54 protein-coding genes and 1 riboswitch (1 of these 55 only partly in view) are annotated in these 56,562 nt (G+C 70.7%); of the genes, 13 read left to right on the plus strand and 41 right to left on the minus strand.

Annotated elements, in window-relative coordinates; translation table 11 throughout:
• Positions 1-22: 22 nt before the first annotated feature.
• The 25 genes from KBX50_RS24090 to paaA all read right to left on the minus strand — a co-directional run bounded on the left by KBX50_RS24090 (position 23) and on the right by paaA (position 27,133).
• Positions 23-1,108, minus strand: a complete 1,086-nt coding sequence (locus tag KBX50_RS24090) for a polyprenyl synthetase family protein (RefSeq protein ID WP_210939986.1) — start codon at positions 1,106-1,108, stop codon at positions 23-25.
• A gap of 91 nt (positions 1,109-1,199) precedes the next feature.
• On the minus strand, positions 1,200-2,750 hold the full coding sequence (gene nuoN / locus KBX50_RS24095) for an NADH-quinone oxidoreductase subunit NuoN (RefSeq protein ID WP_210939987.1): 1,551 nt from the start codon (positions 2,748-2,750) through the stop codon (positions 1,200-1,202).
• A gap of 166 nt (positions 2,751-2,916) precedes the next feature.
• The gene (locus KBX50_RS24100) at positions 2,917-4,449 is read right to left on the minus strand and encodes an NADH-quinone oxidoreductase subunit M (protein ID WP_210939988.1); all 1,533 of its coding nucleotides are present in this window, start codon (positions 4,447-4,449) and stop codon (positions 2,917-2,919) included.
• 79 nt (positions 4,450-4,528) lie between these two features.
• Positions 4,529-6,475 (minus strand): NADH-quinone oxidoreductase subunit L, encoded by a 1,947-nt coding sequence (gene nuoL, locus KBX50_RS24105; protein ID WP_210940043.1) that lies wholly within the window; start codon positions 6,473-6,475, stop codon positions 4,529-4,531.
• A gap of 24 nt (positions 6,476-6,499) precedes the next feature.
• Complete coding sequence (gene nuoK / locus KBX50_RS24110; RefSeq protein WP_013731028.1) at positions 6,500-6,817, minus strand: NADH-quinone oxidoreductase subunit NuoK; 318 nt, start codon at positions 6,815-6,817, stop codon at positions 6,500-6,502.
• Entirely contained in the window at positions 6,814-7,584 is a 771-nt protein-coding gene (locus KBX50_RS24115) for an NADH-quinone oxidoreductase subunit J (protein WP_093404033.1), read from the minus strand. Before KBX50_RS24115 ends, nuoK begins: the two co-directional genes overlap by 4 nt.
• Positions 7,581-8,222, minus strand: a complete 642-nt coding sequence (gene nuoI / locus KBX50_RS24120; RefSeq protein ID WP_093404032.1) for an NADH-quinone oxidoreductase subunit NuoI — start codon at positions 8,220-8,222, stop codon at positions 7,581-7,583. The genes KBX50_RS24115 and nuoI overlap by 4 nt, the downstream gene beginning before the upstream one ends.
• Before the next feature lies 1 nt (position 8,223).
• Positions 8,224-9,570 (minus strand): NADH-quinone oxidoreductase subunit NuoH, encoded by a 1,347-nt coding sequence (gene nuoH / locus KBX50_RS24125; RefSeq protein ID WP_210939989.1) that lies wholly within the window; start codon positions 9,568-9,570, stop codon positions 8,224-8,226.
• Positions 9,567-12,062 (minus strand): NADH-quinone oxidoreductase subunit G, encoded by a 2,496-nt coding sequence (locus KBX50_RS24130; protein ID WP_210939990.1) that lies wholly within the window; start codon positions 12,060-12,062, stop codon positions 9,567-9,569. Before KBX50_RS24130 ends, nuoH begins: the two co-directional genes overlap by 4 nt.
• Entirely contained in the window at positions 12,062-13,378 is a 1,317-nt protein-coding gene (nuoF, locus tag KBX50_RS24135) for an NADH-quinone oxidoreductase subunit NuoF (protein ID WP_093404027.1), read from the minus strand. Before nuoF ends, KBX50_RS24130 begins: the two co-directional genes overlap by 1 nt.
• Positions 13,375-14,415, minus strand: a complete 1,041-nt coding sequence (gene nuoE / locus KBX50_RS24140; RefSeq protein WP_210939991.1) for an NADH-quinone oxidoreductase subunit NuoE — start codon at positions 14,413-14,415, stop codon at positions 13,375-13,377. The genes nuoF and nuoE overlap by 4 nt, the downstream gene beginning before the upstream one ends.
• Positions 14,412-15,737 carry an NADH-quinone oxidoreductase subunit D gene (locus KBX50_RS24145; RefSeq protein ID WP_210939992.1) on the minus strand — a complete coding sequence of 442 codons (1,326 nt, stop codon included), beginning with the start codon at positions 15,735-15,737 and terminating at the stop codon, positions 14,412-14,414. Before KBX50_RS24145 ends, nuoE begins: the two co-directional genes overlap by 4 nt.
• Positions 15,734-16,465: an NADH-quinone oxidoreductase subunit C gene (locus KBX50_RS24150; RefSeq protein WP_210939993.1), complete on the minus strand. Its 732-nt coding sequence runs from the start codon at positions 16,463-16,465 to the stop codon at positions 15,734-15,736. Before KBX50_RS24150 ends, KBX50_RS24145 begins: the two co-directional genes overlap by 4 nt.
• Positions 16,462-17,139, minus strand: a complete 678-nt coding sequence (locus tag KBX50_RS24155) for an NADH-quinone oxidoreductase subunit B family protein (RefSeq protein ID WP_093404021.1) — start codon at positions 17,137-17,139, stop codon at positions 16,462-16,464. Before KBX50_RS24155 ends, KBX50_RS24150 begins: the two co-directional genes overlap by 4 nt.
• Before the next feature lie 13 nt (positions 17,140-17,152).
• Entirely contained in the window at positions 17,153-17,518 is a 366-nt protein-coding gene (locus KBX50_RS24160; protein ID WP_210828576.1) for an NADH-quinone oxidoreductase subunit A, read from the minus strand.
• 108 nt (positions 17,519-17,626) lie between these two features.
• Positions 17,627-18,901, minus strand: a complete 1,275-nt coding sequence (locus KBX50_RS24165) for a geranylgeranyl reductase family protein (RefSeq protein WP_210939994.1) — start codon at positions 18,899-18,901, stop codon at positions 17,627-17,629.
• A gap of 181 nt (positions 18,902-19,082) precedes the next feature.
• The gene (locus KBX50_RS24170; protein WP_210939995.1) at positions 19,083-19,292 is read right to left on the minus strand and encodes a hypothetical protein; all 210 of its coding nucleotides are present in this window, start codon (positions 19,290-19,292) and stop codon (positions 19,083-19,085) included.
• A gap of 96 nt (positions 19,293-19,388) precedes the next feature.
• Entirely contained in the window at positions 19,389-20,099 is a 711-nt protein-coding gene (locus tag KBX50_RS24175) for a demethylmenaquinone methyltransferase (protein WP_210939996.1), read from the minus strand.
• Positions 20,100-20,235: 136 nt separating this feature from the next.
• Positions 20,236-21,417, minus strand: coding sequence for a hypothetical protein (locus KBX50_RS24180; protein WP_210939997.1), 1,182 nt, complete (start codon positions 21,415-21,417; stop codon positions 20,236-20,238).
• 542 nt (positions 21,418-21,959) lie between these two features.
• A complete protein-coding gene (gene mqnC, locus KBX50_RS24185) occupies positions 21,960-23,150 on the minus strand; it encodes a cyclic dehypoxanthinyl futalosine synthase (RefSeq protein WP_210939998.1) in 1,191 nt (396 codons plus the stop codon).
• Positions 23,151-23,460: 310 nt separating this feature from the next.
• Entirely contained in the window at positions 23,461-24,588 is a 1,128-nt protein-coding gene (paaE, locus tag KBX50_RS24190; protein WP_210939999.1) for a 1,2-phenylacetyl-CoA epoxidase subunit PaaE, read from the minus strand.
• The gene (gene paaD, locus KBX50_RS24195) at positions 24,585-25,061 is read right to left on the minus strand and encodes a 1,2-phenylacetyl-CoA epoxidase subunit PaaD (protein WP_210940000.1); all 477 of its coding nucleotides are present in this window, start codon (positions 25,059-25,061) and stop codon (positions 24,585-24,587) included. The genes paaE and paaD overlap by 4 nt, the downstream gene beginning before the upstream one ends.
• Positions 25,062-25,065: 4 nt before the next feature.
• Complete coding sequence (paaC, locus tag KBX50_RS24200) at positions 25,066-25,791, minus strand: 1,2-phenylacetyl-CoA epoxidase subunit PaaC (protein ID WP_210940001.1); 726 nt, start codon at positions 25,789-25,791, stop codon at positions 25,066-25,068.
• Complete coding sequence (paaB, locus tag KBX50_RS24205; protein ID WP_093404003.1) at positions 25,788-26,075, minus strand: 1,2-phenylacetyl-CoA epoxidase subunit PaaB; 288 nt, start codon at positions 26,073-26,075, stop codon at positions 25,788-25,790. Before paaB ends, paaC begins: the two co-directional genes overlap by 4 nt.
• On the minus strand, positions 26,072-27,133 hold the full coding sequence (paaA, locus tag KBX50_RS24210; RefSeq protein ID WP_210940002.1) for a 1,2-phenylacetyl-CoA epoxidase subunit PaaA: 1,062 nt from the start codon (positions 27,131-27,133) through the stop codon (positions 26,072-26,074). The genes paaB and paaA overlap by 4 nt, the downstream gene beginning before the upstream one ends.
• A 356-nt stretch (positions 27,134-27,489) precedes the next feature.
• On the opposite strand from paaA, the gene KBX50_RS24215 reads away from it, so the two are divergent.
• Positions 27,490-28,467, plus strand: a complete 978-nt coding sequence (locus KBX50_RS24215) for a hypothetical protein (RefSeq protein WP_210940003.1) — start codon at positions 27,490-27,492, stop codon at positions 28,465-28,467.
• Positions 28,467-29,402: a serine hydrolase gene (locus KBX50_RS24220; RefSeq protein ID WP_210940004.1), complete on the plus strand. Its 936-nt coding sequence runs from the start codon at positions 28,467-28,469 to the stop codon at positions 29,400-29,402. Before KBX50_RS24215 ends, KBX50_RS24220 begins: the two co-directional genes overlap by 1 nt.
• 18 nt (positions 29,403-29,420) lie before the next feature.
• On the opposite strand, the gene KBX50_RS24225 is transcribed toward KBX50_RS24220, so the two are convergent.
• Genes KBX50_RS24225 through KBX50_RS24235 form a run of 3 tightly spaced genes read right to left on the minus strand, consistent with a single transcriptional unit; the run spans position 29,421 to position 32,299 of the window.
• On the minus strand, positions 29,421-30,272 hold the full coding sequence (locus tag KBX50_RS24225) for a menaquinone biosynthetic enzyme MqnA/MqnD family protein (protein ID WP_210940005.1): 852 nt from the start codon (positions 30,270-30,272) through the stop codon (positions 29,421-29,423).
• A gap of 33 nt (positions 30,273-30,305) precedes the next feature.
• Complete coding sequence (locus KBX50_RS24230) at positions 30,306-31,676, minus strand: MFS transporter (protein WP_210940006.1); 1,371 nt, start codon at positions 31,674-31,676, stop codon at positions 30,306-30,308.
• Positions 31,677-31,717: 41 nt separating this feature from the next.
• Positions 31,718-32,299 (minus strand): helix-turn-helix transcriptional regulator, encoded by a 582-nt coding sequence (locus KBX50_RS24235; RefSeq protein ID WP_210828548.1) that lies wholly within the window; start codon positions 32,297-32,299, stop codon positions 31,718-31,720.
• A gap of 173 nt (positions 32,300-32,472) precedes the next feature.
• On the opposite strand from KBX50_RS24235, the gene KBX50_RS24240 reads away from it, so the two are divergent.
• The 3 genes from KBX50_RS24240 to KBX50_RS24250 all read left to right on the plus strand — a co-directional run bounded on the left by KBX50_RS24240 (position 32,473) and on the right by KBX50_RS24250 (position 36,291).
• Positions 32,473-34,545, plus strand: coding sequence for an AAA family ATPase (locus KBX50_RS24240; RefSeq protein WP_210940007.1), 2,073 nt, complete (start codon positions 32,473-32,475; stop codon positions 34,543-34,545).
• Positions 34,546-34,680: 135 nt separating this feature from the next.
• Positions 34,681-35,451, plus strand: coding sequence for a VOC family protein (locus KBX50_RS24245; RefSeq protein WP_210940008.1), 771 nt, complete (start codon positions 34,681-34,683; stop codon positions 35,449-35,451).
• Between the two features lie 75 nt (positions 35,452-35,526).
• The gene (locus tag KBX50_RS24250) at positions 35,527-36,291 is read left to right on the plus strand and encodes a VOC family protein (RefSeq protein ID WP_210940009.1); all 765 of its coding nucleotides are present in this window, start codon (positions 35,527-35,529) and stop codon (positions 36,289-36,291) included.
• 17 nt (positions 36,292-36,308) lie between these two features.
• Here the strand turns inward: KBX50_RS24250 and KBX50_RS24255 are convergent, their stop codons facing one another.
• From KBX50_RS24255 to mqnE, 7 genes are all read right to left on the minus strand, one after another.
• On the minus strand, positions 36,309-37,106 hold the full coding sequence (locus KBX50_RS24255) for an ABC transporter ATP-binding protein (protein ID WP_210940010.1): 798 nt from the start codon (positions 37,104-37,106) through the stop codon (positions 36,309-36,311).
• Positions 37,103-38,206: an iron ABC transporter permease gene (locus tag KBX50_RS24260; RefSeq protein WP_210940011.1), complete on the minus strand. Its 1,104-nt coding sequence runs from the start codon at positions 38,204-38,206 to the stop codon at positions 37,103-37,105. Before KBX50_RS24260 ends, KBX50_RS24255 begins: the two co-directional genes overlap by 4 nt.
• Positions 38,207-38,230: 24 nt before the next feature.
• A complete protein-coding gene (locus KBX50_RS24265) occupies positions 38,231-39,166 on the minus strand; it encodes an ABC transporter substrate-binding protein (protein ID WP_210940012.1) in 936 nt (311 codons plus the stop codon).
• 110 nt (positions 39,167-39,276) lie between these two features.
• Positions 39,277-39,337, minus strand: a riboswitch (cobalamin riboswitch).
• 169 nt (positions 39,338-39,506) lie between these two features.
• On the minus strand, positions 39,507-41,387 hold the full coding sequence (locus KBX50_RS24270; protein ID WP_210940013.1) for a M14 family zinc carboxypeptidase: 1,881 nt from the start codon (positions 41,385-41,387) through the stop codon (positions 39,507-39,509).
• Positions 41,388-41,563: 176 nt separating this feature from the next.
• On the minus strand, positions 41,564-41,854 hold the full coding sequence (locus KBX50_RS24275) for a DUF4229 domain-containing protein (protein ID WP_093403985.1): 291 nt from the start codon (positions 41,852-41,854) through the stop codon (positions 41,564-41,566).
• A 37-nt stretch (positions 41,855-41,891) separates the two neighbouring features.
• Positions 41,892-42,314, minus strand: a complete 423-nt coding sequence (locus KBX50_RS24280; RefSeq protein WP_210940014.1) for a hypothetical protein — start codon at positions 42,312-42,314, stop codon at positions 41,892-41,894.
• A gap of 24 nt (positions 42,315-42,338) precedes the next feature.
• Positions 42,339-43,508: an aminofutalosine synthase MqnE gene (gene mqnE, locus KBX50_RS24285; protein ID WP_210940015.1), complete on the minus strand. Its 1,170-nt coding sequence runs from the start codon at positions 43,506-43,508 to the stop codon at positions 42,339-42,341.
• Positions 43,509-43,757: 249 nt separating this feature from the next.
• Between mqnE and KBX50_RS24290 the strand changes: the two genes are divergently transcribed.
• Entirely contained in the window at positions 43,758-45,368 is a 1,611-nt protein-coding gene (locus KBX50_RS24290) for a C40 family peptidase (RefSeq protein WP_210940016.1), read from the plus strand.
• 850 nt (positions 45,369-46,218) lie between these two features.
• On the opposite strand, the gene KBX50_RS24295 is transcribed toward KBX50_RS24290, so the two are convergent.
• A complete protein-coding gene (locus KBX50_RS24295) occupies positions 46,219-46,464 on the minus strand; it encodes a hypothetical protein (RefSeq protein WP_210940017.1) in 246 nt (81 codons plus the stop codon).
• Positions 46,465-46,505: 41 nt separating this feature from the next.
• Here KBX50_RS24295 and KBX50_RS24300 point away from each other — a divergent pair, with 41 nt between their 5' ends.
• The 5 genes from KBX50_RS24300 to KBX50_RS24320 all read left to right on the plus strand — a co-directional run bounded on the left by KBX50_RS24300 (position 46,506) and on the right by KBX50_RS24320 (position 50,650).
• A complete protein-coding gene (locus KBX50_RS24300) occupies positions 46,506-47,009 on the plus strand; it encodes a hypothetical protein (RefSeq protein WP_210940018.1) in 504 nt (167 codons plus the stop codon).
• A gap of 197 nt (positions 47,010-47,206) precedes the next feature.
• The gene (locus tag KBX50_RS24305) at positions 47,207-48,739 is read left to right on the plus strand and encodes a DEAD/DEAH box helicase (protein ID WP_210940044.1); all 1,533 of its coding nucleotides are present in this window, start codon (positions 47,207-47,209) and stop codon (positions 48,737-48,739) included.
• 77 nt (positions 48,740-48,816) lie between these two features.
• Positions 48,817-49,446, plus strand: coding sequence for a putative glycolipid-binding domain-containing protein (locus KBX50_RS24310; RefSeq protein WP_210940019.1), 630 nt, complete (start codon positions 48,817-48,819; stop codon positions 49,444-49,446).
• A 387-nt stretch (positions 49,447-49,833) separates the two neighbouring features.
• Positions 49,834-50,361 carry a DUF6232 family protein gene (locus tag KBX50_RS24315; RefSeq protein ID WP_210940020.1) on the plus strand — a complete coding sequence of 176 codons (528 nt, stop codon included), beginning with the start codon at positions 49,834-49,836 and terminating at the stop codon, positions 50,359-50,361.
• The gene (locus KBX50_RS24320; protein WP_210940021.1) at positions 50,354-50,650 is read left to right on the plus strand and encodes a hypothetical protein; all 297 of its coding nucleotides are present in this window, start codon (positions 50,354-50,356) and stop codon (positions 50,648-50,650) included. Before KBX50_RS24315 ends, KBX50_RS24320 begins: the two co-directional genes overlap by 8 nt.
• 55 nt (positions 50,651-50,705) lie before the next feature.
• Here KBX50_RS24320 and KBX50_RS24325 read toward each other — a convergent pair whose 3' ends face one another.
• Together KBX50_RS24325 and KBX50_RS24330 are read right to left on the minus strand one after the other, a co-directional pair.
• Entirely contained in the window at positions 50,706-51,797 is a 1,092-nt protein-coding gene (locus KBX50_RS24325; RefSeq protein WP_210940022.1) for a PLP-dependent cysteine synthase family protein, read from the minus strand.
• 38 nt (positions 51,798-51,835) lie between these two features.
• Positions 51,836-52,294 (minus strand): Lrp/AsnC family transcriptional regulator, encoded by a 459-nt coding sequence (locus KBX50_RS24330; RefSeq protein WP_210940023.1) that lies wholly within the window; start codon positions 52,292-52,294, stop codon positions 51,836-51,838.
• A 268-nt stretch (positions 52,295-52,562) separates the two neighbouring features.
• On the opposite strand from KBX50_RS24330, the gene KBX50_RS24335 reads away from it, so the two are divergent.
• Positions 52,563-52,832 carry a BldC family transcriptional regulator gene (locus KBX50_RS24335; protein ID WP_210940024.1) on the plus strand — a complete coding sequence of 90 codons (270 nt, stop codon included), beginning with the start codon at positions 52,563-52,565 and terminating at the stop codon, positions 52,830-52,832.
• Between the two features lie 27 nt (positions 52,833-52,859).
• Here KBX50_RS24335 and KBX50_RS24340 read toward each other — a convergent pair whose 3' ends face one another.
• A complete protein-coding gene (locus tag KBX50_RS24340; protein ID WP_210940025.1) occupies positions 52,860-53,489 on the minus strand; it encodes a UbiX family flavin prenyltransferase in 630 nt (209 codons plus the stop codon).
• A 197-nt stretch (positions 53,490-53,686) separates the two neighbouring features.
• On the opposite strand from KBX50_RS24340, the gene KBX50_RS24345 reads away from it, so the two are divergent.
• Positions 53,687-54,658, plus strand: a complete 972-nt coding sequence (locus KBX50_RS24345) for a terpene synthase family protein (RefSeq protein WP_307871053.1) — start codon at positions 53,687-53,689, stop codon at positions 54,656-54,658.
• Between the two features lie 19 nt (positions 54,659-54,677).
• On the opposite strand, the gene mqnP is transcribed toward KBX50_RS24345, so the two are convergent.
• Together mqnP and KBX50_RS24355 are read right to left on the minus strand one after the other, a co-directional pair.
• Positions 54,678-55,595: a menaquinone biosynthesis prenyltransferase MqnP gene (gene mqnP, locus KBX50_RS24350; RefSeq protein WP_210940026.1), complete on the minus strand. Its 918-nt coding sequence runs from the start codon at positions 55,593-55,595 to the stop codon at positions 54,678-54,680.
• On the minus strand, positions 55,595-56,562 hold the 3' portion of the coding sequence (locus KBX50_RS24355; RefSeq protein ID WP_210940027.1) for a menaquinone biosynthesis decarboxylase. 493 nt of this gene lie beyond the right edge of the window; only the last 968 of its 1,461 coding nucleotides appear in the window; its start codon lies beyond the right edge, outside the window — the gene reads right to left on this strand; the stop codon is at positions 55,595-55,597. Before KBX50_RS24355 ends, mqnP begins: the two co-directional genes overlap by 1 nt.

Raw genomic sequence — 56,562 nt, forward strand, 5'->3', positions numbered from 1 at the left:
GGGTGGGGGTGGGGGTGGGGGGTTAGCTGGTGCGGTCGGCGATGTGGTCGCAGAGGGATTCGAGGGCGCGGCGGGCCGGGCCGGGCGGCAGGGGTGCCAGTTGGGCGCGGGCGTCCTCGGCGAAGCTGCGGACGGTTTCGCGGGCCCGCTTGAGCGCTGGACTCTCGCGGAGCAGACCGAGCGCCTCGGCGTGCAGGGTGTCGTCGGTCAGCGGACCGGTGGCCAGGATCTCCCGCAGGCGCACGGAGGCGGCGTCCGCGTCGTCGGAGGCGAGAGCGTAGAGCACCGGCAGGGTAGGCACGCCCTCCCGCAGATCCGTGCCGGGCGTCTTGCCTGACTCCGTCGAATCGCTGGCGATGTCAAGCAGGTCGTCGGAGAGCTGGAAGGCCACCCCGATGGTCTCGCCGTACCCGGCCAGCGCCGCCACCTGGTCCGGGGCGGCCCCACTGAACTGGGCGCCGAAATGAACGCTGGTGGCGATCAGGGAGCCGGTCTTCTCGGCGATCACCCGCAGATAGTGCGCCACCGGATCGTCACCGGCCCGTGGGCCGATGGTCTCGGCGATCTGCCCGTGGACCAGCCGGGCGAAGGTTCGCGCCTGCAGGCGTACCGCTTCGGGGCCCAGCTCGGCCGCGACGTCCGCGGCCCGGGCGAAGAGGTAGTCACCGACCAGAATGGCCACCGAGTTGGTCCACCGGGAGTTGGCGCTCGGTGCGCCCCGGCGCACCGACGCCTCGTCCATGACGTCGTCGTGGTAGAGCGTGGCCAGGTGGGTCAGCTCCACCACCACGGCCGCCGAGACGACCTCGGCTCGCGTCGGGTCGCCGAACTGAGCGCCCAGGGCCACCAGCAGCGGCCGGAACCGCTTCCCGCCGGCCTCCACCAGATGCCGGGCCGCCTCGGTGACGAACGGGTCGGCGCTGGCGATGCTCGCCAGCAGCTCCGCCTCGACCGCCGCCAACACGCCGAGCACGGACTCCTCACTGCGCGGATCGGCGAGGTGAAGGCCGAGCGCGCCGAACTGAGCCGCGCCGGACCGGCTCCGGCGACCACCGGAGCCGGTGACGCCTGAACCCTCGCCACCCCTAATCACCACGCCTCCAACCATGCCACACACGTTCTACCTGCACCGGACCGGGGATACGCGGCGAGGGCCGGCCCACAGCGCGTGGACCGGCCCTCGATCGGCAGGTCAGCCGTTACCGGACGAAGTCCGCGGCGGAGGACGCGAGGTCGAGCAACGGCGACGGCGCGACGCCGAGCACCAGCGTGGCGAGCACCCCGATCACCAGGGCGGCCGAGGTGAGCCCGCCGGGAACGGCCACCGTCGGCGTGGAGTCACCCGGTTCGGAGAGCCACATCAGCACCACGACCCGCAGGTACGGGAAGGCCAGCACCATGCTGGTCAGCACACCCGCGATGACCAGCCACACCTGCCCGCCGTCCAACGCCGGGCCGAAGACGGCGAACTTGCTGGTGAAGCCACTGGTCATCGGGATACCCGCGAAGGCGAGCAGGACGAAGGTGAAGACGGCGGCGTAGACCGGCGACCGTCGGCCCAGCCCGGCCCAGCGGGACAGGTGGGTCGCTTCGCCGTCGGCGTCGCGTACCAACGTCACCACCGCGAACGCGGCAAGCACCGTGAAGCCGTACGCGACCAGGTAGAACATGGTGCCGGAAAGGCCCTCGCTGCCCGGTGCGAGCACACCGACCAGCAGGTAGCCGGCGTTGGCGATCGACGAGTACGCCAGCAGCCGCTTGATGTCGGTCTGCGTCACCGCGAACAGCGCGCCGACCAGCATGGTGAGCACCGCCACAGCGCCCAGCACCGGAGTGAAGTCCCAGCGGGCCCCCTCGAAGGCCACGTGGAACACCCGCAGCAGGGCACCGAACGCGGCGACCTTGGTGCAGGCCGCCATGAATCCGGTCAGCGGCGTCGGCGCGCCCTGGTACACGTCCGGCGTCCAGACGTGGAACGGCGCGGCGGCCGCCTTGAACAGCAGACCGATGGCGACCAGCGCCATACCGGCGAACAGCAGCACCGGGCTGGCCGTCGAGTTCGCCACGGCCGCGTTGACGGTGGCGAAGTCCACCCCGGCGGCCCGGTCGCCCAGGCCGGCGGTGAAGCCGTAGATCAGCGCCAAGCCGAACAGGAAGAAGGCCGAGGCGTACGCGCCGAGCAGGAAGTACTTCATCGCCGCCTCCTGGCTCAGCAGCCGCCGGCGACGGGCCAGGGCGCAGAGCAGGTAGAGCGGCAGCGAGAAGACTTCCAGCGCGATGAACATGGTCAGCAGGTCGTTCGCCGAGACGAAGATCAGCATGCCGCCGATCGCGAACGTGGTGAGTGGGTACACCTCGCCCGCGCCACCGGCGTTCTCCGCCTGCTGGCGGTCCTCCGGCGAGTCGGCGGTCACCGCGGCCTGCGCGACGAACGCGCCGCCGCGCTCGACAACCCGCTCACCGAGCAGCAGCAACGCCACCGCCGACAGGGCGAGGATCGCGCCCTGAAGGAACAGCGTCGGCCCGTCGACGGCGATCACCCCGATGGTGATCACCCGCTTGTCGGCGTTGACCACCACCATGGTCAACGCTGCCAGCACCGCCAGCAGCGCCAGCGGCAACTGCACGGGGTGCCGCAGTCGCCGGGGCACGAACGCCTCGACCAGCACCCCGACCACCGCCGCGCCCAACATGATCAGGATCGGCGCGATCGCCGCGTAATCGATCGGCGGCAGTTCAAGCTCGGTCACTGGACCAGCCTTTCGTTCGCGACTGCGGGGCTCGCAAGCTCACTCCTCGCGCTCACCCCACCAGCCTTTCGACTCGCGACTGCGGGGCTCGCAAGCTCACTCCTCGCGCTCACCCCACCAGCCTTTCGACTCGCGACTGCGGGGCTCGCAAGCTCACTCCTCGCGCTCACCGACTCGCCTCCTGGACGGTGTCTGCCGACGGGGCCGGGTCGGTCCGGCCGACGTCCTCCATGGTCGCCTGGATGGCGGGGTTGATCACGTCCGTCACCGGCTTCGGATAGAAGCCGAGCAGCACGATCAGCGCGATCAGCGGGGCCACGACGACCTTCTCGCGGAGATTGAGGTCACGCTTCATGCCGTCGATCTCGGTCAGCGCCGGGTTCAGCGTGCCCTGGGTGGTGCGCTGCACCATCCACAGCACGTACGCCGCCGCCAGGATGATGCCGAGCGTGGCGATCACCGCGACCGGCTTGTTGACCGTGAACGTGCCGATCAGCACCAGGAACTCGGAGACGAACGGCGCGGTGCCGGGCAGCGCCAGCGACGCGAGACCAGCGAAGAAGAGCACGCCGGCCAGCACCGGCACCAGCTTGCCGGCGCCCCCGAAGTCACTGACCAGCGCCGAGCCCCGACGCGCGATCAGCATGCCCACCACCAGGAAGAGCAGGCCGGTGGCGAGGCCGTGGTTGACCATGTACAGCACGGCGCCGGTGCCCGCCTGCGTGGTGAAGGCGAAGATGCCAACGCCGATGAAGCCGAAGTGGGCGATAGAGGTGTACGACACCAGCCGCTTGAGGTCGTTCTGCCCGACGGCCAGCAGCGCCGCGTAGATGATCCCGATGACCGCCAGGGCCAGCGCCCACGGCGCGAACCACTGGGCCGCGTCCGGGAACAGCGGCAGGCAGTAGCGCAGGATGCCGAAGGTACCGACCTTGTCCAGGACGCCGACCAGGAGTGCGGCGGCACCGGCGGGTGCCGCGCCACCGGCGTCCGGCAGCCAGGTGTGGAAGGGGAAGAACGGTGCCTTGATCGCGAAGGCGATGAAGAAGCCGAGGAAGAGCCAGCGCTCGGCACCGGTGGAGATGTCCACCTCCGACAGCGCCACCCAGTCGAAGGTCTTGCCGCCGACCACCCACAGGCCGATCACGGCAGCCAGCATGAACAGGCCGCCGACCAGCGAGTAGAGGAAGAACTTCACCGCCGCGTACTGCCGCTGGTGGCCGCCGTAGCTGCCGATCAGGAAGTACATCGGCACCAGCATGACCTCGAAGAACACGTAGAACAGGAAGACGTCGGCGGCGGCGAAGACGCCGAGCATCGTGCATTCGAGAACGAGCAGCAGCGCGAAGTAGACCGGCACCGACCGCTTCGAGGACTCCGCGTCGTGCCAGGAGGCAAGGATCACCAGCGGCACCAGCACCGCGATCAGCATCAGCATCACCAGCGCGATGCCGTCGGCGGCGAAGGTGAAGTTGACGCCCCAGTTCGGGATCCACGGGTACGACTCGCGGAACTGGAAGCGCTGGCCATCCACCTGCCAGGTCACCCACATGACCACCGACAGCGCCAGCACCAGCAGCGACCAGCCGAGCGCGACCTGCTTCGCCAGCGTCGGCCGGCTGCGCGGCAGGAGGGCGACGACCACGGCGCCGACCAGCGGCGCCACGGTGAGCACCGAGAGGAACGGGAAGTCGGACATTATGCGGCCTTACCTCCGTCGTCACTGTGCGGTCCGCCGGCGACGGCCGCCTGTGAGGCCGACAGCCTCAAGAGGTCGATCACGCGAACCACCCCGCCTGTACGGCCAGGAAGGCGGCCACCACCAGCAGCGCACCGGTCAGGATCGAGGTGGCGTACGACCGGACGAAGCCGGTCTGCAACCGCCGGAGCCGGCCCGATCCACCGCCGACGCCTGCGGCCAGGCCATTGATCAGCCCGTCGATGCCACGGTTGTCGAGGTAGACCAGCGCCCGGGTGAGGAAGATGCCCGGCTTCTCGAAGACCGCCTCGTTGACCGCGTCGGTGTAGAGGTTCTTGCGGGCCGCGGTGACCAGCACCCCGGCGGGCTGCGGCGAGGTCGCCGTCCCGTTGCGGAACAGGAACCAGCCCAGCAGCGCACCGAGCACGGTGACCCCCAGCGACAGCACCACGATCGCCCAGTGCGGCAGCACCGCGTCGTGGTGCGCCTCGGCCGTGCCGAGCCCGGCGGTGGTGGTCAGCCAGTCCGGCACGGACGTGGCCAGCAGCCAACCCGCACCCAGCGAGCCGATGCCGAGCAGGACCAGCGGGATCGTCATCAGCGCCGGCGACTCGTGCGGGTGCTCGATGTCCTCGGTCCACCGCTTCGGCCCGTGGAAGGTGAGCACGAACAGCCGGGTCATGTAGAAGGCGGTCAACGCGGCGCCGAGCACCGCCGCCCCACCGAACAGCCAGGCCGTCCACCCCTCCCGCTCGAAGGCGGCGGCGATGATCGGCTCCTTGGAGAAGTAGCCGGAGAACGGGAACATGCCGATGATGGCCAGCCAACCCGCGCCGAAGGTCAGCCAGGTGATCCTCATGTACTTCGACAGGCCGCCGAAGCGACGGATGTCGACCTGGTCCTTCATGCCGTGCATGACCGAACCGGCGCCGAGGAACATGTTGGCCTTGAAGAAGCCGTGCGCGAGCAGGTGCACGATGGCCAACGCGTACGCCGCACCGCCCAGCCCGACGCCGAGGAACATGTAGCCGATCTGGCTGACCGTGGACCAGGCCAGCACCCGCTTGATGTCGTCCTTGGCGCACCCGATGATCGCGCCGATCAGCAGGGTCAGCGCGCCGACGCTCACCACCACCAGCTGCAACGTGGCGTTCGCCGAGAAGATGATGTTGGAGCGGGCGATCAGGTACACACCGGCGGTGACCATCGTTGCGGCGTGGATCAGCGCCGACACCGGGGTCGGGCCCTCCATCGCGTCCGGCAACCACGCCTGGAGCGGGAACTGACCGGACTTACCGGCCGCGCCGAGCAGCAGCAGCAGGCCGAGCACCAGCACGGTGCCGCCGGCCAGCGCGCCGATCCCGTTGAACACCTCGTCGTACTGCGTGGTGCCGAGGGTGGCGAACATGATGAAGATCGCGATGGCCAGGCCGGCGTCGCCGACCCGGTTCATCAGGAACGCCTTCTTACCGGCGGTGGCGGCGGCCGGCTTGGTGTACCAGAAGGAGATCAGCAGGTACGACGCCAGACCGACGCCCTCCCAGCCGAAGTACAGCATCACGTAGTTGTTGCCGAGCACCAGCAGCAACATCGCCGCGATGAACAGGTTGAAGTACGCGAAGAAGCGACGCCGGCCGGCGTCGTGCGCCATGTACTCGACGGCGTACAGGTGGATCAGGAAGCCCACACCGGTGATCAGCAGGACGAAGACCCCGGCCAGCGGGTCGAACAGCAGGCCGAAGTCCACGTGCAGGCCACCGACCGCGATGAAGTCCCACAGGCTCAGTTGGACCGACCTGTTCTCCAGGCCGCGCAGGCCGAGGAAGTAGCTCAGGCCGAGCAGGAAGGCGGCACCGACGGCGGCCACCCCGAGCCAGTGTCCCCACCGGTCGGCCCGCCGGCCGAGCAGCAGCAGGATCGTCGCGCTGACCAGCGGGATGGCCACCAGCAGCCAGACGCTGCTCAGCAGCCCGTCCGCCGTCGCGTACGAGACGGTCTCGGCCGGAGCAGCCTGGGCGTACGTCATGATTTCGTCCACCGGTGGGCCCCTCTAGTACTTCAGCAGGTTGGCGTCGTCGACGCTGGCGGAGCGTCGGGTGCGGAAGATCGCCATGATGATGGCCAACCCGACCACGACCTCGGCCGCCGCCACCACCATCACGAAGAACGCCATGATCTGGCCGTTGAGGTCACCGTTCATCCGGCTGAAGGTGACCAACGCCAGGTTGGCCGCGTTGAGCATCAGCTCGACACACATGAACAGCACGATCGCGTTGCGCCGGACCAGCACCCCGGCGGCGCCGATGGTGAACAGCACCGCGGCGAGGACCAGGTAGTAGTTCGGCTCGACCGAGAAGAAGTCACTCATTTCTCAGTGCCCTTCAGTGTGGTCTCCTCGGCGGTCAGCTCCCGCACCGGCAGGATGTCCGGCGTGCTGCGGTCGCTCAGCCGCCCGTCCGGCAGGCGGGCCGGAGTGGCGACCGACGAGGAGGTGGCGAAGACACCCGGGCCGGGCTTCGGGCCGGGGTAGTTGCCGGGCGCGAAGCGGGCCTTCATGGTGGCCACCTGGTCGCGCTTGTCCTCCTTGCGCCGCTCGACGTGCGCGAGGATCATCCCGCCGATGGTGGCGGTGATCAGCAGCGCCGCGGTGAGTTCGAAGGCGAAGATGTAGTCGGTGAAGAGCAACCGGGCGATGCCCTCCACGTTGCCGCCCGCGTTGGCCTGCTCCAGGCCGAGCGGGGTGCTGCCCTGCGTGGCCCGGTAGACCCCGCTGCCGAGCAGGCCGGCGAAGCCGAGCCCCAGCCCGATCGCCGCGATCCGCTGGCCGCGCAGCACCTCGATCAGCGAGTCGGAGGCTTCCCGGCCGACCAGCATCAGCACGAACAGGAAGAGCATCATGATCGCGCCGGTGTAGACGATGATCTGCACCATGCCGATGAACGGTCCCGCCTGGAGCACGTAGAACACCCCGAGGCTGAGCATGGTCAGCACCAGCCACAGCGCCGAGTGCACCGCGTTGCGGGCGACGACCATGCCGATCGCACCGGCCAGCGCGAGCGGAGCGAGGATCCAGAAGGTCACCGCCTCGCCGCCGGAGACCGCACCGGAGGCGGCGAGCAGCGTCGAGGTGTTCATGCCGACTCCCCCTTCTCCGCCTCGGCCCGCGCGGCGGCCTGCTCGGCGCCGGGGAAGGTGACGCCCGGGTGCTCGTCGACCTGGTAGCGGCCCGGTCCCATCGGGGAGCGCTCCGCCCCGGCGGAGGTGCCCGGGTTGGTCAGGCTGCCGACGTAGTAGTCCTTCTCGCTGTCGCCCAGCCGCATCGGGTGCGGCGGCTGCTCCATCCCCGGCAGCAGCGGCGCCAGCAACTGCTCCTTGGTGAAGATCAGGTCCTGGCGGTTGTCCCGGGCCAGCTCGTACTCGTTGCTCATGGTCAACGAGCGGGTGGGGCAGGCCTCGATGCAGAGTCCGCAGAAGATGCAGCGGGCGTAGTTGATCTGGTAGACGCTGGCGTACCGCTCACCCGGCGAGAAGCGCTGCTCGTCGGTGTTGTCGCCACCCTCGACGTAGATCGCGTCCGCCGGGCAGGCCCAGGCGCACAGTTCACAGCCGATGCACTTCTCCAGCCCGTCCGGGTGCCGGTTGAGGATGTGCCGCCCGTGGTAGCGGGGGGCCGGCGTCGGCGGGGTGAACGGGTAGTCGGTGGTGACGACCTTCTTGAACATGTGCGAGAAGGTGACCCCGAAGCCCTTGAACGTTCCGGTGATCGCGCCCACGTCACACCTCCTCAGAGTCCTGGCCGGCGGGGGCGTTGGCTGGCTCCCGCTCGGCGACCATGCGCCGGGTACGCGGGCTCGGTGGTACCTGCAGATCCAGCGGGGGCAGCGGGAAGCTGCCCGGCGGCCGGTTGTCGACCTGCTCGGCGAGGGTCGGCTTCGGTGCCGCCTTGCGGCTCGGCCAGAACAGCGCGGCGAGCAGCACGATGCCGGCCGGGATGCCGATGGCGTACATCCGGCTCTGGGTGTCCCAGTCGTCGACGGTGCGCAGGCCGGCGAGGATCACGATCCAGACCAGGCTGATCGGGATGAGCACCTTCCAGCCGAAGCGCATCAGCTGGTCGTACCGCAGCCGGGGCAGCGTGCCGCGCAGCCAGACGAAGACGAAGACGAGCAGGATGACCTTGCCGAAGAACCAGAGCAGCGGCCACCAGCCGGAGTTGGCCCCCGACCATATGGTGATCGGCCAGGGCGCATGCCAGCCGCCCAGGAAGAGCGTCACGGTGAAGGCCGACATGGTCACCATCGCGACGTACTCGCTGAGCATGATCAGCGCGAACTTGAGCGAGCTGTACTCGGTCATGAAGCCGGCCACCAGCTCCGACTCCGCCTCCGGCAGGTCGAACGGCGGCCGGTTGGTCTCGCCGACGATGGAGATGAAGAAGACGATGAAGCTCGGGAAGAGCAGCAGCGCGTACCAGCCCGGCGTCGGGATGTCGGCGCCGAACAGGGTCAGCTGGGTTCCGTTGCCCTGGGCAGCCACGATCTCGCTCGTGGACATCGTGCCGGCGAGCATGAACACCGCCACGATGGACAGCCCCAGCGCCACCTCGTAGGAGATCAGCTGGGCGGCGGACCGTAGGCCGCCGAGCAGCGGGTAGGTCGAGCCGGACGCCCAGCCGGCGAGCACGATGCCGTAGACCGCCATCGACGAGAGAGCGAGCACCACGAGCACCGCGACCGGCACGTCGGTGACCTGCAACGGCGTCTGGTGGCCGAAGATGCTCACCATCGGGCCGAACGGGATCACCGACAGCGCGGTGACCGCGCAGATCACCGAGATGGCCGGGGCGAAGAAGTAGATGACCTTGTCCGCTGACTTCGGGAGGATGTCCTCCTTGAAGGCCATCTTCAGACCGTCGGCGAGGGTCTGCAGCAGACCGAACGGACCGAGCTGGTTGGGGCCGGGGCGCACGGCCATCCGCCCGACCACCCGCCGCTCGAACCAGACGCCGAGCAGGGTGCCGAGCAGGGCCACGACGAAGGCGAAGACGATCTTGCCGAGGACCAGCCACCACGGGTCGTGGCCGAAGTCGCTCAGCGACGGCGCCTGGGCGATGACGTTCATGCGACACCCCCGGAGGAGTTGAGGAGCGGACCCGGACGGTCGGCCGCGTCGGCCGCGACCGGCTCCGTCACGCCGGGCGCGGAGATCCGCACCACCGCGCCGGAGGTCGCGCCGAGGCTGCGCCGCACGGTCGAGCCGGGCGAGTTGGTGGGTAGCCAGACCACACCGTCCGGCATCTCGGTGATCGCCGCCGGCAGGGTCACCGCGCCCCGGTCGGTACCCACCGTCACCGGGTCGCCGTCGGCGACGCCGAGCGCCTCCGCGCTGCCCTTGCCCAGCCGGATCACCGGCGGGCGGGCGGTGCCACCGAGGTGCTCGTCGCCGTCGGTGAGGCTGCCCAGGTCGATCAGCTGATGCCAGGTCGCCAGCACCGCCTCACCGGCGCCCGGCTGCGGCACCGAGCCCGGCTGCACCGTGGGCGCGGCCGGGCGCTCAGCGCGGGTCACCGGCAGGCTGCCCAGCTCACGCCGGACGGTCAGCACGTCCCCGGTGCCCAGCCGTACGTCCAGTTGGGCGGCGAGCGCGTCGAGCACCCGGCCGTCGGTCATCGCGGCGGTGTCCAGCACCGCGTCGAACGGACGCAGCCGGCCCTCCCAGTCCAGGAAGCTGCCGGCCTTCTCCACCACCGGTGCGACCGGCAGGACCACGTTCGCCCGACGGGTGACCGCGCTGGCCCGCAGCTCCAGGCTGACCAGGAACGGCACCGCGTCCAGAGCCTGCTCGGCCAGGCGCGGGTCGGCCAGGTCGGCCGGATCCACCCCGGCCACCACCAGCGCGCTGACCTGGCCTCCGGCGGCGGCAGCGAGGATCCCGTCGGTGTCCCGGCCGGCCTGACTCGGGATCACCCCGGCGGGGATGTCCCACGCCTCGCCCAGCTCGGCACGCGCGCCCGGCTCGGTGACCAGGCGACCACCGGGCAGCAGGTTGGGCAGGCAGCCGGTGTCCACGGCACCGCGGTCACCCGCGCGTCGCGGCACCCAGGCCAGCTTCGCCCCGGTACGCGCGGCCACCTCGGCGGCGGCGGAGAGTCCACCCGGGACGGTGGCCAGCCGCTCGCCGACGATCAGGATCGCCCCTTCGGCGCTGAGCGCCTCGGCGACCGTCGCGTGCTCGGCGAGCACCCCGGCCTCCTCGCCCGGCACCACCCGGGCCAGCTTGGCGCCGAGCTTCTCCAGGCCACGGGTGGCGAACGGGGCGATCGCGTACACCTTCAGCTTGTTCTTCAGGTACGCCTTGCGCAGCCGCAGGAAGAGGATCGGGCACTCCTCCTCCGGCTCCAGGCCGACAAGCACCACCGCCGGCGCGTTCTCGACGTCGGTGTAGGTGACCTCGGTGCTGCCGGCGACCGTGCTGGCCAGGAAGTCGGCCTCCTCGCGGGAGACCGGGCGGGCCCGGAAGTCGATGTCGTTGGTGTGCAGCGCGACCCGGGCGAACTTGGCGTACGCGTACGCGTCCTCGACGGTCAGTCGACCACCGGTGAGCACCGCAGCGCCCTGGCCGGTGTCCCGGGCGGCCCGCAGCCCTTCGGCGGCCACGCTGAGCGCCTCGCTCCAGGACGCCTCCCGCAACTCGCCGGTGTGCTCGTCGCGTACCAGCGGGGTGGTGAGCCGGTCGGCGGCGCGGGCGTACTGGAAGCCCCACCGCCCCTTGTCGCAGTTCCACTCCTCGTTGACCTGGGGGTCGTCCCCGGCCAGTCGGCGCTGCACCTTGCCCCGGCGCCAGTCGGTGCGCTGGGCACAGCCGGCCGAGCAGTGCTCGCACACGCTCGGGCTGGAGACCAGGTCGAACGGGCGGGCGCGGAAGCGGTACTGGGTACCGGTGAGCGCGCCGACCGGGCAGATCTGCACGGTGTTGCCGGAGAAGTACGAGTTGAACGGGACGTCGCCGTCCTCGCCCTCGGTCCCGTAGTCCTCGTCCCGGTAGATGTTGATTTCCTCGGCGGAGGAGCGGTTCATCAGGTCGATGAACTTGTCGCCCGCGATCTCCTCGGAGAACCGGGTGCACCGCTGGCAGAGCACGCACCGCTCGCGGTCGAGCAGGACCTGGGTGCTGATCGGCAGCGGCTTCGGGTACTCCCGCTTGTGCTCGTGGAACCGGGAGTCGGTGCGACCGGTCGACATCGCCTGGTTCTGTAGCGGGCACTCGCCGCCCTTGTCACACATCGGGCAGTCGAGCGGGTGATTCACCAGCAGCAGCTCCATGATCCCCTCCTGCGCCTTCTTGGCGACCGGGGAGGTGAGCTGGGTGCGGACCACCATGCCGTCGGCGACCGTCTGGGTGCAGGAGGCGACGGGCTTGCGCTGCCCCTCCACCTCCACCAGGCACTGCCGGCAGGCGCCGGCCGGAGCCAGCAGCGGGTGGTCGCAGAACCGGGGGATCTCGGTGCCCATCTGCTCGGCGACCCGGATCAGCAGCGCCCCCTTGGGGGCGGTGACCTCGACGCCGTCGATGGTGAGGGTGACCGTCTCGGTCGGCTTGGCAACGTCCGTCATTAGTGGGCTCCCACCAACTGCTTGTCGGACAACTTCGGCGCGGTACGTCCCTCGATGTAGTCGAGGTAGTCCTGCTTGAAGTACTTCAGCGACGAGGTCACCGGGCTGGTGGCACCGTCACCCAGACCGCAGAACGAGCGGCCGAGGATGTTGTCACAGGTGTCGAGCAGGGTGTCCAGGTCGTCCTGGGTGCCCTGACCGGCGAGGATGCGCCGGTAGACCCGGACCATCCAGTAGTTGCCCTCCCGGCACGGGGTGCACTTTCCGCACGACTCGTGGTGGTAGAACTCCAGCCACCGGTAGGTCGCGTAGACCGGGCAGTCCTGGTCGGAGAAGATCTGCGTGGCGGTGGTGCCGAGGATCGACCCCGCGGCGGCCACCCCCTCGAAGTCCAGCGGCACGTCCAGGTGCTCGGCGGTGAGCAGCGGGGTCGACGATCCGCCCGGCGTCCAGAACTTCAGGTTGTGACCCGGCTGCATCCCGCCGGCCAGCTCGATCAGCTCACGCAGGGTGATGCCGAGGCCGCACTCGTACTGGCCGGGGTTGGCGATCCGGCCGGAGAGCGAGTAGATCATCGGGCCGGCCGACTTTTCGGTGCCCATCGACTTCCACCAGTCCGCGCCGCCGAGCACGATGTACGGCACGCTGGCGATGGTGCCCACGTTGTTGACCACGGTCGGGCTGGCGTACAACCCGTGGGTGGCCGGGAACGGCGGACGCAACCGGGGCTGACCGCGGAAGCCCTCCAGGGAGTCCAGCAGCGCCGTCTCCTCCCCGCAGATGTACGCGCCGGCACCCGAGTGGACCACCAGGTCCAGGTCGAAGCCGGAGCCGAGGATGTCGCGGCCCAGGTAGCCCTTGGCGTACGCCTCGTTCACGGCGTTGCGCAGCCGGCGGGCGGCGTGCACCGCCTCGCCCCGGATGTAGATGTAGGCCCGGTTGGCCCGGATCGCGTACGAGGCGATGATGACCCCCTCGACCAGCGAGTGCGGGTCGTGGGTCATCAGCGGCAGGTCCTTGCAGGTGCCGGGCTCGCCCTCGTCGGCGTTGACCACGAGGTAGTGCGGCTTGCCGTCGCCCTGCGGGATGAAGCCCCACTTGAGACCGGTGGGGAAGCCGGCGCCGCCGCGACCGCGCAGCCCGGAATCCTTCACCAACTGGATCAGGTCGTCCGGGTGCGCCTTGATCGCCTTACGCAGCGCCGCGTAGCCGTCCAGCTTCTCGTAGGTGTCGAGCCGCCAGGCGTCCGGGGACAGCCAGCGCTTGGTGAGCACGGGCGTCAACTTGGCCAGGGTCTCCGGCGCAGGCGTGGTCACTTCTGAGCCCCCTTGTCGTGCGCGGAGTCCTGACCGTCGCCGGTGGACTCCGCTTCCCTGAGGTTGCGCTCCTGCGCCCCGGTGTCGTCACCGGCCGGCTTGCCGTCGCCCGCCGGCTTGTTGGCCGCCGCACCGGCGGCCTCCGCCGCCCGGGCGTCGCCGGCCGCGGGCGGCTGCCCGTCGACGGGGACCTTCGTGCCGGGCGCGTCCGGCACCGCGGTCTTCGCGTCCGGCTGCCGGGTCTCGGCGGTACGCACCTGCGGCGACTTGCGGTCCGGCGCCGGTACGTCGGGTGCGGTGCTGCCGGTCGGTGCGGCCTTGGCCGGGGTGGCCGGGGCGGGCTTGTCGCCCGCCTTGCCGCTGCGGATCGGGGTGTTCGGGTCGAAACCCGGTGCCGAGATGCCGTGCTGCTGGGCCAGTCGCAGACCGCGCAGGGTCGGCTCGCCCGGCACCCCGTCGGCGACGGCGCCCTCCCGCTCGTCGGCGAAGCCGGCGAGCTGGACCGCCATCTCCTTCAACGTGCACAGGCGGGCACCCCGGCTCGGCGTGGGCCGCCCACCGGCGCGCAGCTCGTCGACCACCCCGACCGCGGTCTGCGGGTCGACGCCGTCGAAGAAGTCATAGTTGACGGTCATCACCGGGCCGTAGTCGCAGGCGGCGAGGCACTCGGCGTGCTCCAGGGTGATCTTGCCGTCGGTGGTGGTCTCGTCGTGCCCGACGCCCAGGTGCTCGGTGAGCGTGTCGTAGACCTCCTGACCACCGAGCACGTTGCACATGGTGTTGGTGCAGACGCTGACCAGCCAGTCACCGGTGGGCCGGCGCTTGTACATCGTGTAGAAGCTGGCCACCGCGCCGACCTGGGCCTTGTTCAGGCCGAGCACCTCGGCGCAGAACGCCACGCCGGCCGGGGAGACGTAGCCCTCCTCTGCCTGCACGAGGTGCAGCAGCGGCAGCAGAGCCGAGCGGGACCGGTCCGCCGGGTAGCGGGCGATGATCTCCCGCGCCCTGGTCCGCGTCTCGTCAGTGAAGACAGTCACCGGTCACAACCTCCCATGACAGGGTCCAGCGAGGCGCCGCCGGCGATCACGTCGGCGATCAGGCCGCCTTCGGCCATCGCCGGCAGGGCCTGGAGGTTGACGAAGCTCGGCTCCCGGTAGTGCACCCGGTACGGCCGGGTCCCGCCGTCGGAGACCGCGTGCACGCCCAACTCGCCGCGCGGCGACTCGACGCCGACGTACACCTGACCCGGCGGCACCCGGAAGCCCTCCGTCACCAGCTTGAAGTGGTGGATGAGGGACTCCATCGACTGGCCCATGATCTTCGCGACGTGCTCCAGCGAGTTGCCCATGCCGTCGACGCCGATGGCCAGCTGCGCCGGCCAGGCGATCTTCTTGTCGGCCACCATCACCGGGCCGGGCTTGAGCCGGTCGAGCGCCTGCTCGACCAGCTTGAGCGACTCGCGGATCTCGGCGTTGCGAACCAGGTAGCGGCCCCAGACGTCGCCGTCGGGGTGGGTCGGCACGTCGAACTCGTACGTCTCGTAGCCGCAGTACGGCATGGTCTTGCGCAGGTCCCAGGCCAGCCCGGCCGAGCGCAGCACCGGCCCGGTGACGCCGAGCGCCAAGCAGCCGGTCACGTCCAGCACCGCGACGTTCTGCGTCCGCTCCAGCCAGATCGGCTGCCCGGAGAGCAGGTCCTCGTACTCCTTGAGCCGCTTCGGCATGAGCTTGAGGAAATCGCGGATCTTGACGATCGCCTCGTCCGGCACGTCCTGGGCGACGCCGCCCGGCCGGACGTACGCGTGGTTCATCCGCAGCCCGGTGATCAGCTCGAAGATCTCCAGGATGTACTCGCGCTCCCGGAAGCCGTAGAGCATCATGTTGATCGCGCCCAGCTCCATCGCCGTGGTGGCCAGCCAGACCAGGTGCGAGGAGATCCGGTTCAGCTCCATCATGAGCACCCGGATGGTGGTGGCCCGCTCGGTGATCTGCTCCTCGATGCCGAGCAGCTTCTCGACGGCCAGCGAGTACGCCGTCTCGTTGAACAGCGGGGAGAGGTAGTCCATCCGGGTCACGAAGGTCGAACCCTGCACCCAGTTGCGGTACTCCAGGTTCTTCTCGATGCCGGTGTGCAGGTAGCCGACGACCGAGCGGGCCTCCCGGACCGTCTCGCCCTCCAGCTCCAGGATCAACCGGAGCACACCGTGCGTGGACGGGTGCTGGGGGCCCATGTTGACGACGATCCGACCCTCGTTGATCGGGTCGACGCCGGAGACGACGTCGTCCCAGTCCCCGCCGGTGACCGTGAAGACGCGGCCCTCGGTCGTCTCGCGCTCGGTGGCGTAGTTCGACGTGGTCATTGGTAAGACCTCCGCTTGTCGGGCGGCGGGATCTCGGCGCCCTTGTACTCCACGGGCACGCCGCCGAGGGGGTAGTCCTTGCGCTGCGGGTGACCCTCCCAGTCGTCCGGCATGAGAATGCGGGTCAGCGCCGGGTGGCCGTCGAAGATGACGCCGAACATGTCGTACGTCTCCCGCTCCTGCCAGTCGGCGGTCGGGTAGACGGCTGTGACGCTGGGCAGGTGGGGTTCCTCGACGCTGACGGCGGCCTCCAGCCGGACCCGCCGCCGGTAGGTCATCGAGGTGAGCTGGTAGACGACGTGCAGCCGGCGGGCATCGGCACCCAGGTAGTCCACGCCGGACACCGACGAGCACAGCTCGAAACGCAGCGCCGGATCGTCCCGCATCACCTGGCAGACCTCGGCGATCCGCTCCGGGCGGATGTGCAGGGTCAGCTCGCCCCGGTCGACCACGACCTTCTCGATCGCCTCGCCGAACGCCGGGTACGCCTCCTCCAGCGCGTCCCGGACCTCGTCGAAGTAGCCGCCGTACGGCCGCGGTGAGTCCTCGACCGCGTGGTGCTGCCGGACCAGTCCGCCGAACCCGGAGACGTCGCCGCTGCCCTGGTTGCCGAACATGCCCCGGCCGGCGGGTGCGGCCGGCGGGAACTCGGCGGGGGCGCCACTCGTCGCGCCGGCCGGCGTCACCGGAACCGGCACGCCGCCGGTGGTGGGCTTGTCGTCAGTCACTTGATCCCCCCGTACGGGTGGAGGTGGTTCTGGGCCTTCATCCAGTTCTCGATCCGCAGCTGCTCCTCGCGGCCCTCGCGGACGGCCTTCGTCCACTCGGCCCGCCGGGCCTTGTCGCTGCGGTACGACGACGGCATCGAGCCGTACGGCACCACCGGCACGTCACCGCGCGCCTCGCGGGCCGCCAGCATCTTGCGACCGTTCGGGCCGAGTGGCTCGTGGCCGATCTTCTCGCGCAGCTTGAGGATCGCGTCGATGAGCATCTCCGGCCGGGGCGGACAGCCCGGGAGGTACATGTCGACAGGTACGACGTGGTCGACGCCCTGCACGATGGCGTAGTTGTTGAACATGCCGCCGCTGCTGGCGCAGACGCCCATGGAGAGCACCCAGCGGGGCTCGGCCATCTGGTCGTAGATCTGGCGCAGCACCGGGGCCATCTTCTGACTCACCCGGCCGGCGACGATCATCAGGTCAGCCTGCCGGGGCGAGGCCCGGAAGACCTCCATGCCCCACCGGCCCATGTCGTAGTGCGGACCACCGGCGGCCATCATCTCGATCGCGCAGCAGGCCAGGCCGAACGTGGCGCCCCAGACCGACGACTTGCGCGACCAGTTGACCAGCTTCTCCACCGAGGTGAGCAGGACGCCAGCGGGAAGTTTCTCCTCGATACCCATAGCCGTTCCTCCCTCAGTCCCAGTCCAGGCCGCCGCGTCGCCACTCGTAGGCGTACGCGACGAAGACGGCACCGATGAACACCAACATGGCGACGAACCCGAAGACCGGCAGGATGTCGAAGGAGACAGCCCACGGGTACAGGAAGATCATCTCCACGTCGAAGACGATGAAGAGCATCGCCGTCAGGTAGAACTTGACCGGAAACCGGCTGCCGCCGATCGGCTGCGGGCTAGGCTCGATCCCACACTCGTAGGCTTCGAGCTTGGCCCTGTTGTAGCGGTGGGGGCCGGCGAACCGGGCGGCGGCTATCGAGAACAGCGCGAAACCCGCGGCGAGGGCGAACAGCCCGATGATGGGTACGTAAGGCGAGAGCGACATATTTTCTCCTGCTCGTCCTTCCCTGCCCTCGGTGGTTGGCGAAATTCACACTATTCACATCCCACCCCGCGCCCTTCGGCGGGGGTGGACCTTGCCTGCTCCGCGCCCCTACACGGCGGGCGCGACCCGGGTCATCGCATTGATCACCCGGTCCATCGCGTCACCGCCGCGCGGGTCGGTGAGGTTGGCCAGCAGCTTGAGCACGAAACGCATGAGCGTGGGATGGGGCATGCCGTGCTTGGTCGCCACCCGCATGATCTCCGGACGGCCGATCAGCTTCACGAAGACCCCGCCCAGCCGGTAGTAGCCGCCGAACCGGGTCTTCAGCTCCTGCGGGTACGCCATCAGGGCCCGCTCCCGCTCGGCACCGGCCGGCCGGGCGAGCGCCTGGACCGCGACCTCCGCGGCCAGTTCGCCGGACTCCATCGCGTACGCGATGCCCTCGCCGTTGAACGGGTTGACCATGCCGCCCGAGTCACCGACGAGCATGACCCCCCGGGTGTAGTGCGGCACCCGGTTGAACCCCATCGGCAGCGCGGCACCGAGGATCGAACCCTCGGCGTTGGCCTCGTCGGTCATCCCCCACTCCGGCGGCGTGTTGGCCAGCCAGTCGGTGAGCAGCCGCCGGTAGTTCGTCTTGCCGAACGCCGAGGACGAGTTGAGGATGCCGAGCCCGACGTTGACCCGGCCGTCACCGAGGCCGAAGATCCAGCCGTACCCGGGCAGCAGCTCGTTGGTGCCCTTGGCCCGCAACTCCAGCCAGGACTCCAGGTAGTCGTCGTCGTGGCGGGCCTCGGACCGGTAGTAACGCCGGACGGCGACACCGATCGGGCGGTCCTCCCGCTTGGCCAGCCCGAGGGCGAGCGGGAACCGGCCCGAGACACCGTCCGCAGCCACCACCAGCGGGGCGTGGAAGGTGACGGGTGCCCTGTCCGGCCCGTCCTCGCCCTGGACCCCGATCACCCGGCCGTCGCCGTCCAACACCGGGCCGATGACGTTCACGCTGGTACGCAGCTTGGCACCGGCCGACACCGCGCGTTGGGCGAGCAGGTCGTCGAAGTCGAGTCGGGTGCGTACCAGGCCGTAGTTCGGGAAGCTGGCCAGATCCGGCCAGTCCAACTCCAGCCGGACGCCGCCGCCGATCACTCGCAGGCCGCGGTTGTGCAGCCAGCCGGCCTCGGGAGAGGTGTCCACCCCCATCCGGATCAACTGCCGCACGGCACGCGGGGTCAGCCCGTCGCCGCAGACCTTCTCCCGGGGGAACTCGGTCTTCTCCAGCAGCAGCACGCGTACGCCGTGCCGAGCCAGGTGGTACGCGGTCGCCGAACCACCGGGACCGGCGCCCACGACGATCACGTCGGCGTCGTTCTCCACCGCGGTCATTAGCGCCTCCTCCCCGCCCTGCTCGTGAAATGCTTCACAAGCCAGCCGGGACGAGTCTATGACCGGCACCGTAAGCTCGCCTTGTTAGGTCGACCTAACCTGCTGGGCGCAGGGAAGGGCCCCGGTCACCGGAGCCGGGCGCCTTTTGACATCTGCCGATCGGCCTTCGCGGGCGCAGCAGTCAATGGCGCGCCGATGCGGCGCTGTCCAGGCTGGCGCGGATGGTCTCCGGCAGTTGCTCACGCAAGGTGCCACCGGCGGCCCGGTCCAGGGCCGCGAGCACCTCGGTCACCACCTGGCGGACGTCGGCGGGATCCGCTCCGGCCAGGCCCCTGAGCTGCTCGACCAGCTCCGCGGCATCTCCTATGGCCACATTCTTCGGATCCGTCATGTCGGCCAGCTTAAGCCGCAAAAGCGACATAATCGCCTTATTTCCCTAAATGGCGGTATTACCCCTTGCGCGATACGGGTGCGGAGTGACTCGCGCTCACATCCGGACCCCGCGGTGCAGGGCCACCACACCGCCGGTCAGGTTGCGCCACGCCACCCGGCCCCAGCCCGCGGCGGCCACCCGCGCCGCCAGCGCCGGCTGGTCCGGCCAGGCCCGGATCGACTCGGCGAGATAGACGTACGCGTCAGGGTTGCTGGAGACCGTCCGAGCCACGGCCGGCAGGGAACGCATCAGGTACGACAGGTACACGGTGCGGAACGCGGGATTCACCGGGGTGCTGAACTCACAGATCACCAGCCGGCCGCCCGGACGGGTCACCCGGGCCAGCTCAGCCAGCGCGGCGTCGGTGTCATTGACGTTGCGCAACGCGAAGGAAATGGTCACCGCGTCGAAGCTGGCGTCGGCGAAGGGCAGCCGCAGCGCGTCCCCGGCCAGCAACGGCACCTGCGGGCGGGTGCGCTTGCCGGCGTACAGCATGCCGAGGGACAGGTCCGCCCCGACCGCGTACGCCCCGGACTGGGCGAGTTCCTCGGTGGAGACGCCGGTGCCCGCGCCCACGTCCAGCACCCGGTCGCCCGGTCGCAGGTCGAGCGCGGCGCGGGTGGCCCGTCGCCAGAACCGGTCCTGACCGAACGACAGGACGGTGTTGGTCAGGTCGTAACGGGCCGCGACACCGTCGAACATCGCGGCGACCTCGTGCGGCTGCTTGTCCAGACTGGCGCGCTGGCCCTGCGGGGTACGGCTCACCCCTTCACTCTGCCAGCCCGGCGGGCGGCGGCCCGCCCAGGGTCGAGCGACACAGTGAGGGCGGGATGGTCACCCATCCCGCCCTCACTGCCGTGCGTTATGTGAACGGCCCGCGCGGGCCGATAGAGGACGAACCTCAGGCGTTCGTCTTCTCGTCACCCGGGGTCACCAGGACCACCCGGCGACGGCGGGAAACCAGGAACATGGCCACACCGGCGGCCAGCACGGCCGCGCCGACGCCACCGATCAGGCCGACCTGCACACCGGTGACCGGCAGGCCGGGGCCGTCACCGTCGCCACCACCGGTGCCGCCCTTGGCGGCCACGACCACCGCGAAGTCGTCGGTGTTGTCGCTCGGGTCGACGTCGTTGCCCGCGACACCGGTGGCGTTCTCCGGCAGGGCCGAGGTGGCGGCGGTCCGGAGGACGCTGGGGGCCTCCTGCACCGACAGCGAGTCGATGGTGACCTTGCCACCGGTCAGGCTGCTCGGCTTCACACCGTCGGCGACCTTCACCAGGTTGTAGAAGCGAGCACCGGAGTAGAGGTCGTCACCGTCCTTGTCCTGCGCGGTCGGGATGAGGACAGCCTTGGTGTACTCGCAGGTCAGCGAGGTCATCGCGGCGTTGTAGGTGCAGTCCGGCTCCTTCTCCGCGAAGGTCGCGCCCTTGGGCAGCTGCACCTCGATGCGGAGACCCCGGGCAGCCTGGTCACCCTGGTTGAAGGCACCGTAGATCAGCTGGCCGGTGTTGCCCGCGTACAGGTCGCCGACCTCGGTGATCGTGCCACCCTCGACCTTGACGGCCTTGCGGACGTCGTCGGCGACGACGGTCAGGTCCGGCCCGGCGCCCTCGACCTTGACGTCCACGGTCACCGCGTTGTCGGACTCGTCCGGGTCCGGGCCGCCGTGCAGGATCACCGCGGTGATGGAGCCGGCCGAGCCGACCCCGGCACCCTTGCGGGTCAACGGGAAGAACCAGTCGACGTCCTCGCCGGCACGGATGGTGTCACCCTCGATGCCACAGAGGATCCAGCCGTCCTCGCGCGGGTTGCAGCCACTCTCGTCGATGTCGACGAGGTCGGTCTTCAGCTTGCTGATGTCGAGGGCGACGAGCACGTTCTTCGCGTCCACGTCGCTCTTGTTCAGCAGCGAGACGCTGGCGTCCTTGCCCGGCGCGCCGACCGCGATCGTGGTGCCGGTCGCCTTGATGGCGAGGTCGGCGCTGTCGTCCGCCAGAGCCGGCGCGGCGAAGCTGCCGGCCGCGAGGACACCGGCGGCACCGGCACCCAGGTACGCGGCAGCCCGGTTACGGAAAATCATCTGAGGTGTCTCCCCCGTGGGGTAAAGGAAACGTACGGGCGGGGACGTTAGCGGTCAGCGATCACCCGCGCCACCCTGCATCACACCCGTCGCAAGCTGCTCAGCTAATGGCAACTTAAGGATTGTCCGGATTGATGGGTCTTGCTACCTGGTCACGCCCGGCCACCTGACCGGAGCGGCCCGGCGCTTCAAACCGGACGGATGATCCACCCGAGCCGTTCGGCTGACAACCGACCGAGTCACCACTGTGACGCAACGCCCGAACCACAGTGACCCATAGTGATATCTCACCGCCATGAGCCCCACCCACCCCACGCCGCCACCCGCCGGCAGCCGGCAGCCGGCAGCCGGCAGCCGCTGGGGCGGCCCAAGATGCCGCAAGTCGCGCCGTCCCCTCGACCGGATCGCACGGGATGCCGCAAGTCGCGCCGTCCCGTCGACCGGAAAGGGCCAAGATGCCGCAACTCGCGCTTGCGGCGGCTAGATCAGGCGGTCCAGGCACCGATCGGCGTCGGTTTCGACTGGTCGAGATTGGGCGTCGGTCAGCTCGCCTCGACCAGGGGCAGCGAACGGCCGGCACCGCCGCCGGGCAGGGCGATCGACGAGAAGTGCGAGACCACCCGGTCGTCGCTCGGGTCGTCGGCGGGCGTGTGGTGCACGGCCAGTCTGTTGTAGAGCGTGTCGCGCTGGGCGGGGATCCGGTCGGCGGAACGGATCATCCCGATCAGCTCGTGCAGGTTGGACCGGTGTCGGGCCCCCGCCGAGGAGATGACGTTCTCTTCCAGCATGATCGAGCCGAGGTCGTCCACACCCATGTGCAGCGCCAGCTGACCGACGTCCTTGCCGGTGGTCAGCCAGGACGCCTGCAGGTGCGGCACGGTCTCGAAGAACAGCCGGGCCACCGCCACCAGCCGCAGGTACTCCAGGGTCGTCGCCTGGGTGCGGCCCTTGAGGTGGTTGTTCTCCGGCTGGTACGTCCACGGGATGAAGGCCCGGAAGCCCTGCGTACGATCCTGCACCTCGCGGATCATCCGCAGGTGCTCGATCCGCTCGGCGGCCGTCTCGCCGGTCCCCATCATCATCGTCGCGGTCGACTCGACGCCCTGCCGGTGCGCGAGCTCCATGACCTCCAGCCAGCGCTCTCCCGATTCCTTCAACGGCGCGATCGCCGTACGGGGTCGCTGCGGCAGCATCTCAGCGCCCGCACCAGCGATCGAGTCCAGTCCGGCGGCCTTGATCCGGGCGATCGCCTCGTCCAGGCTCACCCCGGAGACCTTCGCCATGTGCAGGATCTCGCTCGGCCCGATCGAGTGGATCGCGAGCTGCGGGTACGCCTGCTTCACCGAGGAGAACAGCTCCTCGTAGTACTCCACGCCGTAGTCCGGGTGGTGGCCGCCCTGGAGCATGACCTGGGTGGCGCCCAGCTCGACCGCCTCGCCGCAGCGACGCAGGATCTCCTCGGTCGGGTGGGTCCACCCTTCCTTGTGCTTCGGTGCCCGGTAGAAGGCACAGAACCTGCACGCCGTCACGCAGACGTTCGTGTAGTTGATGTTGCGGTCGATCAGGTACGTGACGATGTTGTCCGGGTACCGCCGCCGACGGACCGCGTCCGCCGCCTCGCCGAGGGCGTGGAAGGGGGCGTCGGTGTAGAGCAGCAGGGCCTCCTCGGGCGTGATGCGCCCGCCGTCTGCGCCGCGCTGCAGGATGTCGTCGATCTCCCGAATCACCGTCACGCCCCCGAGGGTACGCCGACCACCCGCCCAGCTCCCACGGGTGTTCCGCGCCGTGACGCGTCCCGCACCCGCTCCCCGAACATGCAGATCTTGGACAGTTCCCGTTAGGCGCTAACGGGAACTGTCCAAGATCTGCGACGACCGAGAATCCTGCACGGTAAGTGGCGCGGCGGGAGGGTGCCGCCGATCGAGGACGGGCGGCAGGGGCAGGGGTCCGGTGGACGCCGGGCGATCGCGCGCCCTCTGCCACCAACCGGCCCAGCCGGACGTCGCCTGCTACCACGGCGTGTAGAACTAAATGTTCTACACGTCACGCGTCGTAGTCGATGGCGAGGGTGTCGGTGAGCGGGCTGGACTGGCAGGTCAGCACGTAACCGGCGGCCACCTCGTCGGGCTCCAGGGCGTAGTTGCGGGCCATCTCCACCTCACCGGAGACGACCTTGGCCCGGCAGGTCGAGCAGACCCCGCCCTTGCAGGCGTACGGCAACTCGCCGCGGACCTTCAGCGCCGCGTCCAGCACGCGTTCGTCGCGGCGCATGCTGAAGCTCGACGAGCGTCCGTCGAGCATGATCGTCACATCGGTACCACCGGACGCGTCGTCCGTCCGGCGCACCGGCTCGGGCGGCGCGTCGACGTGGAACAGCTCGGTGTGCACCGCCGACTCCGCGACACCCCGCGCGGTGAGCACCGCACGAGCGTCCACCACCAGTCCGTACGGGCCGCAGAGGAACCACTCATCGATCGCCTCGCCGGGCACGATGGTCTCCAGCAGCCGACCCAGCCGCTCCGCGTCGATCCGACCCGACAGCAGCGCCGAATCGCCCTGTTCCCGAGAGAGCACATGCACCAGGTGCAGCCGGGTCGGGTAGCGGTCCTTCAGGTCGGCCAGTTCCTCGGCGAACATCACGCTGCCGGCCGTCCGGTTGCCGTACACCAGCGTGAAGGTGCTGGCCGGTTCCACGGCAAGTGCGGTGGCGACCAGCGCCAGCACCGGGGTGATGCCCGAGCCGGCGACCACCGCGCCGTAGCGGCGGGCCCGGTCCGGTGCGAAGGCCGTGGTGAAGTGCCCCAGCGGCGGCAGCACCTCGATGGTGTCGCCGTGCCGCAGCGCCCCGCAGGCGTAGCCGGAGAAGGCCCCGCCCGGGATCTCCCGCACGCCGATCCGCAACCGCCCGTGCCGCGCCAGGTCCGCCGGGGTGGAGCAGATCGAGTAGGAGCGACGGACGTCCCCGCCGCCGTCACTCTCCGCCGCACCGGCTGCCGCCGGCAGGCGTACGGTCAGGTGCTGGCCGGCGCGGAAGGCGAAGGTCTCGCGCAGTTCCTCCGGCACCCCGAAGGTGATCGCGACGGCGTCGGCGGTGAGCCGGTCCACGGCGACAACGGGCAGCGGGTGGAACACCGGCCGGCGGCGGACCGGGCGGGTGATGGTGACAGTCACAGGGCCTTCACATGGTCGAAGGGTTCGGCGCAGGAGCGGCAACGCCACAGCGCCTTGCACGCGGTCGAGCCGAAGCGGCTGAGCTGCTCGGTCTCCGGCGACCCGCAGCGTGGGCAGCGCACCGCCAGGGTGAGCGGAACGACGCCGTCGCGCCGGACCGGGGCGGGCGGGGCGATGCCGGCAGCGGCCAGCTTGGCCCGTCCGGCGTCACTGATCCAGTCGGTGCTCCAGGCCGGGCTGTGCACCGTACGCACCTCGGCGTCCGGATGACCGGCGGCGGCCAATGCGCGCCGGATGTCGGCGCGGATGACGTCCATCGCCGGGCAGCCGGTGTAGGTGGGGGTGATCGTCACCACCACCCGGCCGGTGGCCGGGTCCTCCTGCACCGACCGGAGGATGCCGAGATCGTCGATGGTGACCACCCGGATCTCGGGATCCACCACCGCCGCCACGGCCTGCCGTGCTCTGCTCATCGGTTCACCAGCGTGCCCCGGGGTGGGCGCGATGCACCACCTGCATTTCCGCGAGCAGGTACGACAGGTGTTCGGTGTGCACCCCGTCGCGCCCGCCGGCCGGCGTCCAGCCGACCTCGGGGACGGTAAGCGTCGCCTCGGCGAGCACAGCGGTGACGGTGTCGTCGAACTCGGACCGCAGGGTCGCCGGGTCGACCGGCGCGTCCGGCCGGGCGGCGAACAACTCGTCGGCGTACGGCCAGATCTGGTCGACGCCGGCCTGCATCCGCCGGTGCGACTCCTCGGTCCCGTCGCCCAGCCGCCTCACCCACAGCGCGGCGTGGTCCAGGTGGTACGCGGACTCCTTGCGGGCCTTGCCGCCGATGGCGGCCAACCGCTCGTCCGGGCAGCCGGCCAGGGCGGTGTAGAGCGGCACCTGGTACGCCGACAGGACGAGCAGCTTCGCCATGGTCACCGCGAAGTCACCGTTCGGCAGCTCGACCAGCAGGCAGTTGCGGAACTCCCGGTCGTCGCGCAGGTACGCCAACGCGTCCTCGTCCCGGCCGGCGCCCTCCAGCTCGCCCGCGTACGACAGCAGGAGCCGGGCGGCACCGAGCTGGTCCAGGGCGATGTTGGACAGCGCGATGTCCTCCTCCATCTCCGGTGCCCGGGTGCTCCACTCGGCCAGCCGCTGCGCCGCGATCAGCGCGTCGTCGCCGAGGGCGAGGGTGAAGGGGAAGAGCTCGCTCACAGGTGTGCCACCCCGTCGGGTACCTCATAGAAGGTGGGGTGGCGGTAGACCTTGTCGGCGGCCGGGTCGAAGAAGGCGTCCTTCTCATCCGGGCTGGAGGCGGTGATGGCACTTGCCGGCACCACCCAGATCGACACGCCCTCCTGACGTCGGGTGTAGAGGTCACGGGCGTTACGCAGGGCCAGTTCCGCGTCGGGCGCATGCAGGCTGCCGACGTGGGTGTGCGCCAGCCCGCGCCGGGCCCGGACGAAGACCTCCCAGAGCGGGGTGTGTTGCCGGCTCACGCTGCCACCTTTTCCTTTTCCTTCACCGCACGCTTGGCGGCGTACGCGGCGGCTGCCTCGCGCACCCAGGCGCCCTCGCTGTGCGCGCGCCGCCGGTGCTCCATCCGCTGCCGGTTGCACGGCCCGTTGCCCTTGATCACCCGCATCAGCTCGTCGTAGTCGGGCTGGGTGAAGTCGTACGCCTGGCGCTCGTCGTTCCAGCGCAACTCCGGGTCGGGAAGGCGCAGCCCGAGCGCTTCGGCCTGGCCGACGCACATGTCCACGAAACGCTGGCGCAGCTCGTCGTTTGAGAACCGCTTGATCTTCCAGGCCATCGACTGGGCGGAGTGGGTGGAATCGCCGTCGGGTGGGCCGAACATGGCCAGGGACGGGTACCACCAGCGGTCCACCGAGTCCTGGGCCATCGCCTTCTGCGCCGCGGTGCCGTGCGCCAGGGTGTGCAGGATCTCGTAGCCCTGACGCTGGTGGAAGGACTCTTCCTTGCAGACCCGGATCATGGCGCGGGCGTACGGGCCGTAGGAGCAGCGGCACAACGGCACCTGGTTGACGATCGCGGCACCGTCCACCAACCAACCGATCGCGCCGACGTCTGCCCAGCTCAGCGTGGGGTAGTTGAAAATCGAGCTGTACTTCTGCCGACCATTGAGCAGCAGGTCGACCAGCTCGTCCCGGCTCACGCCGAGAGTCTCGGCGGCGGCGTAGAGGTAGAGACCGTGTCCGGCCTCGTCCTGCACCTTGGCCAGCAGGATCGCCTTGCGCTTGAGGGACGGAGCGCGACTGATCCAGTTGCCCTCCGGCTGCATGCCGATGATCTCGGAGTGGGCGTGCTGGGCGATCTGCCGGATCAACGTCCGCCGGTACGCCTCCGGCATCCAGTCACGGGGCTCGATCTTCTGGTCGGCGTCGACGACCTCGGCGAAGTAGGCGGCGAGGTCGCTGCCCGGCTCGGCGGCGGCGCGGCCGCGTTCCGCGGCCGCGCGCAACGCCGCCTCCGCGGCCTCGACCTCACCGAGCAGGCCGCCGGGCGCGTCCTCGCCCGGGAAGTCATTGCCATACATGTCCCCAGTGTTACAGCTGAGGGTAAGAGACGCCAGGGGGTGTCACACAAATTCGAAGCACCCCACCGTCACCCCCCGATCGCGGTCCGTGGGGCAGGTAACTATGAGTTAGGTCACGAATCAGCGACAAATCCTCGCAACGACCACATAGCGGTTCGTTATCCCGCCTTCACGGCGAGTTGCCCGGTGTCGTGTCCTGGCGTATTGCCGATCCGCACGTAGACTTCCCCCGTCACACCGATCGGCTGTAGACGATCGCCAGCTCAGGCAGCTTCCCCCGGCCCGGCGATCGGCCACCGGTCAGTCCTGGCAACAAGCCGGTCCCCCCGGCCCCGACATCTGGAGCTCACCCGCTCATGCGATCTCGCGTGACCATGGTGCTCGCCGCGACGGCGGTACTGCTCGGCGGCGTCATGCTGGTGCCGGCCGCGTACGCCCGGCTTTCCGCTGGTGAGGCGGAGGCCGCCGCGGAGAGCGTCGCCGCGCCCACACCCGCGCCACCGCCGCCGCCGACCCTTGCCGCCGGCAAGGTCTCGGTGAACTTCAAGGGCGAGTTCTTCTCCTGGGCGCTGCTGGACCGGGAGACCGACCAGCTCGCCGGCTCCAAGAACATGGCCGCGACCAGCTCGACCGAGTCGATGCTCAAGGCCTGGATCGTCGCCGACTACCTGCGCCAGCTCGGTGACAAGGAGCCGCCCGCGTCGATGAAGAAGGCGGCCAGCACGGCCATCCGGGACAGCAACGACGACGCGGCCAACCGGGTCTACGCCGCTGCGGGCGGTTCCTACCGCGCGCCCGGGAACGGGCGGCCCGGCCCGGTGGTCCAGCGGGCGATCAAGCTGTGCGGCCTCACCGACACCAAGCCCGGCAACGTCAAAGGCTACGAGGGCTGGTGGAGCTTCACCCGGATGTCCCCGCGCGACGCGGTACGCCTGGGCGACTGCATCGCCGACGGCACCGCCGCCGGCCCGAAGTGGACGAAGTGGCTGATCAGCGAGATGAGCAAGGTTCGGGGCAGCACCGAGCCCGAGGACCAGAAGCCCCGGGAGGGCGGCGGCCGGTGGGGCATCATCGACGGCCTGCCGGAGTCGATCACCAGCCAGGGCCCGGTCAGCATCAAGAACGGCTGGACCTTCCTCAACTACGACGGCAACTGGCACGTCAACTGCCTTGCCGTGACTGAGAAGTGGAGCCTCGCGGTGATGCTGCGTTACCCCCGGCAGAGCGGGCTCGACTACGGGGCGGACGTCTGCGCGAGCGTCGCCAGCCAGTTGGTGACGCCGCAGCCCGGCGGTGCCCTCAAGGTGCCCCAGCAGCCGATCGGAAAGCTCTGATGGCCGGCCGCAGCCGCAACGGCGAGACATCGCCGCTGCGTCTTATCGCCATCGCCGCCGTACTGATCGGGCTGGTCCTGGTCTCGCTGCGCCTGCTGCCCGGATCGCCCTTCGAGTCCACGGCCGCCGCCCAGTGGGGTCGGGGTGAGTCACCAACGGCCCGGGACGGGGCCCGGACCGACCGAAGCGTACGGCCGTCGCCGTCGCCCAGTCCCTCGCCGGAGCCCGAGCCACTGCCGTTCGAGGCGAAAGAGATCGACCTGGACATCGACGGCTGGTACGCGTGGAGCGTGCTGGACCGCCGTTCGGGAGAGATCATCGGCTCGGACAACATGGACGAGACCAGCACCACCGCCTCGCTCATCAAGGCCTGGATCGTCGCCGACTACCTGCGCCGTACCGCCGACGCCGGGCAGACCCCGAGCGACGCGAAGCTGGACGACCTGACCCGGATCATCCGGGACAGCGACAACACCCGCACCGAGCAGCTCTACACCCAGATCGGCCGGTCGGCCTCGATCAAGCGGCTGTTGTCCACCTGCGAGCTGACCGACAGCAAGGTGTCAAGCGATCTCGGCTGGAGCCGTACCGAACTCTCCCCCCGGGACACCGCCCGGCTCGGCAACTGCATCGCCGACGGCACCGCCGCCGGCCCGAAGTGGACCAAGTGGCTGATCAGCGAGATGCGTCAGGTACGCGGTGCCGGCGACTTCGGCATCCGTAAGGCGTTCCCGGCCGCCGAGGCGAAGAAGATCGCCATCAAGAACGGCTGGGTCGACCGCACCCGCGAGCAGGAGATCCACGTCAACTGCCTGGCGATCGGCGACACCTGGACGATGGGCGTGATGCTCCAGTACCCGATCAACAAGGGCTACGAGTACGGCATGAAGAACTGCGAGAAGATCACCGAGGCCCTCCTCACCACCAGCCCGTGAGCCTGCCGGACCCGCGGCTCAGCGGGTGAAGAAGGCGGGGCCGGTGGGGGGCAGGGGCGGGGTTTCGCCGTGGGCGGCGGCGCGGCGGGCGAACTCGCGGATGCCGGCGACCTGACGTTCGCCGAGGGAGAAGTCCAGGGCGCGGAAGTACTCCGCGAGCGTGCTCGCGTCGAACGGCTCCCACCGGGCCGCCGACTCGGCAACCTGGTCCAGTTCGGCCAGGCACAGGTCACGCGACCGCAGGAACGCCTCGTGCACCTCCTTGACCAACCCGGGATGCGCTGCGGCGAAGTCGCGGCGGACCGCCCAGACGGCGAAGACCATCGGCAGTCCGGTCCACTCCCGCCATGCCTGACCCAGGTCGGTCACGGTCAGCCCCTGCCGGGGTGCCTCGTACATCGCCCGCAGCGCCACGTCGCCGATCAACACCGCGGCGTCGGCCTCCAGCAGCATCTGGGTCAGGTCCGGCGGACACCTGAAGTACTCCGGGCGGACCCCGTACCGCTCGCGCAGCAGCAACTGGGCAAGCAGCACTCCCGTCCGCGAGGTCGAGCCCAGCGCCACCCGTGCGCCGTCGAGGTCGGCCAGCGGCCGGGTGCTCACCAGATTGACCGACAGCACCGGCCCGTCGCTGCCCACGGCCAGGTCGGGCAGGAGCAGCAGCTCGTCGGCGTGCTTGAGGTACTCGACGAAGGTGATCGGCCCGATGTCCAGGTCACCGGCGACGAGTTGGGCGCTGAGCCGGTCCGGCGAGTCCTTGCGCAGGTCGACGTCGAGCAGGGCACCGGAGCGCATCAGCCCCCAGTAGATGGGCAGGCAGTTGAGAAACTGGATGTGCCCCACGCGGGGGCGGGCGAGGCGCTCGACCATGCCCCGACCGTATCCCCACCGCCCGTGACCTGCTCAGCCGGACGTCGTGGAAGTGGCCAACCCCGCACCTGCCGGCCCGGCTTGCGGTGGCCCGACGTCCACCGGCTCGGCTCCCGCCGGCCCGGTCTGCGCGGGGCCTTCCGGGTTCCGCAGTTGCCCGATGCGGGAGCGCTCGGCCCGCACCGTTCGGCGGACCGGCACCACGAAGCCGAGCAGCACCAGCAGCCCGGCCGCCCCACAGCCGACGATCAGCGGGCGAGGTTCGGTCAGCTCCAGGAGCAGACCACCGACCAGGTAACCGAACATTGCCGCCCCCTGCACCGCGGCACCCACGGCGGCGAAGGCCCGCCCGCGGGCCGCCTCGGGTACCCGCCGCGCCACCACCACGTTGTGGAAGACGTTGTCGCCGCCGTTGCAGAGGCCGCCGAGCAGCCAGAGCGGCACCAACAGCGGAGCCGTGGGCACCGTCACCGAGAGCAAGACCGCCGCGCAACAGCCGCCGAGCAGCAGTAGGCCACCCTGTACCAGGGCACCGTCGTCGGTGAACCGCCCGGCCACCCGGGCGAAGATCCAGGCACCGGCGAGCACACCGAGCGTCCAGGCCCCGGTCACCAGGCCGTACACGGAGGCAGACGCGCCGAGGGTTTCGCGTACGTAGAAGACCTCGATGACGTTGATCGCGCCGACGGCCGCGATCACGCCGGCCAGGGTCGCCACCATCGCCACCAGCAGCGGATCCCGCCGGAGCCGCCAACCTCGTGCTGCCTTGACGTCGCGGTCCGCGACCGCCGCGCCCACCGAAGGACTGCCGGGCATCGCTGCCCGCCGCACACCGCCCCTGCGGGTACGCACGAGCAGGCCGGCGACGACGAGCGGCAGATAACCGCTTGCGGCGATCAGCAGCGGTACCCGGGAACCGAAGCCGCCCACCAGGAACCCGGCCATGGCCGGTCCGGTCAGCACACCGAGCATGCCGGCGGTCTGGTTGAGTGCGGTGGCCCTGGGCAGATCGGTGGGGAGGACCATGGCGGGGACCAGTGCGGCGAGCACCGGCTGGGCGACTGCCAGGCCGCTGGCGAGCAGCGCGACCAGCCCCACGACCAGCAACGGATGGTCGGCGTACGCCAGCGCTAGGCAGATCACCGACTGGGCCAGACCGGCTCCGACCAGCAGCGTCCGGCTGTCCACCCGATCGGCGAGCCGACCGGTCAGCGGGGCGAGCACCACGAGCGGCAGCGTCGCCGCCAACAGCATCCCCGCGACGGCACGGCCACCTGCACCGGACGACTGGAGGGTCAGCGTCAGCGTGGTCGCCGCGAGGAACTGCCCGCAGGTGGCGAGACCACGGGCGGCGGTGGCCAGGGCGACGTCGGCCCACCGCGACTCGCCAGATGTGAAGGACATACTTCGAAAGTAATGCTTCATATCTGGTTGACGCAAGCAGGTCAGGCCAGCGGCAGCGCCCGGTACTGGACGGCCACCCGGCGCGCGCCCGGCGGCGGATCGGTCCGGGTACGTTTGCGGTACGGCCGGAGCAGGGCCGTCACCGCCTCGTTCAACTCCGCCAGCTCCTCGGCGGTGAGCAGCAACAACGACTCGCTGAGAATCGCGCTGCGATACCACTCCTCGGATTCGTCCGGAGCCCGGCGCAGCCAGTCCCGGCTGCGCTCCAGTTCCCGGGCCAGAAAAACCTCGACCAGGGTCTGCTCGGCGTCGCGTACCGACGGGTCGGCGTCCCGGCCGGCGTCGATCGTCCACGACTGGATCGCGGCACGCCACAGTCGCTCGCGGGCGTCCCCCCGGCTCGGCGCCTGCTCCACCAAGCCGAACCTGGCCAGTGCCCGCAGGTGGTAACTGGTCGCGCTCGGCGACAGGCCCACCACCTCCGCGCACTCGGTGGCGGTCACCGCGCCCTCGGTCGTCGCCAGGTGTTCCATGATCGCGAGCCGGGCCGGGTGAGCGAGTGCCCGCAGCGTCTGCGGGTCGCTGATCGTCACCCGGGGCGGCTCGGGGTTCGCCTGCGTCATGTCCCCATGATCCCCGGCCGGGAGGAAAACCGGTTGTCCACGGCGCGCCCTCCAGTAGGCTGTTCGTTCCGCCCGACGGCCGCGGTGAGTAGCACCGCAGCGGACGTCCCCGCGCCGACCCACGAGTCGGAAACGCGAGCGGCAGCCTTCTTCCCGTGTCGAGGAGTCCGTGGATGAGCCTGCACGCCGAAAAAATCTCCCAGCCAGCCGCGCTGGACGACGAACTGACCGCCGAACGGGCGCACCTGACCCGCTCGCGGGCGGCGCTGCACCGGATGCGGGAACGCGCCGAAGCGCTCTTCGCCACCGGCGACAAGGTGGCCGGGGACGCGTACACCGCCGAGCAGCTCGGCCGGCACCTGGCCCGGCGGGTCGCCGAACTCGCCGACGACCCGCGCACCCCGCTCTTCTTCGGTCGGCTCGACTTCGGCGAGGCGGATGCCGAACATGCCGGCCGCCGCTACCACGTCGGCCGCCGGCACGTCACCGACGAGCAGGGCGAACCGTTGGTGCTGGACTGGCGGGCGCCGGTCTCGCGCGCGTTCTACCGGGCCAGCGCCCGCGATCCGCAGGGCCTGGCGGTGCGCCGCCGGTTCGGTTTCAACGACGGCAAGCTGACCAGCTTCGAGGACGAGCACCTGGACCGGGGCGAGGAACTGGGCACGGCCAGCCGGATCCTCACCGCCGAGATCGAGCGTCCCCGGGTCGGGCCGATGCGGGACATCGTCGCCACCATCCAGCCTGAGCAGGACGAACTCGTCCGGGCCGACCTGGCCGACTCGATCTGCGTGCAGGGTGCCCCGGGCACCGGCAAGACCGCCGTCGGGTTGCACCGGGCGGCGTACCTGCTCTACCTGCACCGGGAGCGGCTGCGACGGTCGAAGGTGCTGGTCGTGGGCCCGAACCGGGCCTTCCTCGGCTACATCGCGGCGGTGCTGCCCGCGCTCGGTGAGGTCGAGGTGGAACAGTCCACCGTGGAGGACCTGGTCGACCGGGTGCCGGTACGCGCGGTGGATCCACCGGTCGTGGCCACGCTCAAGCACGACGCCCGGATGGCCGAGGTGCTGCGCCGGGCCGTGGACGCGTACGTCGGCGAGCCGGCGGAACCGGTGCTCGTCTCCGATGGCTCGTTCCGCTGGCGGATCGGGCTGGAGCCGCTGCACCGGCTGGTCCAGGACACCCGCGCAGAGCGCCTGCCGTACGCCGTCGGGCGGGACCGGGTCCGGGCCCGGGTGGTCGGACTGCTGCAACGGCAGGCCGAGGCGCGGCGCGCGGAGTCGCCGAGCGACGCGTGGCTGCGCCGGATGAGCCGGTCGAAACCGGTCGCCGGGTTCCTGGACGCCGTGTGGCCCGCGCTCACGCCGGACGGCCTGCTGCACGCGCTGTACACCGAACCGGACCGGCTCGCACGGGCCGCTGACGGCCTGCTCACTGTCGACGAGCAGCGGCTGCTGACCAGCGCCGGTTCCGGCCGTCCCACCACCGGGACCGGGTTGGGACGGACGGCAAAGGCGACCCGGTGGACGGCCGCCGACACCGTGCTGATCGACGAGGCAGCCGGCCTGCTCGAACGACCGGCCGGGTACGGACATGTCGTGGTGGACGAGGCCCAGGACCTCTCAGCGATGCAGTGCCGGGTCATCGCCCGACGCAGTGAGCACGGCTCGCTCACGCTCCTCGGCGACCTGGCTCAGGCCACCGCACCGTGGGCGGCCAGCGACTGGCGGGACAGCCTGCGCCACCTGGGCAAGCCAGACGCGACGGTGGTGCCGTTGACCATCGGATTCCGGGTGCCCGCCGCCGTGCTGGCCTTCGCCAACCGGCTGCTTCCGGCGCTGGCTGTCGACGTGCCGCCGGCCGAGTCGCTGCGCAGCGACGGCGCGCTTACGGTGCGTACCGTCAGCGATCTCGCGGCCGCGACGGTGGCCGAGGTGCGGACGGCGCTCACGCACGAAGGTTCGATCGCCGTCGTCGCCGCCGACGAGACCGTGGACGGGCTGCGGGCGGCGCTGGCCGAGGCGGGGGTGGAGACCGCGACCGCCGACGGACCGGCCGGGACGCGCGTCACGGTGATGCCCGCGACCCTGGTCAAGGGTCTGGAGTACGACCACGTCATCGCGGTCGAACCGGCCGCCATCGCGACCGCCGAGTCACGCGGCCTGAACCGGCTGTACGTGGTGCTCACCCGGGCGGTGTCCCGGCTGTCCGTGCTGCATGTCGCGCCGCTGCCCGCACCGCTCGGCTGATCTCGACCGGCGGGACCGGAGTCGCCGGTTCAGTTGACGTTCCCCCGGTTTCCACCCCGAACAGCGGTGGGCCGGTGCCACCATGCCGAGAAGGGCGGCCGGCCGGTGGTCGCCGCAGGTCGGAAAGGGGTGGCCGTGGTCAGCGTCGCAGCGGGTACGCCCTGTTGGGCCGACCTGGCGACGCCGGGGCTCGACGCGGCCCGACGGTTCTACCCGGAACTGTTCGGCTGGACCGGCCGGGTCGACCCCGAGCCGGAGGCCGGCGGGTACACGGTCTTCCTGCTGGGCGGCCGGGCGGTGGCCGGGGCGGGCCCGCCGGCCGTGCCGGACCAGGTGCCGATCTGGTCGACGTACGTGGCCACCGACGACGCGGATCTGGTCGCCGGCCGGGTGGAGCGGGCCGGTGGACAGGTGGTGGTGCCGCCGTTCGAGGTCTTCGACCGGGGTCGGATGGCGGTCTTCACCGATCCCGCCGGAGCCGCCTTCAGTGTCTGGCAGCCGATGGCCTTCGCCGGGGCCGAGGTGTTCGACGTGCCCGGTGCGATGAGTTGGACCGAACTGGTGACCCCCGATCCGGGCGGGGCCCGGATCTTCTACGAGCTGGTCTTCGGCTGGCAGCCGGAGGAGGAGCCGATGGGCCAGGTCGCGTACACCGGGTGGCGGCTCGGTGATCGGCTGGTGGCGGGCATGATGCCGCCGCTCAGTGGCGGGTTTCCGGCCGACTCACCGGCCTACTGGGCGCTGTACTTCTCGGTCGTCGACGCGGACGCCACCGCCGCCCGCGCCGCTGAACTGGGCGGCACCATCCTGGTGCCACCGCGCGACGTACCCGCCGGCCGCCTCACCGCCCTCCGCGACCCCCACGGTGCCCTGTTCCACGTCATCGCCCTGGCCGGGACGCGCTGACCGCCAGCGAGGTGTCGGATCCGGGTGCGACCCTCGGACCGCCCCGCCCATCATCGACGGAACCGGAGCGTACGCATGACCAGCATTCCACCGGGAAGGCCGGCCTGGGTCGACCTGTTCACCAGCGATCCCGCCGCGGCGGCCGGCTTCTACGCGCCGCTGTTCGGCTGGGCGGTCGCCGAGGCGACCGGCGAACCGCCAACCGGCCGTCTCGTCTTCCACCAGCAGGGCAGACCGGTCGCCGGCGCTGGCCCGACCGACGACGGGCAGCCTGCCTGGACGCCCTACCTGGCCACCGAGGACGTCGACACGGCCTGCGAACGCGCGACGGCCACCGGTGGGCGGCTCCGCTCGGGTCCCGTCGAAGTGTCCGGCTCCCGTCGCTCGGCGGTGCTCACCGACCCGGCCGGCGCGTCGTTCGGGGTGTGGCAGTCGCTGGGCCTCTCCGGGGCGGAGGTCTTCGACGTGCCGGGGGCGCTGACCTGGGCCGAGCTGACCACCCGGGAGCCCGACCGGGCCAAGGAGTTCTACGGTGCGGTCTTCGGCTGGACGGCCGACGACCAGCCGATGGATCTGGTCACCTACACCACCTGGCAGCGCGACGGCCAGCAGGTGGCCGGAATGATGCCGATGGTCGGCGAGGAGTGGGGCGACCTGCCGTCGCACTGGATGGTCTACTTCGCGGTCACCGACACCGACGCGGTGGCCGACGAGGCGCAGCGACTCGGCGGCAGCGTGTCCGTCCCGCCGACCGACCTGCCCCGGGGCCGGTTCGCGGTGCTGACCGACCCGCAAGGGGCGTTCTTCTCCATCCTCGGCCCGGTGCCCGCCCCCGCCTGACTCGCCCTGCGTCCGGACTACTGCCGCCTGGGGCGTACCGGCACCACGAGCGGTCCGTGCTCACCGTCGACGACCCGGACGCTGGCCCGGTAGTGCTCGGCGAGCAGCCGGTCGGTGAGCACCTCCCGGGGGGTACCGACCGCGGCCACCCGACCGGCGGCGAGCAGCACCATGCGGTCGGCGTACTCGCCGGCGATGGAGAGGTCGTGCATGGTGGCCAGCACCGTCAGGCCGTGCGTCCGACGTAGCTGGTCGACCAGTTCGAGGACCTCCTGCTGATGGCCGATGTCGAGGGCGCTGGTGGGCTCGTCGAGCAGCAGCAGGGTGGCGCCCTGGGCCAGCGCCCGGGCCAGGAAGACCCGCTGCCGCTCACCGCCGGAGAGGGTGGCCAACTCCCGGGCGTGGAAGCCGGCGAGGTCCAGCCGGTCGAGCACCTCGTGCACCACAGCCAGGTCGGTGGCGGACTCCCGGCCCAGTGGCGGGATGTACGGGTTACGACCGAGCAGCACGTAGTCCAGCACCGCCATGCCGGGCGGTACGACAGGCGACTGGGCGACCGTGGCCACCACCCGGGCCCGTTCCCGGCGGCGCAGCTCGTTCAGTGGCGTACCGAAGAGGCGGACGGCGTCCGGTGCGGGGAGCAGGCCGCCGACGGCGCGCAACAACGTCGACTTCCCCGCGCCGTTGGGGCCGATCACCGTGACCCACTCGCCGGTGGCGACGGTCAGGTCGACGCCCGCGAGGATCGGCGTACCGTCCAGGCTGATCCGCAGGTCGCGCAGGTCGACGGCGGGCGCGGCCGACGAGTCGCTCATGTCAGCACCCGCCGGGCGGAGCGCAGCACCACCACGAAGAACGGGCCGCCCAGCAGCGCGGTGACCACCCCGATCGGGATCTCCTGCGGTGCGGCGGCGGTCCGCGCCACCACGTCGGTCAGCGCCAGGAAGGCACCCCCGAACAGCAGCGACAGCGGCAGGATCACCCGGTAGCTCGCCCCGGCGAGCATCCGTACGGTGTGCGGCACGATGATGCCGACGAAGCCGATCAGGCCGGAGGCGGAGACGGCGGCGGCAGTACCCAGCGAGGCGGCGGCGATCAGCAGGTACCGGGACCGCTGCGGGTGCAGGCCGAGGCTGGCCGCCTCGTCGTCGCCGACCGACAGCACGTCCAACTCCCGCCGGTGCAGCAGGATGATCAGGCTGGTCAGCAGGAAGTACGGCAGCACCAGCCGGACGTCCTGCCAGCCGGCGGTGGCCAGCCGCCCGAGCAGCCACGAGTACACCTGCTGGATGCTCTCCGCGTTTCGTTGCAGCAGGTACGTCTGCCCGGCGCTGAGGAACGCGGAGACGGCCACGCCGGCCAGGATCAGGGTGGCCGGGGAACGGCTGCGCCCACCGGCGGAGCCGAGCAGGTAGGTCATCGCCACCGCCCCGAGGGAGCCGACGAAGGCGGCCAGCGGGATGGTGACCGGCAAACCGCTCAACGCGCCGCCCGCGCCCACTCCCAGGGTCAGCACCACGGTGACCGCCAGCCCGGCCCCGGCCGCGACGCCGAGCAGGTACGGGTCGGCCAACGGGTTGCGGAACACTCCCTGGTATGCGCCACCGGCCAGGGCAAGCAGCCCACCGACCAGCAGACCCAGCACCGCCCGGGGCAGCCGTAGCTCCGTGACGATGGCGATCTCCCGCTCGGTCAACCCGCTGTCCAGGCGTACCCCGGGCAGCAGATTGAGCAGTTCGATCGCGACGCTGCCGGGCGGCAGGCTCACCGGGCCGAGCGAGACCCCGGCCACCAGCGCGACGAGCACGGCCAGCACTCCGGCCGCGAGCCAGCGTTTCCGCAGGCCCGCCGGCCGGGGCGGGGTGGCCGCCCCGGCCGACGCGACCGGGCGGCCGGGCTTCAGCACGTCGTGCATGACCCGGTCAGCGCCCGGCCATCGTCACTGGGACACCTTGGCGGTGGCGTCCACGATGGTCCGCAACAGGTCCACCACGCGCGGCCCCCACCGGGAGGCGATGTCGTCGTCGAGCTCCACGACCTGGTCCTGCTGCACCGCGGTGAGCGAGCCCCAGCCGCTGCGTGCCTTGACCGTCGCGGCACTCTGCTGGCAGCACTTGACGTCGGAGAGGAAGACGAAGTCCGGGTTGGCGTCGACGATGACTTCCTGGGACAGCTGCGGGTAGCCGCCGTTCTTTCCGTCGGCGTCGGCCGCGTCGGCGATGTTCTCCAGCCCGGCGAGGCTGTAGATCGAACCGATGAAGGTCTTGCTGGTGGCGGTGTACAGCTCCGGGCCCAGCTCGTGGAAGTAGGTGGGCGCCTCGGCTCGCTGCGGCACCTCGGCCACGATCTTCGCGATGTCGTCCTTCATCCGCTGGACCACGTCGGTCGCCGCGTCGGGGTTGCCGGTGAGCGTGCCCAGCTCGGTGATCTGCCGGTACGAGTCGTCGAGGGTCTGCGCCGCCGGAGTCTGGTAAACCGGGATCTTGAGCTTGGTGAGCTGATCGACGATCTTGTTGCGGTCGTCACTGAGCACCACCAGGTCGGGGTCCTTCGCGGCGACCGCCTCGGCGTTCGGCTGGTAGCCGGAGAGATCCGTCTTCGGTGCGTCCGCCGGGAAGTTGGACTGGTCGTCGACCGCGGTGACCTGCGGGCCGGCGCCGATCGCGAAGAGCATCTCGGTGGCCGTGGCCGACAGCGAGACGATCTTCTCGGGTCGCTGTTCCAGGGTCAGCGACCCGACGCTGACGGGGAAGGTGGCGGCGCTCGGGCTGCCGCCGGCGCTGGGGGTGTCGGTGGTCTTCTCAGCGCAGGCGCCGAGCGCGAGCGCAGCCGCCGCCAGGCTGGCGGCGAAGACCCGGGGGGTACGTCTGAACATCGGTCCTCCTGTCGGTCGAGGATGTGCTGCTTCGCCGACAGGGAGCCAGGGGCACCCGTCCGCGAGGCGCCCTTCCTCGAGAGCGCGGATCGCGACCGCGCCCCAGGCGACCTGGCTCGTCCCCGGTAACGGGGCATCACAGTTGCGGGACAGCGCCGGTGTCGCACCGGCTTCGCTGGAACGGGTCGGTAAGACCGTAGCGCACGTCGCGTCTGCGCCCCGTTGAGCAGGCCGGTGGCGCTGCCGGAGGCCCGGCGGTGAGCGCTGGGAGAAAGCCGGTCTGCCCGTTTGGTCCTGGAACGGGGCCCCGCGCGAGGGGATGGCGGGGCCCCGTCCGATTTCAGGAGGAGGTGATGGTGACGTTGTCCACAGCCGCTTCGACGAGGCTGGCGGTCGAGGTGTCCGCGGCCTCCACCAGGATCCGGATGGACTGGCCCGCGTACGGAGTGAGGTTGAGGTTCGACACCGTCCAGGCACCGTTGCGGTTGCTGGCCGCACCGGCCTGGGTGAGCAGCGCCGTGGTGCCGCCGCTGTGCACCACGCTGACCCGGAAGTAGTCCGCTGACGACGAGTTGGAGCCGTGCGCCAGGTACCACGCCAGCGACAGGGTCAACGTGCCGCTGGCTGGCAGTGCGACAGCCGGCGAACGGGCGCTTGTCACCCCGCCGTCGATGTCGTAGTCACCTGCTCCGCTGCCGGCCAGGCGGCCGGTCACCAGGTCGTTGCTGCCCGCGTACGGGGTGAGCTGCTTGGCCCCACTGGAGCTGGTGGCCTGCGCGGCGCCCCGTTCCCACTGCCCGGTGGTCGCGGTGTCGGTGCCGTTGGGGTTGGTCGTCCAGCCGGTCGAGGTCTCGAAGGTGTCCGACCAGACCGTGGTCCCTCCGCCACCGCTGCCGCAGTACTGGGCCTGCTTGCCGATGGCCCGGTACGGGCAGTCGGCGTACTCGGAGAGGATCAGCACCGCCTCGCGGTTGCGCGTGGTCTGCTGCGGGATGACCTCGTCGGGCGGGTAGAAGCCGCCGCCGGAGGCCGAGCCCGGATACAGCTCGAAGGTGTACGCCCAGATGCCGTGTGTCGCCCACATCCAGTCGATGCTGCTGCCGTCGGTGATGTACAGGTCGCTGGACTGCTGCGGAGTGAAGCCGTTGGTCGCCGCCATCTGCTGGCCGATGGTGGCGAAGGTGTTGTACTGGTCGGCGCTCATCCCCGGGGCGGTGTTGTTGTACGTGTAGCCGTACGGCCAGAGCACCAGCTCGGAGTAGGTGTGGAAGTCGATGTTGGCCTTGATCTGCTGCACGCCGCCGACGACCCGGCTGTTGACGAAGTTGCGCAGCGCCTGCGTCTCGGGGGCGGAGAACGCCGACGGGCCCCGGTAGGTGTCCGAGGAGGTGGAACCGGACGAGCCGCCGCAGCACCCGAAGTTGTAGCTCCAGTTCCGGTTCAGGTCGGTGCCGACGTACGACGATCCGCTGTTGGGTTGGCGGTTCTTACGCCACGACCGGTAGGAGCCGGTGGCGATGTCGTACTCGCTGCCGTCCGGGTTGACCGAGGGCACGACCCAGATCTCCCGGTTGTTGACCAGGCTGGTGATGCGGGAGTCGGCACCGTAGTTGTCGGTGAAGAGGTTGAGCAGGTAGAGCGCCATCTCGACGGTCAGATGCTCCCGGGCGTGCTGCTGCGCGTTGAACAGGATCTCCGGCTCGTCCTCGTCGGTGGCGACGTTGTCGGAGATCTTCACCGCGACCAGGTCACGGCCCTCGTACGAGCTCCCGATGCTGACCTTCCGCGCGAGCGTCGGATGATCGGCCACGACCTTGTTCACCGCCGCGATCATCTCCGGATAGTCGTGGTAGTTGGAGTCGGCCGACGGGAAGCCGAGGAGCCCGACGTCGCCTTCCGCCTGCCCCCGTTCGGTCGGCAGCGCGGCGATCGCCTCCAGCCGGAACCCGAGCCGGGTGATGGCGGCGGCTTCGGCTCGGGTGGCCGACACGTGCAGCACCCCGTGCTCGGAGTAGTCGATGGCGGCACCCGTACGGGCGACCGCGCTGCGGTCGGCGAGCGTCTTCGGGCCGAGCACCCGGTAGGGCACGGCGGCCGGTTGTTGGTCCCGGTTGGGCGCCGGTTCGGCGGAGACCGGTGGCGCGGCGATGGTGAGCAGGCCGAGCCCGGCGGCGACGATGAGCGCCAGGGCACGGCGGACGGGGATGGAACGGAAGGCCATGGACAACCTCCTGGAGGCGCGGGGATCCCCCGCTCGGTAGCGGACAGCCCACCACCTGTCACATGGTCATATCAATATCGATCGTTGTTTGGCTCATCCCAACCGGATACTCATGTCCGCGACATGCTCCCGTCGACCAGCACGCCACGTAACCGGAGACCACGTCGCCGGGGCAGTCAGCCCTTCTCGTCGGTGGGCCGGTCACCCGTCGCGCCGTCGGCCTGGTCGTCGCCGGCCAGGGCGGAGCGCAGCCGCTCCTTCTCCACGCGACGACGCTCGGCGGCGGCGGCCATCTCCTCGGCCATCTCGTCACGCCAGCCCTTGAGCAGGAAGAACGAGAGCGCTGCGGAGAACAGCAGCGCCAGGATCAACTTGAGGAAGATGTCCATGTCGACCGGCCAGAGGGCCGCCACCACGACCACGAACAGACCGATCCGGCCGAGCGTGTACTTGACCGCCGCACTCACGTTCGTTCGCTCCGCTCGCTCATATCGTCACTCTGCCTCAGCCGGTCCGGTTGGCCAGCCAGCGCACGCCGGGAAACCAGATCATCGCGTACACCACGGTGAACGTGGTCGCGGCGAGCACGCCGGACAGCAGCGGCGGCAGCGCCGTAGCCACACCGGCGACCAGCAGTCCGGAGACCACCGCCATCGCCACGGCCACCAGCGCGGCCACCACCCGGGGCGCCCCGAAATCCCACGCCCGGAAGTCCTCCCAGAACAGCCAGGCGGGCAGGATCACGGCGAGCCAGCCGTTGGCCTGGCCGAACTCACCGGCACCGAACCAGGCGAAGGCAACGTCGAAGAGCACCAGCACCAGCAGCCCGATGACCACCCCGGCCAGGCCGACACCCACCAGGTCACCCAGGGTCCGGATCCGCCCCTCGGCGTCCCGGCGGGGAAACGCGCTCTGCTGCTCGGTCATCGTCGTGCCAGGGTACGCGTCGGGTCAGGCCCAGACCTGCTGCGGCTCGGCCCGACGCTCGGCCAGCGCGGGGGCGGCGTCGTACTCGCGGACCACCTCGTAGCGGGTGTTGCGCTCGACCGGGCGGAACCCGGCGTCCCAGATGAGGTGCAGCAGGTCGTCGCGGTGCATGGTGTTCGGCGTGCCGTACGAGTCGGCGTCGTGGGTGATCTTGTATTCCACGACCGAGCCGTCCAGGTCGTCGACACCGAAGTTGAGCGAGAGCTGGGCCACCGACAGGCCGTGCATGACCCAGAAGCACTTGACGTGCGGGACGTTGTCGAACAGCAGCCGGGAGACGGCGAAGGTCTTCAGCGACTCGGCCGGCGAGGCCATCGTGGTGCGAGCCTGGATCCGGTTACGGATCTTCCCGTCTGCCGAGTCGACGAAATCGTGCTGGTAGCGCAGCGGAATGAAGACCAGGAAGCCGCCGGTCTCGTCCTGCAACTCACGCAGCCGCAGTACATGGTCGACCCGGTGCCGGGGCTCCTCGATGTGGCCGTAGAGCATGGTCGACGGGGTCTTCATCCCCTTGCTGTGCGCCAGCCGGTGGATCCGGGACCAGTCCTCCCAGTGGCAGGCGTGGTCGACGATGTGCTGGCGGATCTCCCAGTCGAAGATCTCCGCGCCGCCACCGGTCAGCGACTCCAGGCCCGCGTCCATCAACTCGTCGAGGATCTCGTCTGCGCCCAGCCCGCTGATCTTCTCGAACCACTGCACCTCGGTCGCCGTGAACGCCTTGAGCTTGACGTTCGGCAGCGCGGCCTTCAGCTCGCGCAGGACCTTGGGGTAGTAACGCCAGGGCAGTGTCGGGTGCAGGCCGTTGACGATGTGCAGCTCGGTGAGCTGCTCGTCCTCCATCTCCTTGGCCTTACGGACCGCCTCGTCGATGCGCATCGTGTACGCGTCCTTCTCGCCCGGCTTGCGCTGGAAGGAGCAGTACGCGCAGCTCGCGCTGCACACGTTGGTGAGGTTCAGGTGCCGGTTGACGTTGAACATCACCCGGTCACCGTTCATCTCGGTGCGCCTGTGGTGGGCCAGCCGCCCCAACCAGGTCAGGTCGTCGCTGGAGTAGAGGGCGATCCCGTCCTCACGAGTCAGCCGCTCCCCCGCGTACACCTTCGCTTCGAGCTCACGCTTGAGTCCGGCGTCCATCGAAAGCCCCGTCCCCTTCCACCTGCGGTCGCGACCGGAACACGGCCGCCACCCGAGCCTACGTCGGCCGCGTCGGCACCTCACACCGTGGTGGTCAGCAGCGAACTCTCAGCCTCCCGTTATCCGGCCAGACATCGACACCAGTGCACCGCGTGAGGTAAGACAGGGTGGGGCACGACACACACTGGTAGCGTCCCGAACCGCCGCGCCGACCGAGCGCGGCCAAAGCAACGCCGGACGGGGAGCCGAATGATCGACAGCGCGGACGGACGGCAGCGGCGACGAGGTCCGGTGGTCTCACCGGTGCTCCGGCCGGCGCTCTGGTCCGCCCTGCTCGCCGCGGTCGCCAGTACGGTCCTCGCCGCACCGGCGTACGCCGAGCCCGGCATACCCGTCACGGTGCCCGACACCGGTTCCCGGCCCACGGCCACCGGGCCTCTCCAACTACCCGGCATGCCCGCCGGCACGACCCCGGGCCTGACGCCACCGACGCTCGGCACCCCAGGTGCCAGCGCGTTGGAAACCCGGATCACCGCCGCGGAGGCGCGGGTCGCCGAGTTGGGCACCCGACTGCTCGAACTCGAACAGCAGCGCAACGAGGTGCAGACCCAGTTCCTCACCGCCGAGCGTGATCTTGAGTTCGCCCGGGGCGCGGTCCAGCAGGCGCAGCAGCGCGCGGACCAGGTCGCCGCCGAGGCCATCAAGGCTGCCGCCGCGCTACCACCCGGCGGGTTCGCCACCGACCTGCGTGACCTGGACCTGCTCAGCCGGGCGAACCGCGGCGAGAAGGTCGGGCACGACACCGGCCCGGCCGCCGGCGAGATGGCGCGTGCCCGCGCCGACGAGCAGGTGGCGACGCAGGCGCACGCCGCCGCCCAGTCGCGACTTCAGGGCGTTCAGCAGCAGTACACCGCCACCAAGCAGGCACTGCGCGACGCCGAAGCGGAACTGATCAAGCTACGCGACGAGAACTCCGCGCAGCTGGTCGAGTTGGCCCGCCAGCAGGAGGCCGCCGAGCAGCAGCTCGGTGCCGACTACGTCGACCAGTCCGCCGGTGGGCTCTCCGCGCACCCCACGGCAAAGGCCGCCGTCGCGTACGCCCGGAAACAACTCGGCGACCCGTACGTCTGGGCGGCCGAGGGACCGAACTCGTTCGACTGCTCCGGCCTGATGTGGGCCGCATACCGGTCGGCGGGTTACCGCCAGCTGCCGCGGGTCTCCCGGGACCAGTACCGCGCCACCAGCTCGCGGACGGTGCCGCGCACCGCGCTGCTTCCTGGCGACCTGCTCTTCTTCGCCTCGGGTAGCAGTTGGCAGAGCATCCACCACGTGGGGATGTACGTCGGCGGCGGCAAGATGATCCACGCGCCGACCACCGGTGACGTGGTCAAGATCTCCACGGTTCGCTGGTCCCGGCTCTACGCCGCGACCCGGGTGGTGGGTGCGGTTCCGGCACCGACGTCCTCGCCGACCCCGTCGCAGCCACCGACCCCCAAGCCCAAGCCGACCCCCAAGCCCACGCCGAAGCCGACCAAGACGACGAAGCCGACGCCGAAGCCCACCAAGACGACGACTCCCTCGCCCACTCCCTCGGGCTCGACCACGCCGTCGCCGACCCCGACGGGCTCCACCACGCCCTCGGCAACCCCGTCGGCGACCACCACGCCGTCGGCAACCCGGTCGGCGACCACCACCCCGTCGGCGACGACCTCAGCCTCCGAGGCCACCTCGCCGACCCTCGGGGCCAGCAGCGTCGCTCCGACCACCGCCGCCGGCAAGGCCGATCCGACCACGGCGGCGAGCAGCGGGGCACCGGACGAGAGCGCCTCGGCCAGCCCGTCCACGGCCAGCGGACGGTGACCTGAGCCCGCACCCGCAGCCCGCCCACCCGTGGCGCGGTACGCACTCCGGGTGTGCCGGACGGGTGGAATATGGCACGGTGTCACTCAGGCACTCCCGGTCCGGCGACACGGGTCCGGTTGCGAGCGTGGCGCGGAGGCGACGATGACGGAGCAAGAGGTTCCGGCGGGGCTGGCGGGTCCGCCCCCTACGCCCACGGCCGAGCCAGAACCCACCGCCACCGCCCAGCCGGAACCCACCCCCACCACCGCGCCGGAGCCGGATACCAGCGCTTCCGCGGACCCGGCGGCCGATGAGCCCGCCCAACCATTCACCAATCGGCCCAGCGCAGACGCCGCCACCCGGCCGGCGGGACCGGCCCGGGGCCGGGCAGGCGTCGCCACGGTGACGGCACCCGGCGGCCTGAGTCACGGTCAGCCACCGGCCGGCGCCGGGCTGGCCGGGGCCGGAGGGGGCACCACGTACCGGGCCACCGCCGGACCGGTGGGCACGAACGGAGGTGTCGCGCTCGACGGATCGACCTCGGCGACCGGCATACCCGGTCAACGGGAGGCTGTCCAGCCGTACCGGGAGCCGACGGCATCGAAATCGGCGCGGGCCAGTGTTCGGGTGCCTGGGCTCAGCCGGGTGAGCGTGGACGAGGCGGAGTCCGCCGGAGGGGGCGGCAAGACGTCCGGTGTCTACCGGTCCGCTCCGGCCCAACCGGGAGCGGCCAGGCCAGCCGGACCGGAGCCGGTCGAGCCACCGGAGCCCGCAAGGCCGCCGGAGCCGGCCGAACCGCCGACGCCGCCCGCACCCGGGCCGGAACCGGCACCCCATCCCCCGGTGCCCGGACCGGTCCCACCGGGGCCTACCCCACCGTCGCCGTCGCCGGCACCGCCCTCCCCGGCACCGGTGCCGCCGACGCCCGGTCCGTACCCGCCGGGGCCAGCCCCCATTCCGCCACCTGCCCCCCGGCCCGCGCCGCCGGTTCCGGGCCCGCCGACGCCGCCTCCCGGTCCGCCCGCACCGCCGCCGACGCCGCCTCCCGGTCCGCCCGTACCGCCGCCACCGCCGCCACCGGGCCCGATGCCGGCGCCCCCGTTCCCGCCGCCACCGGCCAACGCGGACACCATCCGGCCCACACCGTCCGCCGCCGTGTCCCGCACCGGCTCGCCCGCCAGCCCTGGCGAGGCCGACGCGGCTCCGGTCGTGCCGGCACCGGCGCTGCCTGTCTGGCCGCCACCGACCAACCCCGGCGGCCGCCGGGACGAGCCCGCGCCCAGCTCGCCGGCGGTCGCACCCCGGCCCTCGTCCCGTCCGGGACTGCGTCCGGGCTCCGCTGAGGTGGCACCTACTCAGCGTCCCGGCGGCTCCGACCTGAGCGCGTACTACGCCGGGTTGGAAAGTTCGGCGACGGTGGCCTTCCCGGCCGGGGAGCAGGAGACCTCCGGCTCGTTGACCGGGCACATCCTGGCTCAGGGCTGGGCGGACACGGCGGCCGAGAGGTCGCGCAGCACGCTCCGGGTCGTGATCCTGATGGCGGTCGCGTTGGGGGTGCTGGTCGCGATCAGCGTGATGGTGGTGCTCTTCGCAAACGACGCGCTGCCCAGCGCGAGCAGTGGCCTGCCGGGTGACCGACAGCTCCCGGATCGTTGGTGAGTCCGCCCACTACCTGACTCCGGCGCGGGTGGGCACGCGCCGACCGCCGTACACTGGTCGCTGATCATTGACCTGGCGCGTGCACACGCGCCCATGGGCGATCTTGCGGAAGATCCGGCGGCCACGGCCGCAGCGGGACATCGCGAAGATGCGCCCCGCTCGAAAGGCATTTCTTGACCACCTCCGCTGACCTCGGCATGCCCCCGTTCTCCCCCGACCTTCCCGCCGCGCCACAGCCGGCCGGCACGACCACCCCGGTCACCTTCGACTCGCTCGGGCTTCCCCGGCAGTTGGTCCGCGCCCTGGACCGACAGGGCATCACCACTCCGTTCGAGATCCAACAGGCCACCGTGCCGGACGCGCTGGCCGGGCGTGACGTGCTGGGCCGTGGGCAGACCGGCTCCGGCAAGACTCTCGCGTTCGGGCTGCCGCTGCTGGCCCGGATCGCCGCCGGTGAGCGGGCCCGGCCCCGGCATCCACGGGCCCTGGTCCTGGTGCCCACCCGCGAACTGGCCATGCAGGTGAACGACGCGCTGCTGCCGCTGGGCAAGGCCGTCGGCGTGTTCCTCAAGACCGCCGTCGGCGGGGTGCCGTACGACCGGCAGATCGATGCCCTGCGGCGCGGCGTCGAGGTGGTGGTGGCCACCCCGGGTCGGCTCGCCGACCTGATCGACCGGGGTGTGTGCCAGCTCGACGACGTCGAGGTCACCGTGCTCGACGAGGCCGACCAGATGGCCGACATGGGTTTCCTGCCCGAGGTCACCGAGCTGCTGGCGAAGACGCCGGCGGATGCGCAGCGACTGCTCTTCTCGGCCACTCTGGACGGTGACGTCGACGCGCTGGTGCGGCGGTTCATGACCGACCCGGTCACCCACTCGACCGCCCCGCCGACCGCAGCAGTGTCCACGATGGACCACCACCTGCTGCTCATTCCGCCGCAGGAGAAGTTCCCGGTGACCGCGTCGATCGCCGCGCGGAAGGGCCGGACCATCGTGTTCGCCCGTACCCAGTTGGGCGTGGACCGGCTGGTCACCCAGCTCGCCGCCGTCGGCGTACGGGCCGGAGGGCTGCACGGCGGCAAGACGCAGCGGATGCGTACCCGCACCCTGGCTGAGTTCCGCGAGGGACGGACCAACGTCCTGGTCGCCACCGACGTCGCGGCACGGGGCATCCACGTCGACGGGGTCTCCCTCGTGCTGCACGTCGACCCGCCGAAGGACCCGAAGGACTACCTGCACCGTGCGGGGCGTACCGCCCGGGCCGGTGAGGCCGGTGCGGTGGCCACTCTGGTGCTGCCGAAGCAGCGCCGCACCACCCTGGCCATGCTGGAGAAGGCCGGCGTGGAGCCGGCTCAGTCCCGGGTACGCGTCGGCGACCCGGTGCTGGCTGAGCTGACCGGGGCGCGGGAGCCGAGCGGGGTGCCGGTACGCGAGGAGCCGGAGCAACAGCCCCGGCGCGGCAGCCGGCCGGGCGGCCCCCGTCGCTTCGGCGACCGGCCGGGCGGCGAGCGCCGCTACGCCGACCACGGTCACCGGGGCGAGCGTCGCTTCGCGGAGCAGGCACCGGGCGACCGCCGATACCACGACAACCCGCGCGGCGAGCGCCGCTTCGGCAGTGACCGGGGCGGTCGGTCGGAGGGGTGGAATCGGTCGGAGGGGTGGAACACGCACGACCGGCCACGCGACGACCGGCGTGGGACGGGCGGCCGGCCGCGGGCCCGCAGCTACTGACCCCCGCGCTCCGCTCACGGTGCTGATCTTCGGCGCATACGCTGCCCGGCTCCGCCGGGTGGCGTAACGTCCGGCTCATGCCGACCACGCCGAAGTCACTGCTGTGGACCCGTACGGACACCGCCGGTGCCGAGCACGCCCTGGTCGACGACGGCCACGGCTTGACGGCGCAGGGCACCCAGTTGGCCGTCGACCCGGTTCCCTACACGTGTCGCTACCAGGTGACCACCGACACCGACTGGGCCAGTGTCCGCCTTGAGGTCGAGGTCGAGGGAGCCGGGTGGCGGCGCAGCGTACGGCTGGAACGGGCGACGCAGCGGTGGCGGGTGACCGCCGCCGAGCAGGGTGACCTCGACGCGGTCCTGACCGCCGCCGGGCACGCCCCGGCCGGGCTGCCGGGCGTGGAGGACCAGGATCGGCTGGCCGACGCCCTCGACGTGGATCTGGGCGGCTCGCCGCTGTTCAACACCCTGCCGCTGCGTCGGCTCGGCCTGAACACCGCACCTCCGGACACCGCGCACTCGATAAGCGTGGCCTGGGTGCTGCTGCCCAGCCTCACCGTGCTCCCCGCCGAGCAGGTCTACACCGGGCTGGGCCCGAACCGGTTCCGGTACGCGAGCGGCGGCTTCAGCGCCGAGGTCGAGGTGGACGCCGACGGCTACGTGCTGCGTTACCCAGGGCTGGCCGAGCGCGCGCCGACACGCTGAGAGCGGATTTCATCGCTAGTGCGTGCCGCATGCCGGTCCGTTCGGCCGCGCGCCGTCGACCGTTAGCCCACATCCACCCGCAGCCGGGATGACCGCGCCCCGCCTTGTGGGGCCCGCCTGCCGGCACGTCCGATGACCGCCCGACCACGGTCGGGTAAACGCTCTCTACCATTCGCTGATTGACAGCATCAATTTCTTACGCCAATCAGGCGACAATTACCGGCATGTCACCTTCCCGACAGTCCCGTCCATGGGACCGGATCGATCGCCGGAGTATGGTTCGCGTAATCAATTCGGAACCGTCTTTTGTAACTCCGCGCCTCACCCGCAATTGTTCGACCGAGTCGGGCGGCCGACGCCCAAGCGACCGCAAGGAGGGGAGCAAACGTGACGGAGCATTCCGGCGTCACACAGATAAGGGTCAACCGTGCCACGTTGTGGATCGGTGGCGACGTTTATCAGCTCAGCAGCATCGCCCGCGTCCGGTCGCTGATGTCCGAGCCCGACCGCCGGGGTATCGGGCGCGCGATCGCCCGAGCCGGTGGCTGGTTCGCCGGCGGAGTGCTGCTGCTCTGCTGCGTCGGGCAGATGGAGCTGCCAGGTTTCGCGCTCGTCCTGGTCGCCGCCGTCGTGCTCGGCGTGGTCGCGCATCACGTGTGGCGGGCCGTCCGGCTCGCCCGTCAGGCGACCCAGTACGCGCTGGTCGTCGAAACGAACGGGGCGACCAGTGCGGCCCTCGTGAGCACCGATCGCGCCATGGTGGAGGGTCTGGTCAACCTGATCGCGAACGCTCTGGAGAACCCGCCGGCCCGGGAAATCGTCCAGAACATCGACAACCGGAAACTGGTATTCGGAGACGAAATAAACATGATGGGTGGCGGCGTCCAGATCGGGAAGGTGGCACGCGGTGACTGAACATGTCCACGGCGACCAGATAAACATGCGTGACGGCCAGGTGCAGATCGGCAAAATCGTCGGACCGGCGCTGTCCGAACTGATGCAGCTGATCGCCGTACTTCAGGAGAAAGGACACGTCGACAACCACGGTAACGTCGTCGACCCGGCAGCCGCCGCTGCTCACGTCGGCGCGGAGAAGGGCCGCTTCGGCAATCTCGGCCGGGCGGTCGGGAGCGGATTGGGGCCGGTGTTGCAGAACACGATCGCCGGTACCGCGGCCCAGTTCATCGTGCGGTTGTTCCAGTGAGCGCCCTGGCCGGCGGCTCCGCCGGGCGGTCAGGCCGACGGCTCCGGCCGGGCGGTCAGGCCGGCCAGGAGCCGTCGGTCAGGAAGCGGTCGACGGTGGCCAGGTGCGGCGCCAGGTCGAGGCCCTGCCCGGCCACCCATTCGTCGGCGTAGTAGGTGTCGGCGTACCTGTCGCCCGCGTCGCAGATCAGGGTGACCACCGAGCCCGTCCGGCCGGCGGCCAGCAGTTCGGCGATCAGGCCGAAGGCACCCCACAGGTTGGTGCCGGTCGAGCCGCCCACCCGCCGGCCCAGCACCGCCGAGGCGGCCCGCATGGCCGCCAGGGAAGCCGCATCGGGCACCTGCACCATCCGGTCCACCACCGAGGGCAGGAAGGACGCCTCCACGGTCGGGCGGCCGATGCCCTCGATTCGGGAGCCCCGACCGGTGCGTACCGACCAGTCGGCCGCCTGCCAGGCGGGGTAGAACGCGGAGTTCTCCGGATCGACCACGCAGAGCTTGGTGGGCAGCCGCCGGTAGCGGGCGTACCGGCCGATGGTGGCGCTGGTCCCACCGGTACCCGCGCCGACCACGATCCACGCCGGGATCGGATGCCGCTCCAGGGCGAGCTGCGCGTAGATCGACTCGGCGATGTTGTTGTTGCCCCGCCAGTCGGTGGCGCGCTCCGCGTAGGTGAACTGGTCCATGTAGTGCCCGCCGGAGTCCTCGGCGAGCCAGCGTGCCTCGATGACCACCTTCGCCGGGTCCTGGACGAGATGGCACCGACCGCCCTGGAACTCGATCTGGGCGATCTTCTCGGGCGAGGTGGAGGCGGGCATCACCGCGATGAAGGGCAACCCGAGCATCCGGGCGAAGTACGCCTCGGAGACCGCCGTGGAGCCGGACGACGCCTCGATGATCGTGGTGCCCGGCCCGATCCAGCCGTTGCAGAGCCCGTACAGGAACAGGGAGCGGGCCAGCCGGTGCTTCAGCGACCCGGTCGGGTGGACCGACTCGTCCTTGAGGTAGAGGTCGATCCCCCAGTGCCGGGGCAGCGGGAACGGCAGCAGGTGGGTGTCGGCGGACCGGTTCGCGTCCGCCTCGACCGCCGCGATCGCCTCGGTCACCCACCGCCGGCTGGCCTCGTCGCACCGGTCGAGATGAGTCACGCCCGGAAACCTAGCAAGCCGACCGGCGGTGCTCGGGCTCAGGCCGGCGGCGGAGCGACCGACTGCGGGCGGTTCTCCCACTTGGTCGAGAGCGCGATGCCGGTACGGGTGGAGGCGACCCCGGGTGTCCGGTTCAGCCGTACGATCAGCTGCTCCAACTCCGCGATGGTGCCCACCCGGGCCTTGAGCAGGAAGGACTCGACGCCGGCCATGAAGTAGCAGGATTCGATCTCGGGCATGACCCGGAACGCCTCCAGCACGTCGTCGGTGTCCGCCCCGGAGTCCTCCACGATGCCGATCAGGGCGGTCACACCCAACCCGATGGTCTCCGGCTCGACCTCCGCGCGGTACGCCCGGATGACGCCCCCGGACTCCAGTTTCCCGACCCTTTCGTGCACTGCCGGAGCGGAAAGGCCGACCTGGCGGGCCAGCTCGGCGTACGACAGGCGGGCGTTGCCGCGGAGCAGGTCCACGAGGTTGAGGTCGATGGCGTCCACGGACTGTGACCCTAGTCGGCGTGGCGTTACACCCGGACTCCGGTATCCGTTTGACCTGGCAGCGGGTGACAGTTCGCATACCCGGGGTTCGGAGGGCGCGACGCCGGTACCATTTACTAACTTCCCACTCAGTGCGTTTTTCGCGTTTGGCGGACACGCCAGGTCGCTGGTGCTGTAATTGCCATACGTCCCTCATGACGGCTCTGGGCTCGCACCGGCCGGGGGCAGTGTGTTCAGCCGGGGGCTTCGTCGACGCGAGGAGGGGGCTGTGGACACTGGAGATCGCCTGCTGACACCGGGTGAAGTCGCCGCACTGTTTCGGGTGGACCCGAAAACCGTGACGCGATGGGCGGCGGCGGGCCGGATCGGGAGCATCCGGACTCCAGGAGGGCATCGCCGGTTTCGGGAATCCGAGGTGCGAGCCCTGCTTGAAGGGGAGGGCATGCTGGACGAGGCGGACGAGATGGGTAGACCGCGAAACGCGGGCCCGACCGCTTCGACCGGCACTGGGGGCCCGGCGAATGCCGGCATGTACTGAAGTGCGGGTCGGGACGCGGGCCGGCCGTCAGGTCCGGTCCGCGTTCAACTTTCCGGCCCACCGCTTGAACAGGGTGTGTGGCACGTCGAGGGCGTCGAGCACCTTGCCCGCCACGAAGTCCACCAGCTGGGCCCCGGAGGCGGCGGCGCCCGCACCGTAGAAGCCGGGACTGGCCGGCAGCACCACCGCGCCGGCGTCGTGCAGCGCGATCAGGTGTTCCAGGTGGCTTCGGGTCACCGGCGTCTCCCGGGGCACCACGACCACCCGCCGACGTTCCTTGAGATTCACCTCGGCGGCACGCTGCAACAGGTCCTTGGACAGGCCGATGGCGATGCCGGCGCAGGCCGCCGTGCTGGCGGGCACCACCACCATCCCGCGTACCGGGTAGGAGCCGCTGCTCGGTCCGGCGGCGAGGTCACCGGCGGGCCAGTGCCGCAGGTCCGCTGCGGCGATGTCCCGCCCGAGCCAGGCCGCCAGATCCTCGGCCCAGTGAGCGTCCCGGAACGGCCGTCCGGTCTCGTCGAGGACGGTCAGCCGAGCGGCCCGGGAAACGATCAGGTCCACCGGCGCCCCGGCGTCGAGCAGCCCGCGTACGACTGCGGCCGCGTACGGCGTGCCCGATGCCCCGGACACCCCGACCACCCATGGTTCGCGCATGCCCTCAGCCTGCCTGGTCACCGCCGGCTCCGGTCGGGCACCCCGGGAAGCGTGTCCGAGGTGCCCATGATCGCCGCAGGCTTAGCCGTTACGCCACCGATGCCGTTACGCCACCGATGCCCGGCGGGTCTGCGGCGACCACCGCAAGCTGGCATGCTGCCGGGGACTGAAAGCACCGTGGGGCCGACCGGAAGGACGTGGGGACCATCTCGTCGTCGGCCGGCTCCGCCCACCACATCCTGCCGTCGCTGCGTGCCGCCTGCCCCATCGCGCCACAGCTCTCCCGGTACGCCGACGACGTGCAGGCTTGGCTGGTCTCCGGGCTGCCGTTGGACGCGCCGACGCGGGAGCGGCTGGGGCGGGCCGATTTCGCCCGCTACGCGGGGCGGCTCTACCCCGATGCCACCGAGGCCGACCTGCGTACCCTGACCGCGCTGTTCACCTGGTTCTTCCTGGTCGACGACGCCTGCGACGGGCCCGAACGGACCGGCCTGGACGAGATCCGTGCCCTGCGGGACGGCGCGGTCGCGCTGCTGCGCTTCCGGCTGCGGCACCCGGGGCTGGCCGGTCCGCTACGCCGGCTGCTGATCAGCGCCTGGCGGGAGCCGCACCGCCGGATGCCCGCCCGCTGGCGGCTGCGCTTCGCCGACGCGGTCGCCCAACACCTCGACGGCACGTGGCAGGAGGCGGTCAACAAGGCGACCGGGTACGCGCCCGGCGTCGAGGAGTACGTCGAGCTGCGCCGGGCGACCTCGGCTGCGTACGTGTCGTATCCGCTTGTGGAGTTCGTCCACGGCCGGTCGCTGCCCGACCCGGTCTACCACCACCCGCGGCTGGGGCAGTTCCGCGACGTCGGCAACGACCTGCTCTCCTGGTACAACGACATCGCCTCGCTGGACCGGGACGTGGCCATCTCCGGCGGCCACAACCTGGTGCTGGCGCTGGCCAGCGCACACCGCGTGCCGGTGCCCGCTGCCGTCGAGCTGGCGGCGCAGCGTTGGCACGAGTCGATGCGCCGCTTCGTCGCGCTGCGCGCCACGATGCCCTCGTTCGGTCCGGCGCTGGACCCGGCCGTCACCGCCCACCTCGACGGGGTGGCCCGAGCCGTCCGCGGCACCATCGACTGGACCATGGAGAGCGCCCGCTACGCCGTGCCGACCAGCAGGTGATCGAAACACGGCGAGCTGGTCAGGCGCGCAGGCCGAGCCGGACGACCAGGTCGAGCAGGGCGAAGGCGAACAGTGCGATGCCGACGAAACCGTTGGCGGTGAAGAACGCCCGGTTGACCCGGCTCAGGTCGGTCGGCGTGACCACCAGATGCTGGTAGCCGAAGGCGACAGCGGTGAGGGCCAGCCCGATCCACCAGAGCCAGCCGAAGCCGATCAGCACGCCGAACCAGCCGAACAACGCGAAGGTGACCACGTGCGCGACCGTGGAGGCGTGCAGGGCGAAGCGCAGCCCGTAGCGGGCCGGCACGCTGCGCACGCCGATCTCCCGGTCGACCTCGGCGTCCTGGCAGGCGTAGATCAGGTCGAACCCACCGATCCACAGGCCGACGGCGGCACCGAGCAGCCAGGCCGGTCCGGAGCCGGCGAAGGTGCCGGTCACCGCGAGCCAGGCACCGACCGGGCCGACCATCTGGGCGGCAGCCAGGATGGCGTGCGGCCAGTTGGTGAACCGCTTGCCGTACGGGTAGACCACCAGCGGCACCACGGCCAGCGGCGCGAGCGCCAGGCAGAGCGGGTTGAGCAGGGCGGCGGCGGCGAGGAAGACCACCAGGGCGACGCCCGCGCCGGTCCAGGCCGTCCGCAGGCTCACCGCCCCGGTCACCAGTTCCCGGTTCGCGGTACGCGGGTTACGCGCGTCGATCCGGCGATCCAGGATCCGGTTCGCCGCCATCGCGAACGTCCGTGCCCCGACCATCGCCACGGTGATCAGCAGCAGGTCCAGCCACCGCACCTGCCCGCCGTTCACCTGCATCGCGGCCAAGGCCGACAGGTACGCGAACGGCAGCGCGAAGACCGAGTGCTCGATCGCCACGAGCTTGAGGAAGGACTTCACGCGCCCGGGGCGCTCGGTCGGCTGCACAGCGGCGGCGGTGGCCATCAGATGCCGTACTCCTTCCAGCGCTTGTCGACCAGGGAGACGACCTCGGGGGCCATGGTCATCTCCTCGGGCCAGCCCCGGTGGTAGCCCTCCTCGGGGAGCTTGCGGGTGGCGTCGATGCCGGCCTTGCCACCCCAGAACTGCTGGTACGAGGAATGGTCCAGGTGGTCCACCGGGCCCTCGGTGAGCAGCAGGTCCCGGGCGTAGTCGACGTTGCCGAAAGCGCGGAAGGCGACCTCGCGGTAGTCGTGCACGTCGCAGTCCTCGTCCACGATCACGATCAGCTTGGTCAGCGACATCATGTGCGCGCCCCAGATCGCGTTCATCACCTTCTGGGCGTGCTTCGGGTAGCGCTTGCGGATCGACACGATCGCGCAGTTGTGGAAGACACCGGCGGCCGGCAGGTCGTAGTCGACGATGTCCGGGATCAGGAACCGCAGCAGCGGCGCGAAGATCCGCTCGGTGGCCTTGCCCAGACCGTGGTCCTCCTGCGGCGGCTTCGAGGTGACGATCGAGTGGTAGACCGGGTCGCGTTGCATGGTCATCGCCTCGACGTGCAGCACCGGGAACGGCTCGACCGGGGTGTAGAAGCCGGTGTGGTCGCCGAACGGGCCCTCCGGCAGCCGCTCACCCGGCTCCAGGTAGCCCTCCAGCACCACCTGGGCGTGCGCCGGCACCTGCAACGGCACGGTCAGGCAGTCGACCATCTCCACCCGTTCGCCCCGCAGGAAGCCGGCGAACAGGTACTCGTCGATGTCGGCGGGCAGCGGCGCGCTCGACGCGTAGCTGACCACCGGGTCGCACCCGATGGCGATGGCGACCGGCAGCCGCTGGCCGAGTCGCTCGGCGACGGCGTGGTGCGCGGTGGAATTCTTGTGGATCTGCCAGTGCATGCCGAGGGTGTTGTGGCTGTGCTGCTGGAGCCGGTAGAGGCCGAGGTTCCGCTTGCCGGTCTCCGGGTGCTTGG

The sequence above is a fragment of the Micromonospora sp. C51 genome, from assembly GCF_018070435.1.
GTDB lineage: Bacteria > Actinomycetota > Actinomycetes > Mycobacteriales > Micromonosporaceae > Micromonospora > Micromonospora sediminimaris.

Bases quoted from the DNA above. Each gene is read 5' to 3' on its own strand.
- KBX50_RS24115 (WP_093404033.1), bottom strand. From the start codon at position 7,584: ATGAACACCTCGACGCTGCTCGCCGCCTCCGGTGCGGTCTCCGGCGGC.
- KBX50_RS24170 (WP_210939995.1), bottom strand. From the start codon at position 19,292: ATGACGGATCCGAAGAATGTGGCCATAGGAGATGCCGCGGAGCTGGTC.
- nuoH (WP_210939989.1), bottom strand. From the start codon at position 9,570: ATGAACGTCATCGCCCAGGCGCCGTCGCTGAGCGACTTCGGCCACGAC.
- paaD (WP_210940000.1), bottom strand. From the start codon at position 25,061: ATGAGCAGAGCACGGCAGGCCGTGGCGGCGGTGGTGGATCCCGAGATC.
- KBX50_RS24180 (WP_210939997.1), bottom strand. From the start codon at position 21,417: ATGATTTTCCGTAACCGGGCTGCCGCGTACCTGGGTGCCGGTGCCGCC.
- KBX50_RS24160 (WP_210828576.1), bottom strand. From the start codon at position 17,518: ATGTCGCTCTCGCCTTACGTACCCATCATCGGGCTGTTCGCCCTCGCC.
- mqnE (WP_210940015.1), bottom strand. From the start codon at position 43,508: ATGGACGCCGGACTCAAGCGTGAGCTCGAAGCGAAGGTGTACGCGGGG.
- KBX50_RS24230 (WP_210940006.1), bottom strand. From the start codon at position 31,676: ATGTCCTTCACATCTGGCGAGTCGCGGTGGGCCGACGTCGCCCTGGCC.
- KBX50_RS24165 (WP_210939994.1), bottom strand. From the start codon at position 18,901: ATGACCGCGGTGGAGAACGACGCCGACGTGATCGTCGTGGGCGCCGGT.
- nuoK (WP_013731028.1), bottom strand. From the start codon at position 6,817: ATGAGTGACTTCTTCTCGGTCGAGCCGAACTACTACCTGGTCCTCGCC.
- KBX50_RS24215 (WP_210940003.1), top strand. From the start codon at position 27,490: ATGCGATCTCGCGTGACCATGGTGCTCGCCGCGACGGCGGTACTGCTC.
- KBX50_RS24310 (WP_210940019.1), top strand. From the start codon at position 48,817: ATGCCGACCACGCCGAAGTCACTGCTGTGGACCCGTACGGACACCGCC.
- KBX50_RS24220 (WP_210940004.1), top strand. From the start codon at position 28,467: ATGGCCGGCCGCAGCCGCAACGGCGAGACATCGCCGCTGCGTCTTATC.
- paaA (WP_210940002.1), bottom strand. From the start codon at position 27,133: ATGTATGGCAATGACTTCCCGGGCGAGGACGCGCCCGGCGGCCTGCTC.
- KBX50_RS24265 (WP_210940012.1), bottom strand. From the start codon at position 39,166: ATGTTCAGACGTACCCCCCGGGTCTTCGCCGCCAGCCTGGCGGCGGCT.
- KBX50_RS24100 (WP_210939988.1), bottom strand. From the start codon at position 4,449: ATGTCCGACTTCCCGTTCCTCTCGGTGCTCACCGTGGCGCCGCTGGTC.
- mqnP (WP_210940026.1), bottom strand. From the start codon at position 55,595: ATGGCCACCGCCGCCGCTGTGCAGCCGACCGAGCGCCCCGGGCGCGTG.
- KBX50_RS24270 (WP_210940013.1), bottom strand. From the start codon at position 41,387: ATGGCCTTCCGTTCCATCCCCGTCCGCCGTGCCCTGGCGCTCATCGTC.
- KBX50_RS24305 (WP_210940044.1), top strand. From the start codon at position 47,207: ATGCCCCCGTTCTCCCCCGACCTTCCCGCCGCGCCACAGCCGGCCGGC.
- KBX50_RS24250 (WP_210940009.1), top strand. From the start codon at position 35,527: ATGACCAGCATTCCACCGGGAAGGCCGGCCTGGGTCGACCTGTTCACC.
- nuoL (WP_210940043.1), bottom strand. From the start codon at position 6,475: ATGACGTACGCCCAGGCTGCTCCGGCCGAGACCGTCTCGTACGCGACG.
- KBX50_RS24130 (WP_210939990.1), bottom strand. From the start codon at position 12,062: ATGACGGACGTTGCCAAGCCGACCGAGACGGTCACCCTCACCATCGAC.
- KBX50_RS24290 (WP_210940016.1), top strand. From the start codon at position 43,758: ATGATCGACAGCGCGGACGGACGGCAGCGGCGACGAGGTCCGGTGGTC.
- KBX50_RS24225 (WP_210940005.1), bottom strand. From the start codon at position 30,272: ATGGTCGAGCGCCTCGCCCGCCCCCGCGTGGGGCACATCCAGTTTCTC.
- KBX50_RS24145 (WP_210939992.1), bottom strand. From the start codon at position 15,737: ATGACCACGTCGAACTACGCCACCGAGCGCGAGACGACCGAGGGCCGC.
- KBX50_RS24155 (WP_093404021.1), bottom strand. From the start codon at position 17,139: ATGGGTATCGAGGAGAAACTTCCCGCTGGCGTCCTGCTCACCTCGGTG.
- KBX50_RS24235 (WP_210828548.1), bottom strand. From the start codon at position 32,299: ATGACGCAGGCGAACCCCGAGCCGCCCCGGGTGACGATCAGCGACCCG.
- KBX50_RS24260 (WP_210940011.1), bottom strand. From the start codon at position 38,206: ATGCACGACGTGCTGAAGCCCGGCCGCCCGGTCGCGTCGGCCGGGGCG.
- KBX50_RS24340 (WP_210940025.1), bottom strand. From the start codon at position 53,489: ATGCGCGAACCATGGGTGGTCGGGGTGTCCGGGGCATCGGGCACGCCG.
- KBX50_RS24090 (WP_210939986.1), bottom strand. From the start codon at position 1,108: ATGGTTGGAGGCGTGGTGATTAGGGGTGGCGAGGGTTCAGGCGTCACC.
- KBX50_RS24240 (WP_210940007.1), top strand. From the start codon at position 32,473: ATGAGCCTGCACGCCGAAAAAATCTCCCAGCCAGCCGCGCTGGACGAC.
- KBX50_RS24280 (WP_210940014.1), bottom strand. From the start codon at position 42,314: ATGACCGAGCAGCAGAGCGCGTTTCCCCGCCGGGACGCCGAGGGGCGG.
- KBX50_RS24255 (WP_210940010.1), bottom strand. From the start codon at position 37,106: ATGAGCGACTCGTCGGCCGCGCCCGCCGTCGACCTGCGCGACCTGCGG.